Origin of the sequence: Olleya sediminilitoris (assembly GCF_016785945.1) — a bacterium.
In the GTDB taxonomy this organism is placed as follows: domain Bacteria; phylum Bacteroidota; class Bacteroidia; order Flavobacteriales; family Flavobacteriaceae; genus Olleya; species Olleya sediminilitoris.
In genome coordinates, this window is record NZ_JAEMEF010000002.1 from 1 (window position 1) to 57671 (window position 57671).

Annotated in this window: 53 protein-coding genes (1 of these 53 running past the window's edge); 37 read left to right on the forward strand and 16 right to left on the reverse strand. The window is 30.5% G+C overall.

The window, feature by feature from the left end; all coding sequences use genetic code 11:
- Positions 1-312 precede the first annotated feature (312 nt).
- The 6 genes from JAO71_RS02355 to JAO71_RS02380 all read right to left on the reverse strand — a co-directional run bounded on the left by JAO71_RS02355 (position 313) and on the right by JAO71_RS02380 (position 5400).
- On the reverse strand, positions 313-1278 hold the full coding sequence (locus JAO71_RS02355; RefSeq protein ID WP_202998585.1) for a restriction endonuclease: 966 nt from the start codon (positions 1276-1278) through the stop codon (positions 313-315).
- Positions 1279-1543: 265 nt separating this feature from the next.
- Positions 1544-1939: a type VI secretion system tube protein TssD gene (tssD, locus tag JAO71_RS02360; protein ID WP_202998586.1), complete on the reverse strand. Its 396-nt coding sequence runs from the start codon at positions 1937-1939 to the stop codon at positions 1544-1546.
- A gap of 95 nt (positions 1940-2034) precedes the next feature.
- A complete protein-coding gene (gene tssD, locus JAO71_RS02365) occupies positions 2035-2421 on the reverse strand; it encodes a type VI secretion system tube protein TssD (protein WP_054851291.1) in 387 nt (128 codons plus the stop codon).
- 135 nt (positions 2422-2556) lie between these two features.
- The gene (locus JAO71_RS02370) at positions 2557-3435 is read right to left on the reverse strand and encodes a TssN family type VI secretion system protein (RefSeq protein ID WP_202998587.1); all 879 of its coding nucleotides are present in this window, start codon (positions 3433-3435) and stop codon (positions 2557-2559) included.
- A 12-nt stretch (positions 3436-3447) separates the two neighbouring features.
- Positions 3448-4359, reverse strand: a complete 912-nt coding sequence (locus JAO71_RS02375; protein ID WP_202998588.1) for a hypothetical protein — start codon at positions 4357-4359, stop codon at positions 3448-3450.
- Between the two features lie 12 nt (positions 4360-4371).
- Complete coding sequence (locus tag JAO71_RS02380; protein WP_054851289.1) at positions 4372-5400, reverse strand: NlpC/P60 family protein; 1029 nt, start codon at positions 5398-5400, stop codon at positions 4372-4374.
- Between the two features lie 208 nt (positions 5401-5608).
- On the opposite strand from JAO71_RS02380, the gene JAO71_RS02385 reads away from it, so the two are divergent.
- The 13 genes from JAO71_RS02385 to JAO71_RS02445 all read left to right on the forward strand — a co-directional run bounded on the left by JAO71_RS02385 (position 5609) and on the right by JAO71_RS02445 (position 26115).
- Complete coding sequence (locus tag JAO71_RS02385) at positions 5609-6040, forward strand: GPW/gp25 family protein (RefSeq protein WP_054851288.1); 432 nt, start codon at positions 5609-5611, stop codon at positions 6038-6040.
- 7 nt (positions 6041-6047) lie between these two features.
- Complete coding sequence (locus JAO71_RS02390; protein ID WP_202998589.1) at positions 6048-7880, forward strand: type VI secretion system baseplate subunit TssF; 1833 nt, start codon at positions 6048-6050, stop codon at positions 7878-7880.
- An 11-nt stretch (positions 7881-7891) separates the two neighbouring features.
- Positions 7892-8896, forward strand: coding sequence for a PKD domain-containing protein (locus tag JAO71_RS02395; RefSeq protein ID WP_028291049.1), 1005 nt, complete (start codon positions 7892-7894; stop codon positions 8894-8896).
- Positions 8897-8926: 30 nt separating this feature from the next.
- Positions 8927-10084, forward strand: a complete 1158-nt coding sequence (locus JAO71_RS02400; protein ID WP_116822999.1) for a hypothetical protein — start codon at positions 8927-8929, stop codon at positions 10082-10084.
- Positions 10085-10111: 27 nt separating this feature from the next.
- On the forward strand, positions 10112-10618 hold the full coding sequence (tssO, locus tag JAO71_RS02405; RefSeq protein ID WP_028291047.1) for a type VI secretion system TssO: 507 nt from the start codon (positions 10112-10114) through the stop codon (positions 10616-10618).
- 150 nt (positions 10619-10768) lie between these two features.
- Positions 10769-11530, forward strand: coding sequence for a hypothetical protein (locus JAO71_RS02410; RefSeq protein WP_202998590.1), 762 nt, complete (start codon positions 10769-10771; stop codon positions 11528-11530).
- Positions 11531-11649: 119 nt separating this feature from the next.
- Positions 11650-14472 (forward strand): helix-turn-helix and ligand-binding sensor domain-containing protein, encoded by a 2823-nt coding sequence (locus JAO71_RS02415; protein WP_236011139.1) that lies wholly within the window; start codon positions 11650-11652, stop codon positions 14470-14472.
- A 230-nt stretch (positions 14473-14702) separates the two neighbouring features.
- Complete coding sequence (locus tag JAO71_RS02420) at positions 14703-17750, forward strand: SusC/RagA family TonB-linked outer membrane protein (protein ID WP_202998592.1); 3048 nt, start codon at positions 14703-14705, stop codon at positions 17748-17750.
- Positions 17751-17753: 3 nt separating this feature from the next.
- Positions 17754-19220, forward strand: a complete 1467-nt coding sequence (locus JAO71_RS02425; RefSeq protein ID WP_054851282.1) for a RagB/SusD family nutrient uptake outer membrane protein — start codon at positions 17754-17756, stop codon at positions 19218-19220.
- Positions 19221-19250: 30 nt separating this feature from the next.
- A complete protein-coding gene (locus tag JAO71_RS02430; protein WP_202998593.1) occupies positions 19251-21377 on the forward strand; it encodes a carbohydrate binding domain-containing protein in 2127 nt (708 codons plus the stop codon).
- 12 nt (positions 21378-21389) lie between these two features.
- Positions 21390-23027, forward strand: coding sequence for a glycoside hydrolase family 16 protein (locus JAO71_RS02435; RefSeq protein ID WP_116822995.1), 1638 nt, complete (start codon positions 21390-21392; stop codon positions 23025-23027).
- A gap of 2 nt (positions 23028-23029) precedes the next feature.
- Positions 23030-25333 (forward strand): beta-glucosidase BglX, encoded by a 2304-nt coding sequence (bglX, locus tag JAO71_RS02440; RefSeq protein ID WP_202998594.1) that lies wholly within the window; start codon positions 23030-23032, stop codon positions 25331-25333.
- A complete protein-coding gene (locus JAO71_RS02445) occupies positions 25333-26115 on the forward strand; it encodes a glycoside hydrolase family 16 protein (RefSeq protein WP_202998595.1) in 783 nt (260 codons plus the stop codon). The genes bglX and JAO71_RS02445 overlap by 1 nt, the downstream gene beginning before the upstream one ends.
- Positions 26116-26184: 69 nt before the next feature.
- On the opposite strand, the gene JAO71_RS02450 is transcribed toward JAO71_RS02445, so the two are convergent.
- Positions 26185-26862 carry a Crp/Fnr family transcriptional regulator gene (locus JAO71_RS02450; RefSeq protein ID WP_116822992.1) on the reverse strand — a complete coding sequence of 226 codons (678 nt, stop codon included), beginning with the start codon at positions 26860-26862 and terminating at the stop codon, positions 26185-26187.
- A gap of 110 nt (positions 26863-26972) precedes the next feature.
- On the opposite strand from JAO71_RS02450, the gene JAO71_RS02455 reads away from it, so the two are divergent.
- From JAO71_RS02455 to JAO71_RS02495, 9 genes are all read left to right on the forward strand, one after another.
- Positions 26973-29345, forward strand: coding sequence for a heavy metal translocating P-type ATPase (locus tag JAO71_RS02455; RefSeq protein WP_202998596.1), 2373 nt, complete (start codon positions 26973-26975; stop codon positions 29343-29345).
- A gap of 220 nt (positions 29346-29565) precedes the next feature.
- Positions 29566-29760, forward strand: a complete 195-nt coding sequence (gene ccoS, locus JAO71_RS02460; RefSeq protein ID WP_028291037.1) for a cbb3-type cytochrome oxidase assembly protein CcoS — start codon at positions 29566-29568, stop codon at positions 29758-29760.
- Between the two features lie 2 nt (positions 29761-29762).
- The gene (gene ccoN, locus JAO71_RS02465) at positions 29763-31961 is read left to right on the forward strand and encodes a cytochrome-c oxidase, cbb3-type subunit I (RefSeq protein WP_116822990.1); all 2199 of its coding nucleotides are present in this window, start codon (positions 29763-29765) and stop codon (positions 31959-31961) included.
- 6 nt (positions 31962-31967) lie between these two features.
- Positions 31968-32159: a cytochrome c oxidase subunit IV gene (locus tag JAO71_RS02470; protein WP_028291035.1), complete on the forward strand. Its 192-nt coding sequence runs from the start codon at positions 31968-31970 to the stop codon at positions 32157-32159.
- Positions 32156-33124, forward strand: coding sequence for a cbb3-type cytochrome c oxidase N-terminal domain-containing protein (locus tag JAO71_RS02475; RefSeq protein WP_202998597.1), 969 nt, complete (start codon positions 32156-32158; stop codon positions 33122-33124). The genes JAO71_RS02470 and JAO71_RS02475 overlap by 4 nt, the downstream gene beginning before the upstream one ends.
- 10 nt (positions 33125-33134) lie before the next feature.
- Entirely contained in the window at positions 33135-34559 is a 1425-nt protein-coding gene (gene ccoG, locus JAO71_RS02480; RefSeq protein WP_028606324.1) for a cytochrome c oxidase accessory protein CcoG, read from the forward strand.
- 11 nt (positions 34560-34570) lie between these two features.
- Positions 34571-35017, forward strand: coding sequence for a FixH family protein (locus tag JAO71_RS02485; RefSeq protein WP_028291032.1), 447 nt, complete (start codon positions 34571-34573; stop codon positions 35015-35017).
- Positions 35017-35718, forward strand: coding sequence for a sulfite exporter TauE/SafE family protein (locus JAO71_RS02490; protein WP_116822988.1), 702 nt, complete (start codon positions 35017-35019; stop codon positions 35716-35718). Before JAO71_RS02485 ends, JAO71_RS02490 begins: the two co-directional genes overlap by 1 nt.
- A 98-nt stretch (positions 35719-35816) precedes the next feature.
- Positions 35817-36644 (forward strand): universal stress protein, encoded by an 828-nt coding sequence (locus tag JAO71_RS02495; RefSeq protein ID WP_202998598.1) that lies wholly within the window; start codon positions 35817-35819, stop codon positions 36642-36644.
- Between the two features lie 5 nt (positions 36645-36649).
- Here JAO71_RS02495 and JAO71_RS02500 read toward each other — a convergent pair whose 3' ends face one another.
- The 5 genes from JAO71_RS02500 to hemN form a co-directional block, all read right to left on the reverse strand.
- The gene (locus JAO71_RS02500) at positions 36650-37279 is read right to left on the reverse strand and encodes a hypothetical protein (RefSeq protein WP_202998599.1); all 630 of its coding nucleotides are present in this window, start codon (positions 37277-37279) and stop codon (positions 36650-36652) included.
- Positions 37280-37284: 5 nt separating this feature from the next.
- Positions 37285-37716 carry a hypothetical protein gene (locus tag JAO71_RS02505; protein WP_028291029.1) on the reverse strand — a complete coding sequence of 144 codons (432 nt, stop codon included), beginning with the start codon at positions 37714-37716 and terminating at the stop codon, positions 37285-37287.
- Complete coding sequence (locus tag JAO71_RS02510; protein WP_202998600.1) at positions 37682-38581, reverse strand: universal stress protein; 900 nt, start codon at positions 38579-38581, stop codon at positions 37682-37684. Before JAO71_RS02510 ends, JAO71_RS02505 begins: the two co-directional genes overlap by 35 nt.
- Positions 38582-38713: 132 nt before the next feature.
- Positions 38714-39550, reverse strand: a complete 837-nt coding sequence (locus JAO71_RS02515) for a universal stress protein (RefSeq protein ID WP_028291027.1) — start codon at positions 39548-39550, stop codon at positions 38714-38716.
- Positions 39551-39636: 86 nt separating this feature from the next.
- Positions 39637-41001 (reverse strand): oxygen-independent coproporphyrinogen III oxidase, encoded by a 1365-nt coding sequence (gene hemN, locus JAO71_RS02520; protein ID WP_202998601.1) that lies wholly within the window; start codon positions 40999-41001, stop codon positions 39637-39639.
- A gap of 204 nt (positions 41002-41205) precedes the next feature.
- Between hemN and JAO71_RS02525 the strand changes: the two genes are divergently transcribed.
- Entirely contained in the window at positions 41206-42369 is a 1164-nt protein-coding gene (locus JAO71_RS02525; RefSeq protein WP_202998602.1) for a DUF748 domain-containing protein, read from the forward strand.
- An 8-nt stretch (positions 42370-42377) separates the two neighbouring features.
- Here the strand turns inward: JAO71_RS02525 and JAO71_RS02530 are convergent, their stop codons facing one another.
- Positions 42378-43037, reverse strand: coding sequence for an HAD family hydrolase (locus JAO71_RS02530; protein WP_202998603.1), 660 nt, complete (start codon positions 43035-43037; stop codon positions 42378-42380).
- Positions 43038-43139: 102 nt separating this feature from the next.
- Here JAO71_RS02530 and JAO71_RS02535 point away from each other — a divergent pair, with 102 nt between their 5' ends.
- The 10 genes from JAO71_RS02535 to JAO71_RS02580 all read left to right on the forward strand — a co-directional run bounded on the left by JAO71_RS02535 (position 43140) and on the right by JAO71_RS02580 (position 49939).
- Complete coding sequence (locus JAO71_RS02535; RefSeq protein WP_116822982.1) at positions 43140-43919, forward strand: M90 family metallopeptidase; 780 nt, start codon at positions 43140-43142, stop codon at positions 43917-43919.
- A 56-nt stretch (positions 43920-43975) separates the two neighbouring features.
- Positions 43976-44608: a Crp/Fnr family transcriptional regulator gene (locus tag JAO71_RS02540; RefSeq protein ID WP_028291023.1), complete on the forward strand. Its 633-nt coding sequence runs from the start codon at positions 43976-43978 to the stop codon at positions 44606-44608.
- 69 nt (positions 44609-44677) lie between these two features.
- Complete coding sequence (locus JAO71_RS02545; protein WP_028291022.1) at positions 44678-45475, forward strand: sulfite exporter TauE/SafE family protein; 798 nt, start codon at positions 44678-44680, stop codon at positions 45473-45475.
- 116 nt (positions 45476-45591) lie between these two features.
- Positions 45592-47007, forward strand: a complete 1416-nt coding sequence (locus tag JAO71_RS02550) for an MBL fold metallo-hydrolase (protein ID WP_202998604.1) — start codon at positions 45592-45594, stop codon at positions 47005-47007.
- A gap of 123 nt (positions 47008-47130) precedes the next feature.
- Positions 47131-47490, forward strand: coding sequence for a rhodanese-like domain-containing protein (locus JAO71_RS02555; RefSeq protein WP_236011141.1), 360 nt, complete (start codon positions 47131-47133; stop codon positions 47488-47490).
- Positions 47491-47520: 30 nt separating this feature from the next.
- Complete coding sequence (locus JAO71_RS02560) at positions 47521-47790, forward strand: heavy-metal-associated domain-containing protein (RefSeq protein WP_054851264.1); 270 nt, start codon at positions 47521-47523, stop codon at positions 47788-47790.
- 11 nt (positions 47791-47801) lie between these two features.
- Positions 47802-48800 carry a c-type heme family protein gene (locus JAO71_RS02565; protein ID WP_202998605.1) on the forward strand — a complete coding sequence of 333 codons (999 nt, stop codon included), beginning with the start codon at positions 47802-47804 and terminating at the stop codon, positions 48798-48800.
- 12 nt (positions 48801-48812) lie between these two features.
- On the forward strand, positions 48813-49109 hold the full coding sequence (gene trxA, locus JAO71_RS02570) for a thioredoxin (RefSeq protein WP_202998606.1): 297 nt from the start codon (positions 48813-48815) through the stop codon (positions 49107-49109).
- Positions 49109-49690 carry a methyltransferase domain-containing protein gene (locus JAO71_RS02575; protein ID WP_202998607.1) on the forward strand — a complete coding sequence of 194 codons (582 nt, stop codon included), beginning with the start codon at positions 49109-49111 and terminating at the stop codon, positions 49688-49690. Before trxA ends, JAO71_RS02575 begins: the two co-directional genes overlap by 1 nt.
- Before the next feature lie 99 nt (positions 49691-49789).
- On the forward strand, positions 49790-49939 hold the full coding sequence (locus JAO71_RS02580) for a hypothetical protein (RefSeq protein ID WP_202998608.1): 150 nt from the start codon (positions 49790-49792) through the stop codon (positions 49937-49939).
- A gap of 82 nt (positions 49940-50021) precedes the next feature.
- On the opposite strand, the gene JAO71_RS02585 is transcribed toward JAO71_RS02580, so the two are convergent.
- The 3 genes from JAO71_RS02585 to JAO71_RS02595 all read right to left on the reverse strand — a co-directional run bounded on the left by JAO71_RS02585 (position 50022) and on the right by JAO71_RS02595 (position 53180).
- Entirely contained in the window at positions 50022-50585 is a 564-nt protein-coding gene (locus tag JAO71_RS02585) for a fused DSP-PTPase phosphatase/NAD kinase-like protein (RefSeq protein WP_202998618.1), read from the reverse strand.
- A 55-nt stretch (positions 50586-50640) separates the two neighbouring features.
- Positions 50641-52743 (reverse strand): TonB-dependent receptor domain-containing protein, encoded by a 2103-nt coding sequence (locus JAO71_RS02590; RefSeq protein ID WP_236011143.1) that lies wholly within the window; start codon positions 52741-52743, stop codon positions 50641-50643.
- Between the two features lie 65 nt (positions 52744-52808).
- The gene (locus tag JAO71_RS02595) at positions 52809-53180 is read right to left on the reverse strand and encodes a hypothetical protein (RefSeq protein WP_215906956.1); all 372 of its coding nucleotides are present in this window, start codon (positions 53178-53180) and stop codon (positions 52809-52811) included.
- 191 nt (positions 53181-53371) lie between these two features.
- Here JAO71_RS02595 and JAO71_RS02600 point away from each other — a divergent pair, with 191 nt between their 5' ends.
- The 4 genes from JAO71_RS02600 to JAO71_RS02615 form a co-directional block, all read left to right on the forward strand.
- The gene (locus JAO71_RS02600; RefSeq protein ID WP_028291014.1) at positions 53372-54094 is read left to right on the forward strand and encodes a peroxiredoxin; all 723 of its coding nucleotides are present in this window, start codon (positions 53372-53374) and stop codon (positions 54092-54094) included.
- A 105-nt stretch (positions 54095-54199) separates the two neighbouring features.
- A complete protein-coding gene (locus JAO71_RS02605) occupies positions 54200-55546 on the forward strand; it encodes a cytochrome ubiquinol oxidase subunit I (RefSeq protein ID WP_028291013.1) in 1347 nt (448 codons plus the stop codon).
- 10 nt (positions 55547-55556) lie between these two features.
- On the forward strand, positions 55557-56594 hold the full coding sequence (gene cydB / locus JAO71_RS02610) for a cytochrome d ubiquinol oxidase subunit II (protein ID WP_028291012.1): 1038 nt from the start codon (positions 55557-55559) through the stop codon (positions 56592-56594).
- 65 nt (positions 56595-56659) lie between these two features.
- Positions 56660-57671, forward strand: partial view of an NAD(P)/FAD-dependent oxidoreductase gene (locus JAO71_RS02615; RefSeq protein ID WP_202998620.1) — the 5' portion only. The gene runs 446 nt beyond the window's last position; 1012 of the gene's 1458 nt are visible here — the first part of the coding sequence; it begins with the start codon at positions 56660-56662; the stop codon falls past the right edge of the window.

Genomic DNA, 57671 nt, shown 5'->3' on the forward strand with positions numbered 1-57671 from the left:
GTTGTTTGAAATCTGCCTATTTAAGATTTGGTCAACGACTAAAAGTTTGGTTTCTAAAGTGGCTTTTTGGTAGCTTTTTTTTCGCCAGTGTTCATTTTGTGTTTTCATAAGTGACTGTAATTAATTGCTTAATTTTTAGTCAACCTATTTCAGGAAAGTTCAGAGTTTTAATATTGCCTAACGTGATTGTATAAGATTAGTTGCGTGTTTTAAGCGCTAAAGTTAGCAAATAAATCACAGATAGAAAGTCCGAGAGGACTTTCGTAAGTAGGCTAGAACTAGCAATTAATTTTATACGGTGTTAGCCACTGATTATTTATCGTTAAATTTTTTTGTTTTCGGATTGTAAGTAAATAAAGTTTTCAATTTTTTAGATTCACCTTTTTCATTTGTTGCGAAAAATGTTAATTCCTCATTTTTGTCTATTATAATGTCACTTTTTATGTTACCTCCAACGTCTATTGTTACTGATTTTGTAATATCATTTTCTTTTGAACCTTTGACAATTCTTCCGCTTAAAATTGTAGCATCTCTTTTCACGAATTTTACATATACACTTGATGTTAATCCAAAAAGCTTGATTTTTTCTATATCTGTCGATTTTATATAATAATCATTAAAGTCAAGTTTGAATTGTATAGGGAAAGATTCGTCTTTTTTCGTTTCTTCCAATTTTATCCATTCAAGAATAGCAAGGTTCATTATTACCCTTTTATTATTTTCAATAGCCTCAATTAAAAGCATTTCTATTTTAATAGGTTCATTAATGTTCTCTCTGTAAACAATTCCATTAAACTCTTTTAAAATAGTGTCTAATATTTCCTTTGTAGTATCTAAATATAGAGTTGGTGAGATAAATTTTGACTCAATTTGAAGTCCCATTTGTTTTATTGGAAACCAACTTTGAATATCTTCTTTTTTGAGTTTATTTGCGGTATGTAATTCAATTCCGTAATATTTTGCTGTATTTATTGCGTCAGTCTGATATCCGTTTGTACTAACAAAAACTTTCTTATTAATTTGTTTAATTCTATCACATTTCGATTCAAATGCTTCAATTTCTTTAACGGGAACTTTTTTATTATAATCTTTACATTCAATCGCAATTTTAATGTCAAAGTCATTTATTGAGGAAACGATTAATATGTCAATTTCTCGCTTCTGACCACTTTCGTTTTCGATTTTATAATTATTGAAAATTTTTGTGTTTTCAGAATCTTTTAAAGTCTCTTGGATAAGTCGGATAGTTTTTTCTAACGATTTTCCATTGTTCTTCATAGTTTCTGGTAATTTGTGGCTAACTGGTTATATGACAACTAATATAGTTGTTTTTGGGGTTATATTTCCCGTTATGACAACTTTTAGTAACTTATATCAAATAAGTTTCATTTTATTAAAGCTGTTTTATTAATAAGCTAAACTACAATAATGTACTTGGAGGTACAATACGTATTATTACGTATTTTTATAAAAAAAACAATAGTACAGTCTTTAACTATATAATAGTTATATGTTGAAAGCGTTAGATTTGAACTTGCAGAAATTACATTTTTGCTGGCCAATTATTTGTATAGGTTGTTCCTTTTACACTAATTTCTTTAGCAGAAATTATAACTCTTGTTTTTAAGGGTTGTGCGCTAACAGCATCAAAATCTTCCATATAATCTAAGCAATATGCTTCGTTAAATGCTATGGTTTTAAGGCTGGACATATTATCTCTTTTGTAAAAGATAATATCACCATTTTTGGTCATGTTATGAGAGATCATCCACTCTAAAAAGTCTGTTTTGTTAGTAGATTCGATCAAGATAGTTATTTGTCCTCCACGAGGTTTTTGAGATGGTCGACCTGTAGTATCAGCGCCTTGGTGAAAACCAAAGGAGCATTCTAATACATTCATTTCGTTATCATCAATATTAAGTTTTGCTAAAAATGACATAATGAATTAATAGGTTTAAAAAATGAGAATAAAGAAATAAAGGGAGTGCATACGCAACTCCCTTTAAATTGATAAAATATTAATAATGTGAGTTGTTATACCCAGTCATTAGTGTGTTCTCCGTTACCTATACCAATACCTTTAGCAGATATAACAAAAGATTCTGACATTGGATTTTTACCTGTAGAGTCAAAGTTTTCTAGATACTTAACCATGTATCCTTCTGTAAACTTTAATTCTTTAGAAGTAGACTCGCTATCTCTTTTTAAGAATACGATAGATCCGTCTTTACGCTCAAAGTTGTTAAACATCCAGTCAGAAAGACTTGTGTCTGCAGTAGACTCAACAGTTAATTTAATTTTTCCACCTCTAGTAATAGAAGAAGGTCTTCCTGTTGCATCAGTTTCTTGGTGTAATTCGTAAGATGAATTTAATACGTTGTACTCTTGTCCTCCTACTTTAAGTTTTGCTTTAAAAGCCATAATAATAAGTATTTAATTAATAAAAAAGTTTAAAAGCCATTAGTGGCATACTGTAAAGCTATTAATGCAAATGAACAAGATAGCTTTTTTTCGGTAAAATGCTTTTTTATTAGTTAAACCGCAGTTGGGTAACTTTTAGTTAACATTAGTACGTTGACATACAATGACATAATCTTCTTTTATGTCGTTATTTAATACTGTTTTTGAGAAGTTAATATGTCTTAAAGAGGATATCCAAGTCGGTTTTTTGTAAAAAATCCAACCATTTGGTTCTTTAGTGTTTTGATCTAAGTAATCTATTTGGCTTTCAGGATGTCTTTCATTGTAATCATTAATAAAAAAATAAAATAATTTACCAAACTCCATATTTTCTGGAGCTTTAACCCTGAAGTTAGTTATATCAGGTAAGTTTTCATTTTTCTTAAATTCAAAACTTATAACTAATGGGTTTTGAAGTTCTTTTTTTGTAGGTTCTTTTACATCAACTTCTAATGGGTAAAACCAGTTTTTGTATTCAGGAACAGGTATTAGTAATGAAAATTCATATAATTTATATACCATAAAAGGGAAAATAAATGGTATTGATGCAGCTAGAAAGGTGTAGTTAATACCTTCTCTAAAATTTGTTACAACATTTAAAAAAGCAAATAACCCAATTAGTGTAATAGCTATAGTAAATAAAAATTCTGAAAAGTAATCAGATTTATCTTCAGATAGAGCTGGAAAAAATTTTCTTAATATATATAGGTGTAATAAACCTAAAATTAGAAATACAATTTGCATCCCTATAAAACTATTTACAGCTGTGTCGTTTAAAATTTTACTAGAACTAATAAATCCCACTAAACCAAAAGTAATTAATATAAATATGGCATATAGTATAGATTGCTTTTTTTGTTTTGAAAATGTTTTTCTTATTTTGGTAAATAGCATCATTATTATAGAGCCTACTAAAAATAGCAAAATGCTAATTTTAAAAGCGTTACCGTTTAATAAACTTGAAAGAGAACCCATTTTTTTTCTTTATTATAATGTTGTTGAAATCCCTAAAGAGGAACTGTTATTGTTGTCCAATGAAAATACTGAAGGACCTTTAACTTGATATTTTGTAGTTACATCCAGCTCTAAAGGTAAAAAATAACTGTAAAATACCTTTAAAAAATTTGAAATTCCCTTGTTTGAAATGTAACTATCTATTTCGTTTTTATCTTTTAACCAAATAGTAACTTCTAAATTTAAGTATGATATAGGGTTATCAATATTATCTAAAACAGCATTTATACCTAGTTTTAGGTCTGTATTTTTATGATTAGATTTAAAACTGTTGTTTTCGTATTTTTTTTGAAACGTGACGTCTGTTTTAAGTATTTTTTCTAAACTTAATCTTGTTAATTCTAGGTTACCAGCTATTTTAAAGCAATGTGGTAGTAGTTTGACAAGTTTTAGTAAATATGCTTTTGGCATATCTTGATTAAGGTTCCAGAAGTCTATTAAGTAATCATCTTTTAAACTGTAAAAGTTGTTTAATAGTATGCGTTCGTTTTTTTCAATATTTAATCTTTGTTCAAAAAATTCGTTTTCAATAGGAGAGAAGAAAGATCTGGCATCTGCTTCTTCTTTTTTTGTTTTAATTCTGTTAGATGAAAACGAGTTTGATCGATTGTTTTTTTGAGTATGAAAAAAACCTTCTGGTAAATAATCATAAAGACCACTTCTAGATATATCCATGCTTAATAAGTTGTCTTCAAGCTTGGATACATCTATATTTAGTAAATCACGTCTGTATGGTCTTTGAAAAGTACTTTTATTATTGACAATAATGTGTTCAGACTTTAGGTCTGTACGCTCTTGTACTTCTGCAATTAAAACTTCAGTTTTTAAGTTTTGATACACAGATAATAATTCACTAAAAATATCTTTTATTTGGGACGTATTCATTGTAATAAGGACTTAGTTTTCTGGTAATAGTCGTCCTGCTGCAACAAATTTTGTTTTCCAGTATTTATCATTTAAGTTACTTATTTGAACACCGTTTTTTCCGTTAGCATCCAAATTACTTGTAGAATGAACAAACATACCATTATAAAGGTATAATCCAACATGGTTTAAAGCGTCATTATCTTTACCAACACCTGTAAAAAAGATTAGGTCTCCTTCAAAAAGCGCTTCTTTTTGTTTAAACTCGTCTATAAAGTCTGATTCATATTGTTCTCTGGCAGTTCTTTCAATTCTTACATCGTAAATTTTAGAGGCAATTAATTGTGTAAAAGAGGAGCAGTCGATCCCTTTTTTTGTAACTCCAGCATATTTATAAGTTACATTATCCCATTCTTCAATTAGGTTGTATAATTCCACATTTGTTAGATCTAATGGGTCAACATTCAAAATTTCTGCATATTTTTTTTGTACTTCTGTAATCTCAAAAGTATCAGTTCCTATAGCTGGTTCAGGTTCTGGCTCTTTATAGTCAACAACAGGTTCATCTTTTCCTGTTTTTCCTTTACGATGTAGTTTTTCTAATTTTTTAAGTTCTTTAGAATAAGCTTTATCTTTTTTACGTAATTCTTTCTCTATTGATGCAATTCGTTCGGCTTCTTCTTTTTCTGCGATTTTTTCTAATTTTTTAGCTTCTCTAGCAGCCACTTTACGATTGTAAAGTTCTTTTTTTGTAGGTTCCAGTTTTACTTCTTTAGCTTCAATTTTTTTAGTCCCTTTGACATCAATTAAAAAGATTTCATGTTCAAATTCCTTCTTTTCAATGATTATAGCATACTGACCTTCTGGTAGCCTGTTAGTGAAGATAAATTTACCTTCAGCATCTGTAGCTTCAGTGTATTCGGTATCTTTAATCGTTACGATAGCGCCTTCTATAGGAGTCGATAATTGCTCGTCAAAAACAACGCCTTCAAAAAATATTTCTTGAGCATTACTTACTAAACACAATAAGATTAAAAATGGAGTTAAAAGTAGTTTTTTCATTTAACTAAGTATTATTTTTTTGGTTATTTTATTATTGAAAAATTTGATTTATAAAAGTAGATAAAAAAAATATCGTAGACTTCATATATCGACAAAATACATTAAAATAAGTATGAAATGAATTTAATTTTAAAAGTAATAAAATTATATTTAATTTCAGCTTTTTTATTTGAATGATACACTTATCTTAGTACTGTAACAATATTTAATGAACAACAATTACTATAAATTACCGATAAACGCCGAATCGCTTATTAAAAGCAGAATTCATCAAACCTGTGGATTGTCAGATTCCATAGCTAATAATATTCATTTAATAGCAACATCCTACTTTGGAGAGTGTACTTTTGATGATAGTTATGGATGCTCTATTTGGAATATAGATTTTGATAATTTAAAAAGCACCAACAAATTAAAGTCTTTAATTGAAGAGTCTTTAATAGACTCGTTAAAAATTCATGAAAAAAGATTAACTCATGTAAGAGTTTCAGTAAGAATTAAACAAGAAGAATTAAATCTAAACGAACAAAGTAATAGGATTAAAAAAAGAGTAGATATTAACGTTAAAGGAAAAATTAAAAAAATTGATGAAGATTTTTCTTATATCGAACACTTTTTTATCGGACCATTATCATATTAAACAGTAAATGAATAATACCAAAGAACAGATTAAAAATAGGATGCTTAAAAAGGCAGCAACACTTTGGGGTGTTCCTGCTAATGAGATAGAGATGTCCTTTGACCCATTGGTGGCTTTGTTAATAAGTGCTTGCGCTAGTGAAATTGAAAAAATTAGTGGAGAAATAAACGAGTCTCAAACTAGGATTACAGAAAAAATAATCCAGTTAATGACGCCAGAAACTATTTATGGTCCAAAACCGGCTCATGCAGTTATGGTAAGTCATCCAATTGATGCTAAAGCAATAGTTATGCCTGAAACCTTATTTTATTACAAAAAAAAGGTTACACAAAAAAAGACAACCCAAAATTTTAAAAATTTATACTTTACGCCAGTATCAGAGTCTACTTTGATTGATGCAAAGATAGATTATATAGCAGCAGGCAAAACCATAAAACAAATTGAGGGTAAAAATGACGACCTAGTTTTGCATGACTCTGGATCTAGAAACAGCTTGCCAAACTCTACATTATATATAGGTTTGTCTAGTGATTTAGAAGTTTTAGACTTAAATGATGTTTCTTTTTATTTTGAATTATTAGATTTAGATGACAAAACATTATTTTATCACCATTTAAAATTTGCCGAATGGTACGTGGATGGTAAAAAAATTAATACAGAATCAGGTTTTATAACTAATCAAAAAAGTGCAGCACTGGATTTAGATGCTATTTTTGAAGATGCACCTAATAAAACCAACAACATTGTACAACAGACTTGTAAATTTTACGATAAACATTTTGTTAAGATTCAGCCTAATAAGCAAAATCCAACATTTAGCGACTCAAAATTTGAAGAATTAGAACATGTAATATCTGAAAACAAAGTAAAAATTGCAGATAATGTTAAGTGGATTAAAATTGTATTTCCTAGAGTCATTTCTAACGCTACATTGTCTAATATATTTGTGACTGTAAATGCATTTCCTGTTTTAAATAGAGAAATTAATAATTTTTCATACAGACTAAAAGAGTTTATTAGTATTGTACCAATTAAAACAGATGATTTGTTTTTAGATGTTAATAGTATATCCAATACTAGTGGAAAAGAATATAAGCCACAAAGTAAAGACAATTCTTACGAAGAAAAAGGAACTTATATTACAAGAACAGAAAATGTAGGTAAATTAGGTTACAGAAAAGCTAAAGAGTATGTTGTTTATCTTTTAGAGTTATTAAAAGATGAAAGTGCGTCTTTCTCTATGTTTAATAACGATTTTTTACAAGCTAACCTTAAGGAGCTAAATCAACTAATAGCGCGCTTAGAAAAAAAGGTGTCAGAAATAACAAATGATGTTTCAGAAACCACATACTTAAGTCTTAAACCAATAAAACCTAAAGAGTCTTTAATAGTGGAATACTGGACAACAAATGGTGCACAGGCAAATAATATAAAAACAGGTAGCGAACTAGAAATATATAAAGGAATAGGTATAAAACAAAAAAGTAGTAAGTTGTTGTCTCCAACCTTTGGAGGTAAGGACCATCTTACTATGGAAGAGCGTTTAAACGCTTACAGACGCTCTTTATTATCAAGAGACAGAATTGTAACTAAAGAAGATGTTAAGGCGTTATGTTATGAGATATATAATGATAAAATTGTTGATGTAAAAATTAAAAAAAGTTATATAAAAGATATAGCATTAAACAAAGGATTAGTAAATTGTATCGAAATTGAACTTTTAGCCAACCCAGAAAACAATACAAATGTAGAAGAATGGGAGGCTTTAAATAGTAATTTATTGTTATTTTTGGAAAATCATTCGGTAAGTGTTTTTCCTTACAAAATCAAAATATCTTAAAAATTATAATCATGTCAGAAAAAAATATTACACATTATCACATGGATAAAATGGTAAAATATTTATTCATTTTTGTATTTTTAATTTCAGCATCAGTATTAGGCTATCATTACAATAATCAATCAGGATGTAATATTGTAGTTTTTGAAACCGAGGCTCAAAATTTTACAGTAAAAGAAGCCATTATATTTAATGATAAAACAATTGATGCCGAAAAATGGCAATGGGATTTTGGAGATAATACCTCTTCGTTTCAAAAAAATCCTGCACATTATTTTGAAAAACCAGGTAGCTATGATGTACAACTTATAGTAAATGGTAAATGTACTGCTATACAAACAGTCCAGATAAATGAAGCTATTAAAATTGTTGATTCTACAAAATTTCCTGTTTTTAACTTACCAGAATCTATTAGAGCAGGAGAAAAACTAGTGTTAAATGATGAAACTGAAAACGCTAGCGCATGGGAATGGCGTTTTGGTGAAAGTCCAAATGTAGATGATAATAACAAAATAGCAAGTTATGTTTATAAAGAGCCAGGTTTGTATACTATCAAGCTTGTTGTAAATAATGAGTATGATTATATTTCTAAAAAGAAAATTAAAGTATTAGAACCAGAAAAAGGCGTTTCTATTTTGGATCAAGAATTACCAAGTGTTAAACCAATAAAAAATTGGAATGTAAAGGATTATCCAATTGGTTATAAATCAGGAGATGATGAGGATAAACCAGAAGATGTTAAGCCAATGACTGCACCTAATATTACAGATAAAAACTTTTCTAGAATGCTAATTCAGGTCTCTAACGGAACCAAAACAGCTTTAGATTTTAAGATGTATTTCTGTGGTGATATAAACAAAACAGTAGTAGTAAATAAAAGTACAATGTCATTTTCTGTTTTATGTCAAAAAATAGCAAACAAAAACATTAAAATTAAATCTCTAGAGTTAGATAAGCAAAAAGGGACCAATTGTATTGAAAATGTATCTTTAATATATAAAAGAACCATTTTTTAATATAGTTTTACCCAAATAATATAATATAAAATGAAAGCAGAACACACACATCATAAAATCAATTGGGTTGATGGCATGAAGATTAATAAAAATCATTTTATTGGTATGGAAAATGCCATGATGAGTGCCTTGCATAATAGTAATGCTAATAATGTTACACCAGTAAATTTTGGTTTGTTACCGTCCAGTAGTTTGGCTCAAAACTCTATTGATTTAGTAATGTCAATGGATGGCCAATCAACAATTCATGTTGAAGTAAATACATGTAGAGCTATAACATTAGGTGGTTTTGAAATTAATATAACAGAACATACAAAAACACTATTAGAGCAGTCAGGTCAAATACTTAAACATCAATACGATCTTGATACTAATGATCAAGAATGGTTTATAGTATTATATGTTAATCCGTTTAATAAAATTCCTGTTGGAGACGCAGATCCGCAAGAAGATCCACCACGCCATCCTTTTGTGTTATCAGATTATAAAATAGATATCATTCCAAAAAATGAATCCTCTGACAATGAAATGGGATTATATCATATTACCATTGGTAAGGTTGAAATGGTAGGAGATACACCTACATTAGTAGAAGATTTTATACCACCATGTCGATCAATTCAAAGTCATCCTGATTTAAAATTTACATATTCTGAGATTGGTGCTTTTCTGAATCAAATGGAGCATTTTTCAATGCATATTGTTCAAAAAATATATCAAAAAAAGCAAACTAATGACCTTGCGCATATGGTTTTGCATTTAGCTCAAAAAACAGGCGAATATCTAAATTCAATAATACCAGAATTTAGACTGAAAGATAAATATGAAGCTCCAGTAGCCATGTTAACAAAATTAGTAAGTTTATCTAGAGTTATTAAAAGTGCCTTAGACGTCTATGTAGGAACAGGTAAAGAAGAACTTTTAAATTACTTAACCGATTGGTGTGATTTAAATCAAGGTGCATTTGAAAACGTTTTAATAGAAATGATAGAACTAGACTATGTTCATACTAATATTAACGAATCATTATATAAAACTTCTGCATTTACTAGATTAATGTTATCCTTGTATAAAAAATTAAATGAGTTAGATTATATTGGAAAAAAATCAGATTCTAATATATTTGTAAAAGAAGAAGTTGTAGATAATACAGAAGTTAAAAGTAGAAGAAGCTTTTTATTAGATTAATCAACCATAATTATGTCCATATAAATAATGAAACCAAAAAATAGTAAAGAAAGAAGAAATAGCTTTTTAAAATTCCTTTTAATTTTTTTAGTAACCGTAGGTACAATAGTTGGTGCTGTATATTTTAATTTTCAAATTTCTAATAAAGAAAATGAAGTTTTAAAAGAACAAGCCTCTTTGGTTAAAGAAGAACTTAAATTTCAGGCCAGTTTTGCTAACAAAATGGAAGAAGTTTCGGTAATAATAGACTCTTTAACAGCTCCTGGAGCAACAGTCTCTTTTGATAATGCAGAAATTGGAAAAAGATTATCAGAACTTCAGAATTCGATTCCTAAAAAAGATTCTACTCAAAATTATGATCTTTATGAAAACATAGTTAGTACATTTATGAAGCTTCAAAAAGCTCAAAATAGATTAATTAAGGTTAGAGAAACAGAGCAAAAAATTGATGAATATGAATTAAAACTTGAAGAATGCTTTGAAAGTGTTAAAGACCTACAAAGAGATGTTCAGTTTTACAGCAGAAATAATTAGATATTAAAATTATCATAAGTTTAAAAGCCTGATTACTTAAATAGAAGTAATCAGGCTTTTTTTGTGCTAGAGTAATAAGCTAATAATTATTGGCTTATCTTGCAGCGTTTTATTTGTAGTTAATGCAAATATAAAAAGTAAACTATAAATATGGAAAGAAGTCTTAAAGCAGAAGATAAAATTGCACAAATAAATAAAGTAGTACAGGCCTACTTTGATAATAATTCAAACATCGATTGGATACCAGCAAAACAAATTATGCCTGAATTAGTTAAGGAAGGAGTATTTGCAAAGGATCAAAAAAAAGGATTACCACTTCGAAAAGTTTTACGTGATTTAGATCAAAAAAATGTTTTAGACACAATACCGTTACTACATGTAGAGCGAACGGATAAAGCAATTTATTGGTATTTTGTAAAAGAAGGAGCTAAATTTCCTGAGAATACAGCTATAAGTACTGTGTCTAAAAAAGAAAAAGCTAAAACCATAAGAGAAAACACAGATGAGTTTTATATTATAAACCTTTGTGATGAAATTTTAAAACAAAAAGCCTCACGTAAACATACTTTTTCATGGTTATTTGGAGACTTACACAAAAAAGGAAAAACAAGGACTTTACTACCCTTAGCAGCATTTTATGAAGATTTAAACTTGGTTATAGAATTTGCAGATAATAAAAATAAAACAGAAGCACAACAAGTAAAACTAGAAGCATTAACAGCAAGTGGTGTGACTAGAGGTGTTCAGATAGAAAAGTATAATAAGAGGAGAAAAGACATGTTAGCAAAAAAAGCTATCAATTTATCTGTAATTGATTATTCTTTATTTGAAACGAATAATAAAAACAGACTAGTTCGTAGCAAAACTGAAGATGTTATTGTGTTAAAAAAAATATTGAAAAAATATCTTTAGAATATTATTTTCAATTTTACTGATTTTTAGTCAATTAGGTTTGTAGCAATATTGCTTGTATAGTTTGATTTCTCTTTATAATTTAACCATACAATGTTGTATATTGCTATATGCTTAAATTGAAAATTCTATCTTTTAGAAAAGTAATTAAAACCTTGATATTTATAGGTTTATGTTTTTTTTGTGGTAATTTGCTATCTCAAAACTTACCACCTATACAATATTTTTCTCCCAAACATTACAAAGCCGAAAATCAAAATTGGGCACTTTCACAAAGTGATGATAAACATATTTATGTAGCAAACTCAAAAGGACTTTTAGAGTTTAATGGTGCAGAATGGACCTTGTATCCTTCGTCTAATAAAACTATATTAAGATCTGTAAAGGTTTTTAAAGATAAGATTTATACAGGTAGTTATATGCAATTTGGTTTTTGGTCAAAAACCCCTAAAGGCGCATTAAGTTATACTTCACTTTCGGATAAAATAAAAGATAAGTTATTAGAAGATGAGCAGTTTTGGAAAATCACCAATCTAGATAATTGGTTACTATTTCAGTCCTTAAACAGGATTTACGTTTATAATTTAAAAACTAAAACATTTAAAATATTGTCCTCAGACGCTGGTATTATTAAGATGTTTAAAGTTAATAATACTATTTATTATCAGGATAGAGCAAAAGGGATTTTAAAGTTAGAAAATGGTGAGCCCACTGTTGTTGGTGGTAGTACTTTTTTTAATCAAAAAGTGATTTCTGGTTTATATCTTTTGGATAATAACTTGATGGTTGTAACCCAAAATAATGGAATTTATAAAGTTAGTGGTAATGTAATTTCAGTTTGGTCTCAAAATTTAAATCAAAAATTATTAAAGTATTCAATTTATAGCAGTATTAAAACTAAGGATAATAGTTTGCTATTGGGTACCATTAGTAATGGTCTAATTAAAGTAAATTCTGATGGAGTTATAAAACAACATATAAATCAGGTCAATGGGTTAGGTAATAATACCGTATTATCATTATTTCAAGATTTGGATGATAATTTATGGTTGGGTTTAGATAATGGTATTAATTTTATCAATAGCAATTCTCCTTTTAAGATATTTAATGATGATGAAGGAGCTTTAGGTTCAGTTTACGCTTCAATTGTTTATGATGATATCTTATATCTAGGCACAAATCAAGGGTTATTTTATAAAAAGGAAAATCAAACTAAATTTTATCCAGTTGATAACACTAAAGGACAAGTTTGGGTTTTAAAAATTATTAATAACCAATTATTTTGTGGCCATAATTCGGGTACTTTTTTAGTAAAAAAGGATCAAGCTGAAAGAATTGCAAGTATAGATGGAACTTGGGACTTAAAAACAATTAAAGGCAAATCTAATTTATTGCTTCAGGGTAATTATAATGGATTAAATGTTTTAGAGAATAAAAAAGGTGCCTGGCAATTAAGAAATAAAATTGAAGGTTTTGATAACTCATCCAGATTTTTTGTAATGCCAAAGACTAATCAAATTTTTGTTAGTCATGAGTATAAAGGTGTTTTTAAATTAGAAGTTGATGCTGATTTACAAAAGGTTTTAAAAGTTTCAAAGGTCAAAAATTTAGAAAAAGGTTTGTTCTCTTCGTTAGTAGAGTACAATGGGATTTTATACTATGCTTCGGATCAGGGAATTTATAAAAAATCAGCAACTGATACTAATTTTATTAAAGACTCGTTATTAACTAGTTTGTATGATGTTCAAGGATATTCATCAGGTAAATTAATAACAGACCAAGCAACTAATTCATTATGGATTATTACTCAAAAAGGCATTAACTATATTAGTCCAGGTAAATTAAGTAAGGTTCCTAAAGTATCATTTATACCTTTGCCTAGTGCTTTAAGAGAGGGGATTTCTGGTTATGAAAGTATATTTAGTGTAAAACCCGACACTTTTTTATTTGGAACTTCAAAAGGTTATATTCTAATTGATGTTACTCAAATTTTAGCAAAAGATTACCATGTTTCTATAAATGCTATTAATAAATCACCTCTAGGGAACACTAAAAACTTAATAGACTTAAACCAAGACGTTATTTTAAATAATAAAGAGAATAACCTAGATATTGGCTACAGTATAGCTGAGTTTGATAAGTATTTAGAAGCAGAATATTCTCATAAATTAGAAGGTTTATATGATTCTTGGAGCGATTGGACCACACAGTCAAATGTCTTATATAAAAACTTATCCTATGGAGAGTATAATTTTAAAGTTAGAGCCAGAGTAGGAGAGCAAGTAGTGCCAAATCAAGCTTCTTTTAAATTTACAATCCAAAAGCCTTGGTATATATCAAATTTAATGATTGTAGTGTATGTGTTATTTGGGGTGTTAATCGTTATATTAATCAATTTCCTTTATAAACAGTATTACAAAAAACAAAAACAAAAATTAGTAATTAAAGCAAACCGTGAGTTAGAACTTAAAGATTTTGAGACAAAACAACAGTTAATGGCTTTAAATAACGAAAAACTTAGACAAGAAATTGAAAATAAAAATCGAGAATTAGCAATTTCTACAATGAGTTTGATTAAAAAGAATGAATTTTTAAATACTATTAAATCTGAGCTTAATGAGAAGGTAAGCGATTCTAATTTAAAATCAGTTATTAGAATTATTGATAAAAATATTAATAATAAAGACGATTGGAATTTATTTGAGGAGGCTTTTAATAACGCAGATAAAGATTTTCTAAAAAAGGTAAAGTCTAAACATGCAACACTAACTCCAAACGATTTAAGATTGTGTGCATATCTTAGATTAAACTTATCTTCTAAAGAGATTGCTCCACTACTTAACATTTCTCCAAGAAGTGTAGAAGTTAAGCGATATCGTTTGCGTAAAAAAATGAATTTAGAGCATAATGTTAATCTAACAGACTATATTCTTAGTATTTAAACACCATACATTTGCTTATTTTACCTATACATAACCTATACAAACCTTGATTTACAACGTTTTAGTAGTGTTAATATAGTGTCATTAAATAAACGTTAACGCTTTATAGATATAAGATTAACAAGTTTTATTGTGATTTTTTTTGTCATGTATGTTTTTTGTAGCGGTTAATTTTGTCAAATTATCATTATATCTCAATAATTTTGATAAAAGCACAAAAACTTTATCATATGAAAAAAACTATTTTCTCATTTCTACTAATATTATTTACTCTATTTGTTTCCGCTCAAGAGTATACAATATCCGGAAATGTTACTGGTCTTCAGGATGGTTTTCCCATTCCTACCGTTAACATTATAGTAAAAAACACCTCCAATGGTGTGACCTCAGATTTTGACGGAAACTATAGTATTAATAATGTTCAAAAAAATGCAACTTTAGTATTCTCTTATGTAGGATACAAAACAAAAGAAGTTGTAATTACTAATGGTAACACATTAAATGTACAATTAACTGAAGACATTGAAGCTTTAGAAGAAGTTGTCGTAATTGGTTATGGTACTCAAAAACGTAAAGAAGTAACAGGAGCTGTAGCTACTGTTTCAAGTGAAACTATTGAAGCTTTAAAACCTACACGTATAGAGCAAGCTTTACAAGGTCAAGTAGCAGGTGTTAATATAACAGCTCAATCTGGTGCTCCAGGAAGTGCTTCAGATATTAGAATTAGAGGTATTTCTACTAATGGAGATAATAAACCTTTAATTTTAGTTGATGGAAACGTGATTGAAGACTTAAGTGTAATTAATCCAAATGATATTGAAAGTTATACTGTTTTAAAAGATGCTACAGCTGGTATTTATGGTGTAAGAGCAGCAAATGGTGTTATTTTAATTACTACTAAAACTGGTCGTAAAAATAAAAGTATGACATTTAGTTATGACTCTTACGTTGGTTTTCAACAAACAACTAGAAAAATACCTTTATTAAACGCGACAGAATATGCTTTAATTAAAAATGAAGCTGCAACAGCAAGTGGTGACGACTTAATATTTTCAGATGTTTATGGTTTAAATAGAGGTACAGATTGGCAAGATGAAATTTTTCAAACAGCACCAATTTTTAGTAATGCATTAACAGCTAGTGGTGGTACTGAAAAATCTACTTATTCATTTGGAGCGTCATTATTAACTCAAGACGGAATAATTGGAGGAAGTAAAGCTAATTTTACAAGATATACGACTCGTGCTAATTACGGTTTAGAAATTATTGAAGATTTAAACTTTAAAGCTAACTTAATTTATACAGGTACAATTAGAAAAGCATTGTCAGAAGGTGGTTTAGGTTCGGTTTTATTTAATGCTGTCAACTTTGCTCCGACTGACACTCCAAGAGACGAAAATGGAGAATATACTTCGTCAGAGGGTTATCCAATAGAAGTTGTTAATCCATTAAAACAAATAGAAAATACTTATAATAGGACTAAAGTAGATAAGATTAGTGGTGTATTTGGCTTAAATTATAAATTTTTGAATGGTTTTTCAGCTGAAACAAATTATCAATGGAACTATTCTGAAGTTAGAACAAGAGGACTTAATCCTCTAGTAGAGTATGGTAATGGTTCTGTATTTGACAATACTAGTAATCTTCAATTTACTGAAGGGATATCTTTTTTTAGAGATTATACTTTTGATGCTTTTATTAATTATGAAACGTCCCTTAATGATGATACACATAATATAAAAGCAACTTTAGGTACCTCAGTTTTTAAAACAACAGGAGATTATTATTTAGCAATTGGAGACGGTATGCCAATTAATACTGCTTTTAGTGATGCAGATATTAATGATGCAACCACAATTACGGACCCTTATTCACAAATTAGTAACCGTTTTTACGACTCTAGATTATTATCTTATTTTGGTAGATTACAATACAATTATAAAGGGAAGTATTTGTTTTCAGCAGTAGTAAGACGTGATGGTTCTACTGCATTTGGGCCTGAAAATAAGTTTGGTGTTTTCCCTTCTGGATCTGTTGGCTGGGTTGTTTCAGATGAAGATTTTTTATCAAAAAATAATACAATCAACTTTTTAAAACTTAGAAGCTCTTATGGAATTTTGGGTAATGACAGGATCCCAGCATTTGCATTTGAATCTCTGTTAGATGGAGAAGGCGTCTATGTTTTTGAAGATCAATTAGCTTTGGGTAATGCTATAGGTCGTATTTCAAACCCAGAAGTTAAATGGGAAGAACAAAAAGCATTTGATATTGGATTTGAAACTAGACTATTTAATAACAAAATTGATATTTCTGCAGATTATTTTAATCGCAAAACCGAAAACCTATTACTTCAAGTAGAAAGTTCTACTATTTTAGGTGTTGCAGCTCCAGGTTCAGGTAATCCAATTGTAAATGCAGGAACAGTTCAAAACAGCGGATTAGAATTTCAGATTAGTTATAAAGAGCAATTATCCGATGATTTTAAATTTAATATTAGTTATAATTTTGCAACTCTTAAAAATGAAGTTCTACAAGTAGATAATAGTATAGGTTATGTAACTGGTGGAAGTTTCGGTATTGGACAACTACCGCCTTCAAGAATGCAAGAAGGGCAACCAATAGGTGTATTTTATGGATTACAGACTGATGGAGTATTTCAATCACAAGAAGAGGTTGATGCACATCCGTCACAATTAGCTTTGGGTGCAAATGCTGAAGCTGGAGATTTACGTTTTGTAGATGTTAATCAAGATGGTGTTATAGACGATAGTGATAGAACATTTATTGGAGATCCAATTCCAGATGTAACTATGGGATTAAATATTACATTTGATTATAAAAACTTTGATTTTCAATCTTATTTCTTTGCATCAATAGGTAATGATATAGTAAGGAATTATGACCGTAATAGTTCCAAAACAAATTTAACATCATATGTATTAGACAGATGGACAGGTCCAGGAAGTACTAATAGTGATCCTAGAGTAACAAATAGTGCAACTTCTAATAGTGTTTTTTCTGATTACTTTGTAGAAGATGGATCATTTTTAAGAGCTCAAAACATGCAATTGGGCTATACCTTTGATAAAAATAAAATGGATAGTATAGGGTTAGATAACATCAGATTATATGTGTCTGTTAGTAATGTTTTTACACTGACTAAATATAGAGGTTTTGATCCAACGACTTCAAATGGAGCACCAATTGGAGGAGGTATAGATTATGGGTTTTATCCAAATCCAAGAACATTTTTAATTGGAACAAACGTAAAATTTTAAGACATGAAAAATATAAAATATACAATACTATTTATAGCTACAGTTATGATGACTGTGTCTTGTAGTGACGATTTTGTTGATGTCGAATCACAAAATGAAAGTTCAGAAAATTATTTTAATTCAGAACAAGATTATCAAGATGCCTTAATAGGTGCTTATGACTTATTACAGTCCACTTATTTAAATGTTATGTTAGGAGAAATTGCTTCAGATAATACTTTGGCAGGAGGGGAAAGCGCAACTGATGTGCCAGGTTTTCAACAAATTGATGATATGATTCATACTCCCAATAACGAACAACTAAGGTCTATTTGGGGTTGGATGTTTGCAGGTGTTAATCGTGCAAATTACATTTTAGAATTTCAAAATAAAACTGATTTTCCAGGTAAAGAAAACGTATTAGCTCAAGCTAGATTTTTAAGAGCATATTATTATTTTGAATTAGTAAAATGGTTTGGTGATGTGCCATTAATTGTAGATCAACGTTTCTTATTTGGAGATCAATTTGAAGTTGACAGAACACCAAAAGAAAATGTTTACGCTCAAATCGAGTTAGATTTAATGTATGCTTCAGATAATTTACCTTATATGCAATCTCAAATAGGACGTATAACCAAAGGTGCAGCACAAGCACTATTGGGTAAAGTCTATTTATATCAAGAAAAATTTGGTGATGCAGCTTTAGTATTAGAAGACCTAATTACTTCAGGTCCTTATGATTTAGTAGCAGATTATTCAACCATTTTTGAAAATGATAATGAAAATAACATAGAGTCCGTTTTTGAAGTGCAATATTCAGATTTAGAAGGTGCAGGTTTTGCTTGTTTACAATGTAGTGAAGGTAATGTCGCTGTAGGTTTTAATGGTATTCGAAACTATAATGGTCCAGAGTTTGATTCTGGTTTTAGTTTTAACGTTCCAACTCAAGAGGTCGTAGATCAGTTTGAAAGTGATGATCCAAGAATTGATACAGCAATATTAGATATAGAAGCTTGGTCAGCATCAACAGGAGCTACATATGGTACAGGATATGAGCACACAGGATATTATAATAGAAAATATATTGCGCGTCAAGGAGATTCAAATATTGGAGATCAAAACTTGACTAATCCTAATAACTATAGAGCTATTCGTTATGCAGATGTTTTATTAATGGCTGCTGAAGCTTTAAACAGAGGGTCTATTGCAGACGATAGAGCCCAAAATTATCTTAACTTAGTAAGACAACGTGCTTTTGGAGATATGGATCATAATATAACGTCAACAGGAAGTACATTAACTCAAGCTATTTATCATGAGCGTCGTGTAGAGTTAGTAGGAGAAGGACATCACTTTTTTGATTTAGTAAGAACAGGTCGTGCTGCTTCAGAAATAGATGGTTTTGTAACAGGAAAAAATGAAATATTTCCTATTCCTCAAATCGAAATAGAATTAACAGGTAATCGCTGGGCACAAAACCCTGGTTATTAAAAAGTATATAAATTAAAAACTCAATAGAATATGAAAAATTTCAAATACATTCTTAGTTTATTCATGATTATTTCAGCCTTTATTGGTTGTGAAAAAGATGATGACTTACCAGATGTTAGTGCTCTACCAGCACCAACTAATGTAGCAGCAGTAGTAACAATTACTCAAGATAATTCAGGAGTAGTTACAATTACACCTACAGGAGAAAATGTAGCTAAATTCAGAGTTAATTATGGTGATGGTTCTGGTACAGATTCAGGCGAATTAAATCCTGGAGAAAGTACACAACATACCTATGCAGAAGGTACCTATGAAATAGTTATTGCTGCTTCTGGTATTAACGGAAAAACAACTACAGTAGCTCAAACAATTGTGGTGTCTTTTCAAGCTCCTGAAAACCTATTAGTAACAATTGAGAATGATTTAGGAGTATCTAGACAAGTTAATGTAATAGCTACTGCAGATTTCGCAATATCTTATGATGTAGATTTTGGTGATGTTGCAGGTACAGTTATTACTAATACTATTGGTGAAACAACCTCTTTCGTATACGATGCTGCAGGTGTTTACACCATAACAGTCACAGCAAGTAGTGGTGCAATTGAAACCATATCATATACAGAGGATTTTGAAGTCACAGAAATTTTAGCACCTTTAGTAGCAGCACCAACTGCTCCTGCTAGACAACCTGAAGATGTTATTTCAATTTATTCAGGTGCTTATGCAAACATTGCAGGAACAGATTTTTATCCAAATTGGGGACAACAAACAACATTTGAAGAGGTTGATGTTGCTGGTGATTTAGCTATTAAATATGGTAATTTAAATTATCAAGGTATTCAATACGGAGAAGAAGTAGACGCGTCTGCAATGGAAATGTTACACATTGACATATGGACTCCTGATGCAACCCAAGTAGAAATTTATCCTATAAGTGTTGCTTCAGGTGAGCAACAGGTTACTAAATTATTAGAATCAAACCAATGGAATAGTTTTGATATTCCGTTGTCAGATTTTACAGACCAAGGTTTAAGTATAAATGATTTACATCAGTTTAAATTTGTAGGTTCAGGAACTTTATTTTTAGATAATATTTATTTCTATAAAGAACCGGAGGTTTCTACATTACCAAGTTTGCCTGTGGATTTTGAATCTTCTAGTTTAGTTTATGAATGGACAGGTTTTGGTGATGCTAGTTTTGGACCAATTCCTGCTTCAGTAGTTTCAAATCCTGATGCTTCAGGTATTAATACAAGTGCAAATGTTGTACAAATTGAAAAAACTGCTGGAGCGCAAGTTTGGGCAGGTGCATCAATGGATTTAGACGGAGCAGTAGACTTTACTAACGGTACAACTATGTACATGAAAGTTTGGTCTCCAGTAGCTGGATCTACCATTAGATTTAAAATGGAAGATTCAAACTCTACTCAAGATGCTAACGGTAATCCAACAGTTGTTGTAGAGGTAGATGCAGTTTCAACTGTAACAAATGCTTGGGAGGTTTTAGCTTTTGATTTGACAACATGGGCAGGATTTACTACAACTGCGTCTTATGACAGGGTTGTGATTTTTCCAAACTTTAATACTGGAGGAAATGGAGAAATCTTTTACTTTGATGATATCCAGTTAACTAATACAACAAACAATAATCAAATACCAGTTAATTTTGAAAACTCAAATTTAACTTACACTTGGACTGGATTTGGTGACGCAGGATTTGGACCAATTCCAGCTGCTGTCATTACTAATCCAGATGCTTCAGGAATAAATACTAGTGCAAATGTTTTAGAATTAATTAAAACTGCTGGAGCGCAAGTTTGGGCAGGTGCATCAATGGATTTAGATGGAGCAGTGGATTTCTCAAACGGAACAACTGTTAAAATGAAAGTTTGGTCTTCAACAGCAGGTGCAACTTTTAGATTTAAATTAGAAGACTCATCTTCAACTCCAGATGCAAATGGAAATCCAACTATTGTAGTCGAAGTAGACGCTGTATCAACTGTAACAAATGGTTGGGAAGAGCTTACTTTCGATTTAACAACAGGAGTTGGATTTAGTGCTTCAGAGTCGTATGATACTATTGTTATTTTTCCAAATTTTGGAGCTAATGGTAATGATGATGCATATTACTTTGATGATATAATGCTAACAAACTAAAATAGAGTTACAATGAAAAAAAGAATAACATATAATTTTAGTCTACTAGTCTTAATGTTGACGGTTATTTTTGCTTGTCAAGAAGAAGATCAAACCTTTGGAGAGATAGTAGAGCCAAGTAACCTTGTTGTTACGGCAACAATTGTTGGTCAAGATGCCTCTAACCCTAATGGAGATGGTAGTGGACTGGTACATTTTAATGCAACAGCAGACAATGCTTTAAGTTATAAGTATAATTTTGGAACAAGTCAATTAAATGCACCTTCAGGTTCAACTTCATTTACATTTTCAGATTTAGGAGTTAACACATACACTGTAGCTGTAGTCGCTTATGGTACAGCTGGTGTATCTACAACAAGTACGATTGAAGTAGAAGTTTTAGCAACTTATTCTCCTCCTGCAGATTTATTAGATGCTTTAGTTGGTGATGGTTCTAAAACTTGGAGGATTAAATCCGAAAAAAATGGACACTTTGGTTTAGGTCCTGTTGGCGGAACCGTAGCAGCAGAATGGTATGGAGCAGCTCCAGGAGAAAAATCGGCAACTGGAATGTATGACGATCGTTTTATTTTTAACGAAGATGGTACATTTACCCACATTGTTAATAGTACCAACGATGATCCTGCTACTGATACTTCAGGAACTATTTTTGGACGTGATCCATTAGTTAATGAGTTAGGTCCACACAGTGAAACACCAAATGGAGCAGACATTGAAAATTATCCTTACCAAGATTATTCTGAAACATGGGTAATCACAGCTCCAGGAGGAGTTGAAACCATTAATATATCTAATTTAGGTTTTATTGGATATTATACAGGTGGTAATCATAGATATGAAATTTTTGCGCGTGACATTCCTAATGAGTTAACTATAAGAACTACTGACGGAAATAGCGAATTTGATTGGTGGTTTATAATAACTTCAGAAGAAGAAGGTGCTTCAAACGAACTTCAAACTATATATAATACTTTAGCTTGGTCAGATGAATTTGATGTAGATGGAGCCCCAAATTCAGCAAATTGGACCTATGATTTAGGAACAGGAGATAATGGTTGGGGAAACAATGAATTACAAACTTATACTAACAGCTCAGAGAATGTTATTGTAGAAGGTGGTAATTTAAAAATTACAGCTAAAGCTGAAAATGGTTCTTATACTTCAACTAGAATTAAATCTCAAAATTTATTTCAGTTCACCTATGGTAGAGTAGAGGTTAGAGCTAAATTACCAGTAGCACAAGGGACTTGGCCTGCAATATGGATGTTAGGATCTAATTTTGAAACTGTTGGATGGCCAAATTCTGGAGAGATTGATATTATGGAACAAACAGGTCAAGATAAAAACACAACTTTAGGTACTTTACATTATCCAGGTATGTCAGGTGGTAATGCAAATGGTGGATCTACTACAGTGCCAACATCTACATCAGAATTCCATAATTATACTGTAGAATGGACACCAGATGTAATAAAAATAGCAGTTGATAATGAGGTGTTTCATACAGTCATTAACTCAGACGCATTACCTTTTAACGATAATTTCTTCTTCATTTTAAATGTAGCAATGGGAGGAAGCCTAGGAGGAGATGTTGATCCTGCATTTACAGAAGATTCAATGGAAATTGATTATATAAGACTTTATCAATAATTATGAAATTTAATAAATATATTATTTTAGTCATAGCAGGTCTTCTCATTTTTTCTTGTAAAGAAAACAATGGGAAAGACTTAGCTATAAAAGACGCTAATACATCACAACAGGCTTCAGATATTGAAGATAAAGTTTCAGAATTACTGTCTAAAATGACCCTTGAAGAAAAAATAGGTCAAATGAATCAGTATAACGGATTTTGGGACGTTACTGGACCAGTTCCTGAAAATGGTGATCAAGCAAAAAAATATGAGCATTTACGTAAAGGTTATGTAGGATCAATGCTTAATGTTAGAGGAGTTAAAGATGTTAAAGCAGTTCAAAAAATAGCAGTTGAAGAAACGCGTTTAGGTATTCCTTTAATTATTGGCTTTGATGTTATTCATGGTTATGAAACCTTAAGTCCAATACCATTAGCAGAGTCTGCAAGTTGGGATTTAGAAGCTATCAAAAAATCAGCAGAAGTAGCAGCTAAAGAAGCCTCTGCAGCTGGAATAAACTGGACATTTGCACCAATGGTTGATGTTTCAAGAGACGCACGTTGGGGACGTGTAATGGAAGGTGCAGGAGAGGATACTTATCTAGGGTCAAAAATTGCAGTTGCCAGAGTTAAAGGGTTTCAAAGTGATGATTTGTCAACACATTATTCAATAGCTGCTTGTGCAAAACATTTTGCGGCTTATGGTTTTGCAGAAGCTGGTCGTGATTACAATACTGCAGATGTAGGTACTTCAACTTTAAACAATATAATTTTCCCGCCTTTTAAAGCTGCTAAAGACGCTGGTGTAAGGACGTTTATGAACTCGTTTAACGAACTTAACGGGATTCCTGCAACTGGAGATAAATATTTACAACGTGATATTTTAAAAAAACAATGGGAATTTGATGGTTTTGTTGTTTCAGATTGGGGATCAATAACAGAAATGATTGCTCATGGTTACGCTAAAGATGGTAAGCATGCAGCAGAACTTGCTGTTAATGCTGGTTCTGATATGGATATGGAATCTTATTTATATGTTGAAGAATTAGCTAATTTAGTAAATGAAGGCAAAGTAGATCCTAAACTTATTGATGATGCTGCACGTCGTATTTTACGCGTAAAATTTGAGTTAGGCCTTTTTGAAAATCCTTATAAATATTTGGATGAAAGTAGAGAAAAGGAAGTTATAGGGAGTCAGACTATTCATGATGCGGTTTTAGATATGGCTAAAAAGTCTATAGTATTACTAAAAAATGAAAATAAACTTTTACCACTAAAAAAGGAAGGACAAAAAATTGCTTTAATTGGTGACTTGGCTGCAGATAAGACTAGCCCTTTGGGTAGCTGGCGTATAGCTGCAAAAGACGAAACTGCTGTGTCTGTTTTAGAAGGTTTAAATAAATATACAGGTAATACTGTTTCTTATGCAAAAGGAGCAGATGTTTCTATTGGTAAAAATGAGTTTGCGTTTGAAGTAAAAATTAATACCAAAGACACTTCGGGATTTGATAAAGCTATTCAAACAGCAAAACAAGCTGATGTTGTTGTAATGGTTTTAGGAGAACATGGTTTTCAAAGTGGAGAGGGTAGAAGTCGAACAGATTTAGGTTTACCAGGTGTTCAGCAAGAGCTTTTAGAAGCTATTTATAAAGTCAATAAAAACATTGTACTAGTTTTAAATAATGGAAGACCTTTAGCTATTAATTGGGCAGATAAAAACATTCCTGCAATTGTTGAGGCTTGGCAATTAGGTACCCAAAGCGGTAATGCTATAGCGCAAGTGTTGTATGGTGATTATAATCCTAGTGGTAAATTGCCAATGACATTTCCAAGACATGTAGGTCAAGTACCAATTTATTACAATTATAAAAACACAGGTCGTCCAACCTTACCAGCAAAAGATATTGTGTTCTGGTCTCATTACCAAGATGTAGCGAACACACCATTATATCCGTTTGGTTATGGATTAAGTTACACAACCTTTGACTATGCTAACTTAAAAGTATCTAATACTTATGGTAAAGATAAAAAAGTAACTATCAGTGTTGATGTAACCAATACTGGTGATGTTAAAGGTAAAGAAGTTGTTCAATTATACGTTAAAGATAATTTTGCAAGCATTACTAGACCTGTAAGAGAGCTTAAAGGCTTTGAATTATTAGAATTAAAACCAAAAGAAACTAAAACTGTACAGTTAACCTTAACTGAAGCAGAGCTTGGTTTTTTTGATAATCAAGGACAATATTTAGTAGAAGAAGGTGATTTTGAAGTCTTTGTTGGTGGTGATTCTTATGCGGATTTAACCTCTAAATTTAAGTTATAATGAAGTATTTAAAATTTTTATTAATTGTACTTCTATTTTGGTCATGTAAAGAGGCTAAAAAAGAGATTGATACAACCGAAGTTTTTAGCTTTACAGAGCAATTTGAAGGCGAACAATTAAATTTGGACCATTGGAATTATGATCTTGGAGATGGATGTCCTAATTTATGTGGATGGGGAAATAACGAAAGACAAGTCTATACCAAACAAAATGTACAAGTAAAGGATGGTAAGCTTTTTATAACCGCAACTAAAGATTCTACTGGATATTATTCTGGTAAAATTACGACTAAAGATAAAATCCAATTCCAATATGGTACAGTAGAGGTTAGAGCAAAATTAGCTTTAGGTAAAGGTTTGTGGCCAGCATTTTGGATGTTGGGTAGTGATATTGACACCAATACTTGGCCTGCTTGTGGTGAGATTGATATTTTAGAATACGTAGGTAAAATGCCTAATCAAATTCATACTACATTACACACGCCAGACAGTCATGGTCAGTCTGTAAATACCAAAATTTCTAAAATAGAAAATATAGAAGAAGGTTTTCATAACTATAAAACTAAATGGACAAAAGATGCTATTACATTTTATGTAGATGATGTTTTAGTGTATACGTTTTCTCCTGAAATTAAAAATGATCAAACATGGCCTTTTGATAAACCTTTTTATCTAATTTTAAACTTAGCTATTGGCGGAAATTTTGGTGGTCCAGAAGTGGATGATTCTGTTTTTCCTGAAGAGTTTGTAATAGATTATATAAAGGTATCTAGCCCAAAATAGTCCTACCCTAAGAACTATAAATAGAAGAGGATGTAATATTATATTACATCCTTTTTTGCTTTGAAGATGTTATTCAATATGTTTTAAAGCCTCTAAATTTTCAATTTTTATTAGTTTCCCTTTAGTACTTATTAAACCTTCCTTTTTAAACTGAGATAAAATTCTAATTGCACTTTCGGTAGCAGTACCAACAATACTTGCATAATCATCTCTAGATAGTGTTAAGGATAAATACCCATTGTTATCTATTCCAAATTTATTATTGACATATATTAAAGTTTCAGCTAAACGTTGTTTTACAGATTTTTGTGCCATATCTACAATACTATTATCTGCATTCTTTAAATCTAAAGCCATTCTTTTTAATACGTCCATACTAAAATCAACATTAGTATGTAAATCATGTAAGATTTCTTGTTTAGGTATAAAACAGACTTGCATATCGTTAATTGCCACAGCTTTTAAATTAGAAGACTGACCACTAACTAAAGTGCGTTGTCCCATCATACCTCCTTTAATTACTAATTTTACAACTTGATCCTTACCATTTTTGCTTAATTTAGTCATTTTACAAACGCCTTCTCTCACGCAATAAATACCATTTAAAATATCACCTTCATCAAAAATAACATCTCCTTTTTTTATGAATTTTGTTATTTTACATGCAGAGACTCGCATTAATTCTTCTTTAGTTAAGGTCTTTAAACTATTAAATTGCCTAACAATACATTGTTCACATTTACTCATACCTTAATTTGTTGGAAGTTTACCAAAAGTTTGTAATATCTAACATGACAAATATCATATAATAAAAGCGCTTAAAATGTAACCTTTGTTACAGGTAAAAAGAGCAAATTATGGATTATAAAGTATGTTATCATTGTGGAGATAATTGTACAGAAACCACTATTATTTTAGAAGATAAACCCTTTTGTTGTCAAGGTTGTAAAACAGTTTATGAGATTTTGTCAGAAAGCGATTTAACGTGTTATTATGACCTACAGTCTTCTCCAGGCGCTATTCCAAAAGAAATTGAAGGTAAATACGATTTTTTATCTCAAGAAAAAATTATTGAAAAGTTAGTCGAGTTTTCAGATGATAAAACTCAGATTGTAACACTTTATATTCCGCATATACATTGTAGTTCTTGTATTTGGATTTTAGAAAACCTCAATAAATTAAATACAGCCATAACTTTATCGCAAGTTAATTTTGGAAAAAAAACAGTAAGAGTTTCTTACAATACCGAAGCATTTTCGCTTAAACAATTGGTCCTTCTATTAAGCTCAGTTGGTTATGAGCCATATATTAGTTTAGACGATTATGAAACAGGTCAAGAAAACGTAAATCGTAGTTTAATTTACAAACTAGGTGTCGCAGGATTTGCTTTTGGAAATGTTATGTTTTTGTCGTTTCCGGAGTATTTTGAGGTTAACGAGTTTTGGTTAGAACAATACAAACATGTTTTTAGATGGGTAATGTTTGCGTTTTCATTACCTGTAGTGTTTTATGCTGCACAGGATTATTTTGTATCAGCTTACAAAGCAATAAAAACTAAAATATTAAACATTGATATTCCTATAGCTCTTGGTATAGTTGTTTTATTTATAAGAAGTACTGCCGAAATAGCTTTAGACCTTGGTTCTGGTTTTTTTGATAGTCTAACAGGATTAGTTTTCTTTTTATTATTAGGAAAGTTTTTTCAGCAAAAAACCTATTCTTTTTTATCCTTTGAGCGTGACTACAAGTCCTATTTTCCTATTGCAATTACTAAAATAACCAATGGTTTAGAAACACCTGTTCAGGTATATGATATCCAAAAAGGAGATCGACTTTTAATAAGAAATCAAGAGTTGATACCTGTTGATGGTATTTTAATTAACGGAAACGCTAAAATAGATTACAGCTTTGTAACAGGAGAGTCTGAAGCTGTAAAAAAACAATCTGGAGATAAGTTATTTGCTGGTGGTAAGCAAACCTCAGGAGTTATTGAAATGGAAGCTATTAAGTCTGTTGAACAAAGTTATTTAACGCAATTATGGAGTAATGATGTATTTAATAAAAACAAAGAGGATGGATTTACAACGTTAACTAATGCTATTAGTAAACGTTTTACAATAGCAGTTTTAAGTATTGCATTTATTGCTACAATAGTATGGTTATTTTTAGATAGTAGTAAAGCTTTAAATGTATTTACAGCGGTTTTAATTATTGCATGTCCTTGTGCAATTGCTTTATCTGCACCTTTTACTTTTGGGAATTTATTACGAATTTTAGGAAAGAAAAAATTCTACTTAAAAAATGCATCAGTTTTAGAGCAATTAGCACATGTTGATACATTAATTTTTGATAAAACAGGAACTATAACTTCTAACAAAAAAAGTGATGCTCAATATGAAGGTTTACCATTAAACCAAACGGAAGAAACATTACTTAAAAATACTTTAAGAGGATCTAATCATCCTTTAAGTAGAAGTTTATATGATATTTTAAAGGAAAATGCTATTGTTACTTTAGATAGTTTTGAAGAACACTTAGGACAAGGTATTGAAGCGACTCATAATACTAACCACATTAAAATAGGGTCTGCTAAATTTGTAGGTTTTAAAACCGAAACAGCTATACTAAATACAGCTGTACATATTAGTACTAATGATAGTTATAAAGGTAAATTTACTTTTTATAACAGTTATCGTAAAGGCTTATCAAAGTTGTTTAATACTTTAAAAAAGCATTATGATTTAGTGATTCTTTCGGGAGATAATGAAGGCGAATTAGAAAACTTGAAAAAACTACTTCCAGCAAAAACAAAGTTACTTTTTAATCAAAAACCAGATGATAAGCTAGAGTATATTAAATACCATCAATCTGAAGGAGCTAAAGTGTTAATGGTTGGAGACGGTTTAAACGATGCTGGAGCTTTGGCACAAAGTAATGTTGGTATAGCAATATCCGAAAATGTTAATGTGTTTTCGCCTGCTTGTGATGCCATTTTAGATGCAAGTAAGTTTAATCAGTTAGATCAATATATTAAGGCTTCTAAAAGTGCTATAAAAATTATAAAATGGAGCTTTGTATTGTCTTTTTGTTACAATGTTGTGGGATTATATTTTGCGGTTACTGGTCAATTAGCTCCTGTTATAGCTGCTATTTTAATGCCTTTAAGTTCTATTAGTATTGTAGTGTTTACAACATTAGCTACAAATTTGATTGGACGACGATTGCAGTAGGTTTTAAAGTAGAAAAACAGTCTCCATTAGTAGAAGAAACGTTTAGAGTTAGGGCATAAGTTTCGGTATGAAAAAACGACTTATGGCTGTATTTCCGCGAAAGCGAAAAACAATCTTAAAATAATCTTAATTTTTTTTGATAAATCTGCTTAAACATGATAAATGTCATCTTTTAAAAAGCCCTTCTAATTTACTTTTGTAACATAACTTCTTAATAGGTATGAGTGTTATTTATATTTTACTTACGGTCAGTGTCATAGTGGCAATAGGCTTTTTTGCAGCGTTTATTCTGGCTGTTAAAAATGGACAATTTGATGATGGGTATACACCATCTGTACGTATGCTTTTTGATGACGAATTGGTTAAAAGCAAACACACACTAACAAAAAACAATAAAAAGACTAATCACAATTAATTATGGAAATGCAGCAATTTTATTACGATAACAAGATCGTTAAAAAGTTTCTTTATGCTACTATGCTCTGGGGAGTTGTAGGTATGCTTGTAGGGCTTATTTTAGCGTTCATGTTTTTATTCCCAAACATGACTGATGGGATTTCATGGCTAAGCTTTGGTCGTTTAAGACCGTTACACACTAATGCAGTAATTTTTGCATTTGTTGGTAATGCTATTTTTGCAGGAGTGTATTACTCGACGCAACGTTTACTTAAGGCTAGAATGTATAGCGATTTATTAAGTAATATTAATTTTTGGGGTTGGCAGTTAATTATTGTTGGTGCTGCTATTACATTACCTTTAGGTTATTCTACTTCAAAAGAATATGCAGAACTTGAATGGCCTTTTGATATTGCTATTGCTTTAATTTGGGTAGCTTTTGGAGCTAATTTAATTGGTACAATGCTAAAACGTCGTCAACGTCATTTATATGTTGCGATTTGGTTTTACATAGCAACGTTTGTAACGGTTGCAGTTTTACATATTTTTAATAGTTTAGAGATGCCTGTAAGTTTTACAGGAATGAAAAGTTACTCGGTTTACGCAGGTGTACAAGATGCCTTAGTACAATGGTGGTATGGTCATAATGCGGTTGCGTTTTTCTTAACGACTCCATTTTTAGGGTTAATGTACTACTTTGTGCCTAAAGCAGCAAACAGACCTGTTTACTCTTACAGATTATCTATTGTACACTTTTGGTCTTTAATATTTATATATATATGGGCTGGACCACACCATTTATTATATACCGCTTTACCAGAATGGGCTCAGAATTTAGGAGTTGCATTTTCAGTAATGCTACTAATGCCATCTTGGGGAGGAATGATAAATGGGTTATTAACACTTCGTGGTGCTTGGGATAAAGTACGTGTTGATCCTGTACTTAAATTTATGGTAGTAGCTATTACTGGTTATGGTATGGCAACCTTTGAAGGACCAATGTTATCGCTTAAAAATGTAAATGCAATTGCACACTTTACAGATTGGATTATTGCACACGTACACGTTGGTGCATTAGCATGGAATGGGTTTTTAACTTTTGGTATGATTTATTATCTAGTACCAAAATTATTTAAAACTAAATTATACTCTTTAGCATTGGCTAACCTTCACTTTTGGATAGGAACTTTAGGTATTATCATGTATGCATTACCAATGTACGTAGCTGGATTTACACAAGCTAGTATGTGGAAGCAATTTAATCCAGATGGAAATATAAAATACGGTAATTTCCTTGAAACAGTAACCGAGATTATGCCAATGTATTGGATGCGTGCTATTGGAGGAACATTGTATTTAACAGGAATGCTAATTTTAGTATTTAACGTTATTCAAACTATAAGAAAAGGAAGCACTGTTGAAGATGAACTAGCAGAAGCTGCTGCATTACAACGTGTGTCTAAAAAACGTGTCGCTGGAGAAGGATGGCACACCTGGTTAGAACGTAAACCAATTAGATTAACAATTGGAGCAACTATAGCTATTTTAATTGGTGGTGTAGTGCAAATTGTACCAACTATAATGGTTAAGTCTAATATTCCAACAATTAGTAGTGTTCAACCTTATTCGCCTTTAGAATTAGAAGGTCGTGATATTTATATACGTGAAGGTTGTGTTGGGTGTCACTCGCAAATGGTACGTCCTTTTAGAAGTGAGGTAGAGCGTTATGGCGAGTACAGTAAAGCAGGAGAGTTTGTCTATGATCATCCATTTTTATGGGGAAGTAAACGTACTGGACCAGATTTACATCGTGTAGGAGGAAAGTACTCAGATAACTGGCACTTTAACCACATGTACGATCCTCAAGCGATGAATAAAAAGTCAATTATGCCAAGATATCAATGGTTAATTGAAGATGAACTTGATAAATCTCAAATTGAAGATAAAATGAGAGTTATGGTGTCGTTAGGTGTACCATATACAGAAGAAGATATTGCTAATGCTAAAGCAGAAATGTTAGCACAAGGAACACAAATAGAGAAAAACCTATACACAGATCCTGATTTTGCAAAGTCTTATGAAGCTAGTAAGAAAAAAGGTGGAGATGATTTTGTAGAAATGAGAAACAGAGAGATTGTTGCTGTAATAGCTTACCTGCAACGTCTGGGAACAGATATTAAAGTAGAACAAACAGAAGAAGAAACAACAGTACAAAACTAAACTATCATGTTAAAATTTGTAAAAAATCATTTAGAAAGTATTACTGGTGTAGAGATATATCCAATCCTTTCATTACTTATATTCTTTGGCTTTTTTGTAGTACTTTTTTGGTGGGTTATTACTGCCAAAAAAGACTACATCACTAAAGTAAGTAATATTCCATTAGAATTAGATAACCAAAACGAAACCGAAATATGAAAAATTTATTCCCATCATACATCAGAGTTCCTGTAGTGTTTTTTATCATCTTCGGAATGGTAGAGTATTTTGTTGACTCTGGTGATAAACCTGCTTTTTTAGAGTACCCAATAATAATGTTGTTTTTATTATTAATACTATTTGTATTAATAGCAATTGAAGGTATTGTTGGAGCTATTGAAAGTGTTTTGTTTCAAAGTTTAGACGAAGCTGGTAAAGCACGTTACATAGCAAATGCTTCAAAAGTACCACAGTTTAAAAAACTTAAAGCATTATATGCTAAACTTAAAGGAGATGAAACACCTATTGAGGAAGAACACGAAATTATTTTAGATCATAATTATGACGGAATAAAGGAGTTAGATAATAATTTACCACCTTGGTGGCTATATTCTTGGTATGCTTCAATGGTTTTTGCTGCAATTTATTTATTCAATTTTCATGTTACAGGAAGCTCAGATACTCAGTATGAAGAATTAGATAATGAGTATGCTCAAGCTAAAATTGAAATTGAAGCTTATAAAAAGACTGCCAAAAACTTAGTTGATGTAAACTCGGTTGTTTTACTAACAGATGCTGCAGATTTATCAAATGGTAAGAAAATATTTGGAGCTAACTGTGTGGCATGTCACATGGCTGATGGAGGAGGAGGAATTGGACCAAATCTAACAGATAAATATTGGATATTAGGAGGAGACATTAAAAGTGTGTTTAGAACAATATCTGAAGGAGGTCGATCTGGAAAAGGAATGATCTCTTGGAAAAAAGAAGGTTTAAAACCAGTCGAAATGGCTCAAGTAGCAAGTTATGTATTGTCTTTACAAGGTACAACGCCTGCAAGTCCTAAAGATCCAGAAGGAGACATTTGGCAACCAGAAGATACAGAGGATACAACAACACCAACTGAAACAATTGAAACTACTGAAGATTTAGAAATAGAAGAGTCTGTTTCAATGAATAATTAAATAAAAACAAATGGAAGCTCCAGATAACGAGAGTTTTAGAGACTCGATTGCAACAATTAATGAAGACGGTAAACGCGCTTGGATTTTTCCTAAAAAACCAAGTGGTAAGTTTTATGACTACAGGAAAATTGTAAGTTATGTTTTATTAGCCTTTTTATTTGCAGCTCCATTTGTTAAAATTAATGGTAATCAGTTTTTGCTATTCAATGTATTAGAGCGTCGTTTTAATATTTTTGGATTTCCGTTTTGGCCTCAAGATTTTCACTTGTTTGTCATCTCAATGATTATTGGTGTTGTTTTTATAACCTTATTTACAGTTGCTTTTGGTCGTATATTTTGTGGATGGATTTGTCCTCAAACTATATTTCTAGAAATGGTATTTAGACGTATAGAATATTGGATAGATGGAGACAGAGGTGCACAAATGAAGCTTAAACGCTCTAAATGGACACCACAAAAAATAAGAAAACGCCTTTTAAAACATACTATTTTTGTAATTATTTCATTTTTAATAGCTAATGTGTTTTTAGCGTATTTAATTGGTAGTGATAAATTATTAAATTATGTAACAGAAGGTCCTTTTAAGCACTTATCTACATTATTTCCATTATTAATATTTACTGGATTATTCTACTTTGTGTTTTCATGGTTTAGAGAGCAAGTCTGTATTATAGCTTGTCCTTATGGACGTTTACAAGGTGTACTTTTAGATAACAAATCAATAATAGTAGCTTATGACCATAAAAGAGGAGAAGGAGAAAACGGTCGAAAAAAATTCCGTAAAAACGAAGACAGAGCAGCTTTAGGACATGGAGATTGTATAGATTGTATGCAATGTGTAAATGTCTGTCCAACTGGTATAGATATTAGAAATGGAACACAGTTAGAATGCGTTAATTGTACAGCTTGTATTGACGAGTGTGATACAATTATGGATAAAGTTGGGTTGCCTAAAGGGCTAATCCGTTATGCTAGCGAGGACAATATAGAGAAAAAAGAACCTTTTAAACTCACAACACGTCTTAAAGCATATATCGTAGTTTTAGTCATATTAACAGGCGTTTTATTTGCAATGCTTCAATTACGTAATGATGTAGAAGCAAGAGTACTTAGATTGCCTGGTCAATTATACGAGCATAAAGAGAATAACATTATAAGTAACGTGTTTACCTATAAATTGGTTAATAAAACAACACAACAAATTGAAAATGTTAGCTTCAAATTGCAAGATTATCAAGGTACTATCAAATTGGTGTCTGCCGACCATAGTTTTGTGGTTCCTGAGCAAGGATTAGCAGAAGGAACGTTGTTTATAGAGTTAAATGAAAACGATTTAAAAGGAGATAAAACCAAATTAACTATACAAGTTTATAGTGGACAGAAATTAATAGAAACCACAACAGTTAACTTTTTAGGACCAAGAAGCTATAATTAAAACACAGTATTATGAAATTAAATTGGGGAACAGCAGTCGTAATAGCATTTATATTATTTATAAGCTTTATCATGTACTTTGTAATAGCCATGAATACAGACAAAAGTCTAGATCATGACTTGGTAAATGATAATTATTACAAACAAGAGTTAGAATATCAAAACGATATTAATAAAGAAAAAAATGCTAAAACTTTAGCATCTAAATTAACTTGGGAAAAAACACCAGAAGGTATGCAAATACACTTCCCTAAAGAGTTGGATTATAAAACAATAAAAGGACAAGTGTTCCTATACAGACCATCTAATAAGCAATTAGACTTCAATACCACAATTTTGTTGTCTAACCACACTTTGCTCATACCTGACAATCGTTTGTTAGATGGTCGTTGGAACCTTAAAATAGATTGGTCTTATAACAACAATAACTACATGTTTAAAGATCAAATACAATACTAATGTTATTAACAGCATTCATATTTGGATTATTAGGAAGCTTTCACTGCGTTGGTATGTGTGGTCCAATAGCCTTTATGTTGCCTGTTGACAGAAGTAATTCAATTAAAAAAATATCACAAATAACAGCTTATCACATTGGTCGTTTATTAGCCTATACTATTATTGGTCTAATTTTCGGGCTAATAGGTAAAAGCTTGTATATATTTGGATTACAACAAAAATTGTCCATCATAATTGGTGTGTTAATGATTGTTGTTATTGTGTTTCCATATAAAAAAATAGGTCAAAACTTTATAGTAAAACCTATTTATAAAGCAGTAGGTTTTGTAAAAAAACAAATGGGACAAGCCTTAAAAAAGAAAACAGCAGACACATTTTTAACCATTGGTTTTTTAAACGGATTTTTACCCTGTGGATTAGTTTATATGGCAGTTTTTGGAGCCATAGCTACAGGTACAGCTTGGCAAGGAGGTCTGTACATGTCTTTTTTTGGTCTAGGTACCATACCTTTAATGACCACAGCAATTTACTTAGGTAAATTTTTAAATGCACAAGTTAAACAACGTATTCAAAAAGCCATTCCTGTGTTTATAGTCGTTATTGGAATATTATTTATTTTACGTGGTTTAGGGTTAGGTATACCTTATATATCGCCAAAGCCTGTCGTAGAAATGGTTAGTAGCGCAATAGATTGCCATTAAAAAAATAACGCTTTCGCGGAAATTTTGCCAGGCAGCTAAAAACTTATAATTTAATTGTAAATTAGAGGAAGCTAAATAATTTTTAATTCTGTATTTAAATGAAAAACATAATATTACTTACCGATTTTTCCAATAGTTCAAAAAATGCAATGCACTACGCATTACAGTTATTTGCCAACCAAACCATAAATTTTCATTTGGTATACGTGCATAAAGCTTCTGCATTTACTTCAGCAGATTTAATGACTACAGGTAATGATAATTTATATGCTTCAATAGTAAAATCACCAAAAGAAGATTTAGAAGATTTAGTCGTAAGGCTTAAAAATTCATTTAAAAATAAAAAACATACATATACAACACATATAGATTTTGATGTGTTTACAGATGCAGTCAATCAATTAGTAGACACTAAAAAGATAGATTTAATTGTAATGGGTACTAATGGTGTAACAGGTGCAGATGAGGTTGTTTTTGGTAGTCATACGCTAAACGTTATTAGAAAAGTGATTTGTCCTACATTAATAATACCTAAAGATTTTAAATTTATTAAACCTAATAATGTATTATTACCTTTAGATTTAAAAGACCAATTAACAGCGCAACGTTTAAAAAATATTGTAAATGTAATAGGTGAAGGTAATGGACATTTTCATGTATTACGCATCAATCAAGATAATACAGATGTAACCTTTGATGATCAAGCAGTTTTAAAGCAATTATTACAAGATAGTCTTTACAATTATTACAATATATCAAATGTGCCAATGCATTACGTAATCGATACATATGTGCAAACAAATACTATAGATTTAGAAGTGTTTATAATCCAAAAAACAAGCTTTTTAGAACGCCTGTTTTCTGGATCACCAATTACTAAACACAGTAAGATTGCAGTAGTACCACTTTTTATATTACACGATTAAATAATTTAATTTAATGTCGGTATTATTTGGTCTTCTTCTAAAACGGAAAGTAATAATTTTGCGTATTGATTTATAATTTTACTGCTATTTTCAGGGTCAATAATATCTATATAACCTTTCCAAACTAAGGTTCTGTCTTTTGTTGGACATAAACAGTACACTGATGTTTCTGCATTGTATACTTGATATTCTTTATAATTATCAGGATTAAAATATTGATCTTGATACATTAAATAATCATCCTTAAACTTGTTATGATTTAACATTTGAAAATTTTTCTTGTATTGTATTTTGTTTTTTATAGCAGCTACTTTAGTAAATATGACAGCATCATAACCTTGGGTTAAAAGTTGATTTTCTATGACTTTTAACTCAGTTTCTGTACGTTCTTTTTCTAAAAAAGCAGTATCAAATTTAGTTAAGCTTGTATTAGCCTCTAAGCCTCTTAAAGTTAATTGAGTTTGTATTTTTTTTTCAAATTTTTCTCTGACTTCAGTATCTTTTGTAAGCCCTATAACTAAAACTTTGTTTAAGCTATAGTCATTGGCTTCGGGACTAATCCAATGTTCTTTTAACTTAGTAGATGCACAATTTAAAAAAGTTAAGCTAAGTAAAACTATAATTAATTTTCTCATGTTTTTTACAATTTAGGATCTTGTTTATCAGTTTTCATTAAGTCTTTTACTAATTTAAAAATTTCAAATTTCACAGCTTTATAATCGTAAAAAAACTGACTTATGGTTTTAGTAAATTCAACATGATTTGTTTTGTATTGTTGTTCTTTATCAAGCTGGTCAATACCATCAACCATTATACTTAGTTGATTTTCATGGGTTGTTAAGTCTGTAATTAATTTGTGATTACCTCTTTTAGTACGTTGTAAAGCAGTTGCTGCATTTTGTGCTTTAATATAAATGTCATCGTTGCTTATTTTTTGAGAGTAATCTGATATTAGATCTTCTAAAAAAAGTTGTTCATCTTTAATAAAATGTAATTCAGATAACCATGTTTTTGTCATTTCGTGCATACGATCTGCACTATACCATTGTGTTGTTGTGTGTTGTGTTTTCATGATGTATAGGTGTTTTAGGATTAGTGTTAATTTTTATTATTTCAGGAATTATTAAAAACGGAATATGAGGCTTAATTCCTATTTTTTTTATAACAGGTTCATGTATTATTCGTTTAACAATGTTGTGTTTATAGTTTACCATTATAAGTAGATCTATACTTAGTTTTTCAATACACTCGTTAATTATGGTTTCTTTTTTATTGTAATTATTAATAGAGTGGTAATGGGTTTCAATACTATTAAATCCTTGTTTTAGGACAGATAAATTATACTTCTGAATTTTATTTAAAGATTTGTTTCCCTTAATATTTAAAACTCTTAAAGTAGCACTATGCTCGATGGTTATTTGTTTGATTAAGTTAATTTCATTTTCACTATAAAACCTATTTAAATCAGTAGGAAATAACACTTCTTTTATAGGTTGATGATTATAATTATCAGGTATTATAAATATTGGACTGTTGGTTATTGTATCCATTATATATTTGGTAGTAGTTCCAAATAAATTTGGTTTATGCTTACAAGTCTGTTTTGTACCCATAATAATTTTATGAATAGGATACTTTTTTAAGCAAGATTTAATGGCTTTTGGTAAGCTTAAAAACTCGTTTAACGTTTCAAAACTGTGTAGTTTGTTTGAGTAGTTTTTTAAAATTTGTTCTTTAAAATCTTGTAATTGAATACTTGATTGTTCAATGATGCTTTTTAAAGTGAACGTAGGTATGTTTTCAATTGTTGAGGGCTTTAAAGGGTGTGTATGTAATAAATAAAATTTACAGACTTGAGTCTTATAGTATTGTAATATATATACAATAGCATTCCATGAATTTTTAGAAAAATCTGTAGGTATTAATATATGTTTCATAACTATCAATTTTAAGGTTTACTTAAAGTTAATAGATTAATATCTTAAAAAACATGATATATATTAGGTTTAATAAAAAAGCCTCTTACAATTTAATTGCAAGAGGCTTAGGGTTTTATATGTAATAGGTTTTTAATCTATTCTAAATGTGATAACAGGTAATGCTGCATGATTTGCAATATCCTCAGAGATGCTTCCACTTAAAAAGTGACTAAATCCTGTACGTCCATGTGTTGCAATAGCTATGGCGTCCGCTCCAGTAACGTTAGCGTAACTAAGCACACCTTTTTCAACGCTATAATCTGAAATAAAATCTACTTCTGATAATTTATCTAAATTACCATCTGCTTTTTGTAAAAAGTTAACGACAATTTGTTCCATTTCTGAAGTACTGTTAAAGTTTTCTCCAGGAGTGTTAATATATACTAGGTGCATGTTTGAACCTAATGTGTCAAATAATTGACTAGCCTTTAAATATGGATTGATACTACTTTCTGTAAAGTCTGATGCAAATACAACGTTATCAAAACTTAAAGCTGTTGGTTTGTTTTTTATTACAAGAACAGGTACTTCTGCATTTCTAACAACTTTTTCTGTGTTAGAACCAACAAAGATTTCTTTTAAACCGCTTGAACCATGAGATCCCATAACAATTAAGTCAGCACTATGCTCTTTAGCAACCTCGTTAACTTCGCTAAAAACTTTAAAATGTTTAACAATTGGTACAACTGTAACGTCTTTCAAAAAATCTTGCTCTAAAAATTCATTAAAACGTTTTTCGGCTAATTTTAATAAGAATAATGTTTCAGATTCTATTTCAGACTCACCTTGTGTTAATATAGTTTCAGAAATTTCTAACATATGTAAAGCTAAAATTTCTGCATTATATTTTTTGGCTAGTATTGCAGCAGTTTCTAATGCAAAATTTGAGTGATCAGAAAAGTCTACTGGTACAATTATTTTTTTCATATTAAGTTGTTTTTTTGGTTTTGTATTATATCTTAAATTTAATAAATCTAAAGTCCAATGATTAGTTTTTATAATTACTTTAACAGCTAAACTGTCATTGAAAATAGTTGTGTTTCTGGTTTGTTACGTTGCAACAGTACATCAAAAGCCATACAGATATTACGTACAAAAGGTTTCCCTTTTTCTGTAATTATTATTTGTTGTGATTCAAAAATTAATAAACCGTCGTCTTGCATTTCTTTTAACTTATAAATAATTTCTGGTAAGTCTTTAAAATTTAAGTCTTCAGCAATCCAATTTGTTTCAAAATTACACATTAAATTTAAAATGTGTTGTCTAATTATTAAGTCTTCTTGATTTAAAATATGACCTCTATATACAGGTATGCAGTTGTTTTCCAATAGGTCGTAATAAGACTCAATACTTTTTACATTTTGTGCAAAAGCATACCAACTATCACTTATAGAAGACACTCCAAGACCAATCATTACTTTAGTTTTAGAGGCAGTGTAACCCATAAAATTGCGATGCATGGTTTTGGATTGGCTAGCTTTATAAAGTGCGTCTGTTGGTAAAGCAAAATGATCCATACCAATATCATGATAGCCAGCTTCTGTTAATAATTGTTTTCCTAATTGGTATTGGTTTTGTTTGCTTTCAGCTGAAGGTAAATCGTTGTCATTAAAACCACGCTGACCATTGCCTTTAATCCAAGGGACATGTGCATAACTATAAAATGCAATGCGATCTGGTAGTAGTGCTTTAGTTTTAGTAATAGTTTCTTTTACATGGGCTTCTGTTTGAAAAGGTAACCCAAAAATAATATCATGACTAATGGATGTATAACCAATCTCACGTGCTAATTGTGTGACTTGTTTTACATTTTCAAATGGTTGAACACGATGTATTGCTTTTTGTACTTTTGGATTATAATCTTGTACACCAAAACTAACACGATTAAAACCTAGATTATATAAAGTTTGTAAATGATTTTTAGTTGTATTATTAGGATGACCTTCAAAACTAAACTCATAATTTTCAGCAAGAATAGCATGATGTTTTATACTATTAATTAATAGTTTTAAATTTTCTGAAGCAAAAAAAGTAGGAGTTCCACCTCCAAGATGAAGCTCTTTTATTACAGGTTTTTCAACCAATAAATCACAATATAATTGCCACTCTTTTATAATTGCTTTTATGTATGGTATTTCTACATCGTGACGTTTAGTTATTCGTTTGTTACAACCACAAAACGTACAAAGACTTTCGCAAAAAGGAAGGTGTATGTATAAACTAATACCTTCAGTGCTATTGCTTTGGTCAAATGCTTTTTTTAAATTTTGTTTCCATTGTTTTAATGAAAAAGCTTCTGGATCCCAATACGGAACTGTCGGATAGCTAGTATATCTAGGACCAGAAACATTATATTTATTGACTAACGAGACGCACATATATTTTTTATTTATACTTCAAAATTAGGTGGTTTTAATAAAGTAGTATATGACAAATATCATGTCTTTAAATTTTGTCTTTTCAATTTGAAATAGCTTTTCAAAGTCTATTAATGTTAATTTAAAACTAATTAGATTGCTGTTATAACGATAATTCTTACATTTATTTTATTCAAAAAAAATAACAATAAGACTCCCAAACATTTGAAAACTAAAAAACCAGCATACAAGAAAAAAAGATACCTTTTACCTTTACTAGTTTTATTAATATTATTAGCAGTAAGACTGTACTTACCAACGTATGTGAAAAATTATGTAAACAAAGTTTTAGCCGATATACCAGGTTATTATGGAGAGGTAAAAAGTATAGATATTTCACTTATAAGAGGTGCTTATGTTATTAACGGATTGTACTTAAATAAAGTAGATGCCAATACACAAGTTCCGTTTTTAAATTTCCCAAAATCAGATATTTCAGTAGAGTGGAAGTCTATTTTTGATGGTAAAGTAGTTGCTGAAATTATTATGAGTAATCCAGAGGTTATTTATGTTTTTGAAGACCAGCAATCCACACCAAAAGATGGATTACCAGAAGTAGAAGATTGGACAAAAGCTTTAACAGACTTGGTGCCATTAAAGATTAATCATTTTCAAGTGCATAATGGTAAAGTTGCTTTTGTACAATTATCTGCAGAGCCTAATGTAGATTTATCCATAAGTAAACTAGAGTTATCAGCAGATAATTTACGTAATGTTATAGAGAAGGAGCGCATACTACCGTCACCAATTACTGCAACAGGAGTATCCTTTGGAGGAGGACAAGTCCAATTAAACGGAAATGTAAACATTATAAAAGAAATTCCTGATATGGATTTAGCATTTTCACTTGAAAAAGCTAATGCTACAGCATTAAATGATTTTACAAATTATTATGCAGGAATTGATTTTGAAAGTGGCACAGTAGAGCTGTTTAGTGAAGTCGCTATTGCAGATGGATACATAAAAGGTTATATGAAACCACTATTAACAGATAGTAAATTAATAGGAAAAGAAGATGGGTTTTTGGAAACCCTTTGGGAAGGTTTAGTAGGCTTTTTTAAGTTTGCCCTTAAAAATCAAAAAACTGATACATTAGCAACCCAAATACCAATTGAAGGAGATTTAAATAATGTAGAAACTGGTGTTTGGACAACTATTGGTGGTATTTTTAAAAATGCTTGGATTAAAGCTTTTAAAGGTGAAACTGACGATACAATTAATTTTGATGATGCTATTGATGGTGCAGATCAATTAACCAAAGAAGAAAAAAGAGAAGCACGACAAGCAGCTAGAGAAGAAAGACGTCAGGCACCTAAAAATGAAGACTAATTAAAGTCTTACAATTTTAAATTTTTTAAATAGTCAGAATCTATAATATTAAGGTCGTTAACTACAACATCAGCTTGACTGTAATCTTGGTTTTTAGAGTGTAAACTATTATATCCTATACAAAAACTACCAGCAGCTTTAGCAGCTTTAATTCCGTTTGTAGAGTCTTCAATAACAATACATTTGTCTTGACTATAACCAGCTAATTTAGCAGCTTTTTCAAATATTTCAGGATGAGGTTTAGAGGCTTTTAAATCTGCTCCACTAATTTTAGCTTTAAAATATTGGTCTAATTCAAAACGTGTAAAGACTTTGTTTATAGTTCCCATGGAAGCTGATGAGGCTAAAACTAAGGTAATTCCGTTATGGTGATAATCCTTAATAATATTTAAAACACCATCAATTAATTTTAAACTGGGATCACTATGGAACAATCCCGAAAAAATGTCACGTTTACAAAGCATTAATTCTTTTGGGTCGTTTTTTAAACCAAAAACATCACATAATTTTTTACAAACATTAATAGTAGATTGTCCTGTTGTAGACTCGTATAATGCTTTTGAAACTTCAATATTAAATTGATCAAACATTAAAAAATAGGCTTTTTTATGTAAAGGTTCAGTGTCCACAATAACACCATCCATATCAAATAATACTGCTTTAACCATTTGTTTTTTTATTTAATGCGAATATACTTATTATCAGCTTTTTTACACACTATATTTTTTTCTAAGTCGTAATTGCAATATTTTGCAGTACAATTTTAAAATATGATCTACTTATTTGTTTTTATAGTATTTGTTGGACTAGTTGCGTACGCATTTTATCTAATGAAGCCTAAAGCTCTCAAACAATTCCCTAAACATTGGCATAAATTATTGTTAGACAATGTCTTGTTTTATAAAAAGCTATCTGCTAAAAATCAAGCAGTTTTTAGACAACGTATGTTATTGTTTTTGAGCGAGGTAAATATAGATGCAGTTAACACAACTATTGAAGATATAGATAAAGTATTATTAGCCTCAAGTGCTATCATACCAGTATTTGGATTTAAGGAGTGGAGTTACAATAATCTATCTGGTATCATTGTTTACCCAGATAAGTTTAATGCAGATTTACAATTTTCCAACCAAGACAAGGATAAAAAAATATTAGGTATGGTTGGGAATGGTCGTTTTGATAAACAAATGATTTTATCCCAAAAAGCCATCAGACATGCTTTTTTAAATAAAACAGATAAACATAATACTCCAATTCACGAATTTGTGCATCTTTTAGACAAAATGGATGGAGATACAGACGGAATTCCAGAGTATTTTTTAGGTAAAGCATACATACAACCTTGGTTAACTTTAATGCATAAAGAAATGGAAGCAATTAATAATGATCAATCTGATATCAGAAAATATGGAGGAACAAGCCAAGCAGAATTTTTTGCTGTAGCTTCAGAGTATTTTTTTGAAAGACCCAAATTATTTAAACAAAAACATCCAGAGTTATTTAATATGCTTTCCATGTGTTTTCAGCAATCTAAAGCTGTTAAAAATTGATTTATCAAGCAGTTTTACTATAACTATTGGTTAACTTTACAATTAAAATTATTAATATGTTAGAGCAGTTACAGCAACACTATGGGTATTTGTTTGAAGATGAATTGATTCAAGAAATAAATAATGTTGGGACATATAAAGATATATCTGAAGGTTTTAAATTAATTGAAATTGGAGACTACATCAAGTCTATGCCACTTTTAGTTAGTGGAGCAATTAAAATTTTAAGAGAAGATAAAGATGGTGACGAGTTAATTTTGTACTTTATAGAACAAGGTGATACCTGTGCTATGACATTATCTTGCTGTTTAGGAAATTCTAAAAGTGAAATAAGAGCTATTGCAGAAACAGACACCAAATTAATTATGGTTCCGGTAGCTAAAATGGAGGAGTGGTTAGGTAAGTACAAAAGTTGGAGACAATTTGTATTGCAAAGCTATCATAATCGTATGTCAGAACTGCTTGAGGCTATTGATACTATTGCATTTTTGAAAATGGACAAACGTCTGTTTAAATATCTAAAAGACAAAGCAATGGTTAATCATAACGAGTTAATACACGTTACACATCAAGAAATTGCTAGAGATTTACATACCTCTAGAGTTGTTATTTCTAGGCTTTTAAAAACATTAGAGCTTGAGGGTAAAATTGAATTACATCGAAATAATATCAAAGTTATAGATTTATAATTATGTAACTTATGTTACTATATATGCTAATTAGGATAATTACTTTTGACTAAATAAATTATAAAATTAATGGATTTACAGCAAGTAGTTACCTATCTAGGAGCCTTTATAATTGGAGGTATACTAGGATTGATTGGTGGTGGTGGTTCTATCTTAACAGTACCATTATTGGTATATTTTTTAGGATTTAACCCAATAATAGCCACTGCATATTCATTATTTGTAGTAGGATCCTCTTCTTTGGTAGGTGTTATACAAAAACACCAAAAAAAATTAGTAGATTTTAAAACAGGCTTAGCATTTTCTTTTCCATCCTTTTTAGCAGTATATTTATCTAGACGTTTTTTAGTACCTGCTATACCAGAAAACCTTTTTACAATAGGTGGTTTTATAGTAACAAAAGCTATGGCTATCATGATATTTTTTGCTTTAATTATGTTTATAGCAGCTTTTTCAATGATTAAAACCAAAAAAGAAGTTGTAAATCATAAAGCATCTCAACCATATTATAAAACTTTTATTCAAGGTATAATAATAGGTTTAATTACAGGCTTAATTGGTGCTGGAGGAGGGTTTTTATACGTGCCAGCATTAGTGCTTTGGGCTAATTTGGACATGAAAAAAGCGGTAGGTACATCTTTGGTAATAGTTGCAATAAACTCATTAATAGGATTTACAGGAGATGCTCAAACTTTGGATATTGATTGGTATTTTTTATTAAGTTTTTCATTATTAACAATTATTGGTATTTTAATAGGAGGCTATTTCTCTAAATTTGTATCAGGAAAAAAATTAAAAAAGAGTTTTGGTTGGTTTGTTTTAGTAATGTCTATTTACATTATTCTAAAAGAGCTAGTTTTAAAATAATGTAACAAAAGTTGCTGTACAAACTTAAAAACATTAGTAAATTTGAATAAATAAAGTAAAAAAGGGTTTGCTTTTTTAGATGCAAAACACTTTAATTACTATAAAATATAATCACAATGAAGGTAGAACAAATATATACAGGTTGCTTAGCACACGCTGCATATTATATAGAAAGTAACGGTGAAGCAGCAATAATAGACCCATTAAGAGAAGTACAGCCATATATTAACAAAGCTGAAGCAGATAATGCTAAAATCAAATATATTTTTGAAACACATTTTCATGCAGATTTTGTGTCTGGTCATTTAGATTTAAAAGCTAAATCTGGAGCTCAAATTGTATTTGGTCCAACAGCAAACCCATCTTATGATGCAATAATAGCAGAAGATGGTCAAATATTTGAAATAGGAGATTATAAAATAAAAGTAATACATACTCCAGGTCATACTATGGAAAGTACGACGTACCTTTTGATAGATGAAAATAATAAAGAACACGGAATCATAACAGGTGACACCTTATTTATTGGTGATGTTGGTCGTCCTGATTTAGCACAGAAAATAGCCTCAGATTTAACCCAAGAAAAGTTGGCAGGTTTTTTATACGATTCGCTTCGTAATAAAATCATGCCTTTAAGCGACGATTTAATCGTATATCCAAATCATGGCGCAGGTTCTGCTTGCGGTAAAAACATGAGTAAAGAAACTACAGATACTTTAGGCAATCAGAAAAAGGTTAATTATGCTTTACGTGCAAACATGAGTAAAGATGAATTTATTGCTGAGTTATTAGATGGTTTATCAGAGCCTCCAGCATACTTTCCTCAAAACGTTATGATGAATATTCAAGGTTATGAAAGCTTTGATAAAGTCATGACAAAATCACAAACACCATTAGCTCCAAAAGCTTTTGAAGCTGCAGCAAACGAAACAGAAGCCATTGTTTTAGATGTGCGCCACCAATCAGAATTTATTAAAGGTCACATACCACGATCTATTTTTATAGGTATTGATGGTGGATTTGCACCTTGGGTTGGTGCATTAATTGCAGACGTTAGTCAACCTATTTTACTAGTGGCTCCTGAAGGTAGAGAAGAAGAAGTTATTACACGTTTATCTCGTGTAGGTTTTGATAATGTTATTGGTTATTTAGAAGGTAGTTTTAAAGCATGGAAAGATTCTGGAATGGAGTATGATACCTTAACATCTATTTCTGCAGAAGAGTTTGCAAACAGATACCAAGAGAATAAAGACGTCATTTTTGATGTTAGAAAAGATGGAGAGTTTACAGCCGAACATGTTGATGGAGCTAAACATACTGCTTTAGACAATATTAATAGTCATTTAAGCCAGTTTCCTGAAGATAAACCTTTTTATGTACATTGTGCAGGTGGTTATCGATCTGTAATTGCTGCGTCAATTTTAAAAAGTAGAGGTATACATAATTTAATAGATGTAGCTGGTGGTTATGGAGCTATTAAAACAACAAATATTCCTAGAACAGACTTTGTTTGTCCATCTACATTAAAATAAAAAACTTAGTTTTTTTAGTTAGAAAAAGCGCGTATTACAATCTTGTAATACGCGCTTTTTATGTAACAAAAGTTACTAATAATACGTCCTGTATTTATTAATTTTATAGTAAATAAATTATAAATGAAACACATAATTATCATGTCAATATTTACAGCCCTTTTTGGTTCTAAAACATCAAATAACAATTATATTAAAGTATTAAGCGCTCAAGAGTTTAGAGCACAAATCACAAACAAAAATGTGCAGTTAATAGATGTTAGAACTCCAAAAGAATACAATTCAGGACATATTAAAAATGCAAAAAACATTGACTTTTTTTCAAGTAAATTTAATGCTCAATTCGATAAGTTAGATAAAGATAAAGCAATATATGTATACTGTAGAAGTGGTAGTAGAAGTAAGCAGGCTTCTAAAAAAATAGTTACCTTAGGTTTTAAAGAAATTTACGACTTAAAAGGAGGTTTTTTAAATTATAATTAGTTTCAAAAAAAAAATCAAAATACATAAAAAATGAAAACATCAATAATAGTACAAAATTTAAAATGTGGTGGTTGTGCAAACACAATTCAAACTAAATTATCTGAAATTGAAAATATATCAGATATTAAAGTAGATGTAGAGGCAAGTAAAGTTCAATTTAATTATACTAAAGAGGAAGATGCTTTTGCAGTGCAAGACAAATTAAAAGTTTTGGGCTACCCTTCAATAGAAGATACAAATAATATACTATCAAAAGCTAAATCTTTTGTTAGCTGTGCAACTGGCAAGCTTTCAAAATAATAAAAGTTAAAATGAAAAAAGTAATTGCATTTGGAGTATTAATAGTTGTGTTTTTTGGTTGTAAAAACACAAAAAATGAAGCTTATTCTGTATTTGACAAGCAAATGGAAGCTAATAAGCATCCAGAAAAAAAATTAATGGAAATTAATTGTTATACCTGTCACAGTCTATCTGCTAGTCAATCAGATAGGATTGGACCACCAATGATTGCTATTAAAAAGCATTACATTGACGAAAATACAACTAAAACACAATTTGTAGAAAATATGCAATCATGGATTAAAAATCCAAATGCACAAGATGCTAAAATGTATGGTGCAGTAAAACGTTTTGGTGTTATGCCTAAACAGTCCTTTCCAGAAGAAACTATTGCTAAAATTGCCGAGTATATGTTTGACTATGAAATTGATCAGCCAGAATGGTTTGAAAAACATTATAATGAAGAAAAAGGTGATTTTAAAAGTAATGGAAAAGGAAAAAAAAGTACTATTGATCAACAACAAGTCGAAAATAGTATAGAAGAGTTACCATACGCAGAAAGAGGTTTAAAATACGCCTTAACAACAAAAGCGGTATTAGGAAAAAATCTAATGGGTACTATTCAAAAAAAAGGAACTTTAGAAGCATTAGCTTTTTGTAATGAAAAAGCCTATCCATTAACGGATAGTATGTCTGTAGTGCATAATGCATCAATTAAAAGAGTGTCTGATAAACCAAGAAATCAAAATAATTTAGCAAATAAAAAAGAATTAACGTATATTAATTCTTTTAAAAACGATATTAAAAATAATACAGAACCAAAACCAATAGTTGATGTTTTAGAAGATAAAGTACAGGTTTATTATCCAATAAAAACAAACGCAATGTGCTTGCAATGTCATGGTAAACCAAATCAAGATATAAAAAGACCTATATTAAAGAGCCTTGCTAATTTATATCCTGATGATAAGGCTGTAGGTTATGATTTAAATCAAGTTAGAGGGATTTGGAGTATTAGTTTTGATAAATAAATGATATAAATAATGAGTAAATTTTCAGAAATAATCAATCAAGATCAACCAGTTTTAGTAGATTTTTATGCAGAGTGGTGTGGACCTTGTAAAACTATGAGTCCTATTTTAAAGGATGTAAAAGACAATTTAAAAGACCGAGTTTCGATTATTAAAATTGATGTAGATAAAAATCAAGAATTAGCATCTAAATATCAAGTTAGAGGAGTGCCAACATTATTACTATTTAAAAAAGGAAAACAAGTTTGGAGACAATCAGGTGTGCTTCAAAAAAAACAATTAATTGACGTTATAACTGCTACCTATTAATGGATTTAAGTGCAGATTTTTGGGATAATAGATATCAGTCCGATGATATTGGTTGGGATTTAGGAGAAGTTTCACCTCCTTTAAAAGCTTATTTTGACCAATTAACCAATTTGGATTTGAAAATTTTAATTCCTGGAGGAGGCAATAGCTATGAAGCAGAATACCTTTATGAAAAAGGTTTCAAAAATGTATATGTTGTAGATTTATCTAAAACAGCTTTAGAGAATTTTAAAAAAAGAGTGCCATCGTTTCCTACTTCAAATTTAATTTTAAATAATTTTTTTGATTTAAATCAGACGTTTGATCTAATTATAGAGCAAACCTTTTTTTGTGCTATTAATCCCAGTTTAAGAGCTGATTACGCAAAAAAAGTTTCAGAATTATTAAATGTTAATGGTAAAGTTGCAGGTTTATTATTTGATGCAGTTTTAAATACAACTCATCCACCATTTGGAGGTGATAAAACAGAGTATTTAGGCTATTTTAAACCTTATTTTAATATAAAGGTTATGAAGGAAGCGCATAACTCTATAAAACCAAGAGCTGGTCGAGAATTGTTCTTTATTTTTCAGAAAAAATAAAGGTCTAAAAAAGGTGTCACAAAACTGATATATGTCATATTAATTATGAAAGTACAGTAGTAATTTTACAGTATTAAATAACGATACAATTTTTACACTATGATACTTCAAAACATTGCATTATATAATTGGAACAACGGAGTAATTATGATTGCTATATTTGCTCTTGTTTGTTTAGGGCTTATTGGTTTATTAGTAAGCTCTATGACAAATAGTGACAGAGATAAAGAAGAGCCTAAAGAAAGGTAAATTAAAGGCTGAATAATATTTTTTATAAATAGATTAATTAAACTAAAAGGCTCGATAATTATTAAATCGAGCCTTTTTAGTTTTAATTGGTAGTTTTTAACTGCTTTTTGATGTCCTCAACATTTAAATGTTCTAGTAAATAAAGCAGATTTGGATACTTGTTTTCATGATAACCAAATTTTTTATTTCTAAATTCCTTAATTGCTTTTTCTTTACTCCAGTTTTCTATAACTATTCTGTATGCAGCAACCATTACTCCTGTTCGGTCAGAGCCATGCCAACAATGAATTAAAAGTGGTTTTTCAGCATTGTCAATATGTTGAATAACTTCTAAAATATCCTGTTCTGTAATTTGCTTTGTAGCTAATGGTATATGTTCTAATTGCAAATCAGTGCCTTTAGCTTTTTTAATGTCATTTCGTAATCTTCGTAAATTAACAATGGTTTTTATTCCTGAAGTATCTAATTCTATAAAACCTTTTTTACTTGGTTGTTCTGAACGATAAATAGAATCGTTGATACGATATAAATTGTCAAAGTTTTTAGATTTAATTTCAATATTATCATCTTGTTTTTCTCTGTCGTTTGTATTTTGTGCATAGCCAAAACTCACAAAAAGTGTAAATACAATTATTAATTTATTCATTCTTTTTTATTTTATAGTTTCGAATTAAAAAGAGTACTTTCTTCATTTTTTTCTATTAAAAAACATACTGTAAAAATGCTGAAAAGTTACGTCCAGGTTCTGTAATAGGTGTACGTCCAAAATCTGCTTGATTAGTAAAAGAGAAGTTTAAATGATTATTATAAGCTTCATCTAAAGCATTAATTACAGCAACACCTAAAGTAATATTCTTAACTGGCTTAACGCCAAAACGGATGTCTAAAGTTTGATAACCATGCGTTTCGGTTTCTCCAAAACTTCTAGAAATATTATCCTGTTTAGATACGATGTTATATTGTGCATTTCCCCAAAATTTTTCTTTCTGAAATCCTAAAACTAATTTGGTGTTAAAAGGAGGCGTTAAGGGTAATGACTCTGCTAAATCTTTGTTTTTAGCATAGACATAAGCAAATTCAGTTTTGAAGTAATAATCGTCTAAAAAATCGATTTCAGCCATAGCTTCAAATCCTGTTTTATAAGCTTCATTTATATTTTTAAATACTTTTACATTAGTTGGGTCTGAAGTAGGATTAAACTTTCTTGTTAATGTTGGATCTATAGCACCAACAATATAGTTTTCAAAAAAGGAATAATAAAAAGACGTTTCGTATTTAAAGCTATTAAATCCATTTTTTAATGGTTGTTTTCCTTTAAAGCCAATTTCAAATTGATTATTTACTTCAGCTTTTAAATTAGGGTTTCCTACATATTCATAAGGGTCTTGACCAACAGTAAAATGGTTAATAAAACGCTCAATCATATTAGCAGATCGCACACCACGTCCATAAGCAGTTTCCAGTGTAAAATTATTGGTTACTCTTTTTTTAATTGAAATGGTTCCGCTAACATTGTGTTCCGTTCGTCTTTTTAAGTCGTATAAAGCTTCAAAATCGGCTTCTGGATCTTGTATGTCTGAAGTTACATTGTCATAACGTAAACCTGCTGTAATAATGGTTTTAGGGTTAATTGAATACTTAGCTTCTGTAAAAATACCCAAATCTGTAATGTACGAATCTTGCCAAACCTTATCGTTAAACGTTATTGGAGTAGCTAGCATATTCCCATTCATAATTTTAATAATTCTAGTTCTGCCACCATCTCTAGCAACATGCATAGCATCTAAACCAGAAAATATATTTAGTTTTTCAAGCGGTTTCCAATTTAATTCTAATTTACCACCAATAGTTGTTGCATCTACCGCAGACGACGCTTCCATCATCATAAAGGACGGTCTGTTATTGTTTGTCATTAAGTGATCAACATAGCTATAATATCCTTTTGCAGTAAAAGATTTAAGGACGTTACCAATGTTATCCAATTTATAGTCTAAAGATAAAATACTGCTGTTATCAAAGTCAGTATCCATTGGTAAAGCTGCGTGTAAGACATCACGACCAAAAGATTGTCTCCAATGTGCTTGTAAACGTTGGTCTTCAGTAAAATTATACCCTAATTTGATGCCGTAATCTGTACTTTTAAAGGACGAGGGGATTTCTGTTCCATTACCGTCTTCATAATTTCCAAAATCTCTGTAACCAGCATTAGCTACAATATCATATTTTTCTTGAATGTATTGTAATTGTGCTAAATTGACTAATGAGCTTCCGTTGCTTTCATAACCACCAGATACTTTTCCGTGTATGCCATAATCTTCATAATCTGGTTTTTGTGTTACTAGATTAACAATACCTCCAAATGTAGCGCCATAACGCACAGTGTAAGGTCCTTTTATAATTTCAATTTTAGAAATTTCTTCAGGAATAATATGTGTTGTAATGGGATCCATTCTATTTGGACAAGCATGCATTGCTTTGGTGCCACCATCATATTGGATGTTTAATTGCTCATATTGAGATGCTCTAAACGATGGGTCTATAGCATAGTTACCTCTTTTTATTACCGAAAAACCATTGATGTTGTTAAACAAATCAGCAACATTTTTAGGTTGTACAATGTCTTTTTCATAATTATTAGAAACAATTGTTAATACAGGATCTGTGTTTAATTTTCCAGTAACAATAACTTCGTCTAATTTGTGTACTTTTTGATTTGTAGTGTCTTTTTTAGTTTCGTTTTGATCTTGACTAAAAGACATAGCTGTAATTAGCATGCATAAAAGCACGCTATATATTTTCTTCATTTATAGTAGTATTATATTTAACTTCTGTGTTTGGGGTAGATCAACTACCTATACTAAAAGATAAATTATACCTGTGGAGGATGGAAACAATCGTTAATACTGCTAAACGAATACAGGTTTTGGTAAATCGAAGTATTTTGTTTTTTTAGATCGTTTTTGTGTTTAAATGCTAATTTTTCTGTGGTTAGCGTAAATAAAAGAAGCTCTTTAAAATCGACTATATTTTCTGGTGTATTTTGCTCTTTATCTAATGATTTTGAAACCTTTTTTAAATGACATTTACCATTACATTGTAACTCAGGTTTATCTTTATTAACACACAAAGCTTCAATAAAACCTATAGGATCTAGTTTATAATAGGCATAAGTTAAGGAGACTCTTGTACTATTAAATAGTATAAGAGTGGTTACACTTAAAGTGAATATATAAGTACTCATTTTCATTAGTGTAAAAATAAAATAACAGTGTGTCATAAAAGGTGACATTTGTTACATTACAGCAGATTTTAGTTGATAGCTAAATCTTATTTTAATATAAGCTTAAGATATTGTTTAAGTGACAAATGTTACACATAGCCACAGCCTTCTAAAGTAATTTTACAGTATCAATAAATTAAAATATATATACTATGAATACATTAGAAACAACACAACAAGAAGTTTTCGCAATGCCAAGAATTGGTGACAAAGCACCAGAATTTAAAGCAGTAACAACACAAGGAGATATTAATTACCCATCGGATTATAAAGGAAAATGGTCTATACTATTTAGTCATCCAGCAGATTTTACGCCTGTTTGTACCTCTGAGTTTATGACATTTGCGCATTTAGAAGAAAAATTTGAAAAAGCAAATTGTAGTTTAATAGGATTGTCTATTGACGGTCTGTACAGTCATATTGCTTGGTTAAGAACGATTAAAGATAAAATTGAATTTAATGGGATGAAAGACATTGAAGTTAAATTTCCTTTAATAGAAGATATCTCCATGGAAGTTGCTAAAAAATACGGAATGATTCAACCAGGAGAAAGTAAAACACAAGCCGTAAGAGCTGTCTTTTTTGTTGATCCAAATGAAACTGTTAGAGCTATCATTTATTATCCATTAAGCTTAGGACGTAACTTTGATGAACTTTACAGAGCATTAATAGCTATGCAAACCTCAGACAAATTTAATGTAGCCACTCCTGCAGATTGGAATCCTGGAGATGATGTTATTGTATCACCAGCAGGTTCTTGTGGTGTTGCAGAAGAGCGTATGACGTCTACAGAAGATCTAGATTGTAAAGACTGGTTTTTCTGTACTAAAAAATTAGATAAAGATTTAGTATTGGATTCAATCTTAAAAAAGTAAGTCAATTACATTTAAAAAGAGCCTTTTATTAAGGCTCTTTTTTGTAATATAAGTTACATAATAATTAAGCGTTGTGTCGTATTTTTGTATTAAAATAAATAAGCTATGGATACCGAAATTTTAGCCAGAATTCAATTTGCCTTCACCATTGCCTTTCATTATATCTATCCTCCATTAAGTATTGGTATAGGTTTGATCATGGTTATTATGGAAGGACTATATCTTAAAACAGGAAATAAGCATTATGAAGTATTAACTCGCTTTTGGTTAAAAATCTTTGCTATAACTTTTGGTATTGGTGTCGCAACAGGTATTATTATGGAGTTTGAGTTTGGTACCAATTGGGCAGTATATTCAAGATATGTTGGTGATATTTTTGGAAGCGCTTTAGCAGCCGAAGGTTTATTTGCATTTGGATTAGAAAGTGCCTTTTTAGGAGTTTTAATTTTTGGATGGAATCGTGTATCTCCTAGAGTACATTTTATATCTACAATTGGTGTTTTTCTTGGTTCCATGTTTTCGGCAGTTTGGATTGTAGTAGCTAATAGTTGGCAACAAACACCAGCTGGTTATCATATAGTTGGCGAAGGATTTAATGCTAGAGCAGAAGTGACAGACTTTTGGGCAATGGTTTTTAATCCATCTAGTGTAGATAGGATTATTCATGTTTGGCAAGGCGCATTTTTAGCAGGTGCGTTTTTAGTTTTAAGTGTGCATGCTTACTATTTACTTAAAGGTCGATATGTTGAAATTTCAAAAAAAGCATTTAAAATTGCTTTAGGTTTGGCAACTATTATATCATTAACTCAATTACTTTCAGGGCATAGTTCGGCAGATGGTGTGGCTGTAAATCAGCCAGCAAAATTAGCTGCTATGGAAGGGCATTATGACAAATCTGCACCTGCTGATTTATACTTGTTTGGTTGGGTAAATGATAAAACGCAAGAAGTGACAGGTATTGGTATACCAGGAGGTTTGTCTTTTTTGGTACATCAAGATTTTGAAGCTCCAATTACTGGATTAAATGCTTTTCCAGAAGAGGATAGACCAGGTCAAGTAAATGCAGTGTTTCAATTTTATCATATTATGATTTCTATAGGTATGTTTTTAATTGGATTAACATTATATGCTTCGTTTTTATGGTGGAAAGGAACATTATTTGAAAAACGATGGTTATTAAAAATCTTTGCATTTTCAGTGTTACTACCACAAATAGCAAATCAAGTCGGATGGTTTGCTGCAGAGATGGGACGTCAACCATGGATTGTTTATGGACATTTAAGAACAAACGAAGGATTTTCGCAAGAAGTGTCTTCTAATCAAATTTTATTCTCTTTAATTTTATTTTTAGTAGTCTATGCTATATTATTTTTGTTATTTATCTATTCTTTAAATAAAAAGATAAAACACGGACCATATGATGAAGCTAATAATACACTAGACATTATTTAAACAAACACTTATGGAAACAATATTAGGTATAGATTATCCAACACTTTGGTATTTAGTTGTCGGCTTATTATTTTCGGGTTATGCTATTTTAGAAGGGTTTGATTATGGTGCTGGTGCTTGGCACTTATTTTTAAAAAAAGACTTAAGTCGTCGTATTGCAATTAATGCTATTGGTCCATTGTGGGACGCAAATCAAGTGTGGTTAATTATTGGTGGAGGCGCCTTATTTGCAGGATTTCCTGTTATGTATGCTACTATGTTATCGGCAATGTATATACCTTTTATGTTGTTTTTAATGCTTTTAGTGTTAAGATCTTCTGCTATAAAATTTAGAAGTGCTGAAGATATGACTTGGTGGCGAAAAACATGGGATATTATTTATTTTGTTTCCAACACGTTAATAGCTTTTTTATTAGGTGTTGTCTTAGGTAATGTTTTGCAAGGTTTTGAATTAGGAGAAAACTTGACCTATCAAGGTGGTATTTTCTTCTCATTTTTAAGTCCTTATGCTATTATGGTTGGTTTTACAACATTATCTATTTTTATGACACAAGGTGCAATTTTTTTATTACTAAAAACGGAAGGTCGTTTGCATGCTAGATTAACGTTTTTGCTAAAAAAAGGAATGATTTTCTTTATTATAAGTTTTGCAGTAACATCATTATATACTTTGACTTTTTTACACGGAGTTACAGATAAATTTAAAGAAAACCCTGTGTTTTTTGCATTACCTATTCTAGCTTTTTTAGCAGTAGCCAATGTACCTAGATTAGTGTCTAAGAAAAAATATGCTAATGCTTTAGTTTTTTCATCTTTAACTATGGCTTTTTTATTAATGTTAGTTGCTTTTCAATTATATCCAGTATTATTACCTTCGACTATAGACCCTAAATACAGCGTAACTATATACAATGCAGCGTCTTCGCAAAAGTCACTGGGTATTATGTTAACTATTGTGGCTATTGGAGCACCATTATTAGCTGGTTATTTCTTGTTTTTATATAAAACATTTCATGGTAAAGTAAAATTGGACGATACTAGTTACTAGTTATGTAACATAAGTAGCTGTGCAGGTTTTAAGTATATAATATCTTTATTTAAAATTCACAGATTATGTCTAAAATCGTCATTTTAGGAGCCGGAATTTCTGGTCATGTAGCAGCTTCTCATTTAAGAAGAAAACTATCTAAAGATCACGAAGTTGTTGTGGTATCTCCTAACACTAATTACCAATGGATTCCTTCCAATATTTGGGTTGGAATTGGTAGAATGAAATCAAAAAAAATCTTATTACCATTAGCTCCTTTATACAAAAAGAAAGGAATAGGTTATAAACAAGCTAAAGCAATTTCGTTTTTTCCTGAAGGCGATAAAAATGAGGATAAACCATATGTTTTATCAGAGTATGTCGCAGGAGCTAATAAAGGTCAACAAGAAAAAATAACTTACGATTATTTAATTAATGCTACTGGACCAAAATTAAATTTTGAAGCGACAGAAGGCTTAATTCCGGGACAAAATAAAACCTATTCTGTTTGTACTTATACACATGCAGACCATGCTTGGGAAGGTTTAAATGAAGTTATTCAGCAAATGAAAGCTGGTAAAAAAGCTAAAATATTGATTGGTACAGGACACGCAAAATCAACTTGTCAAGGTGCTGCGTTTGAGTATATTTTAAATGTAGAACAGGAGTTGCGTAAGCACAATGTACGCGATATGGCAGAAGTCACTTGGATTTCTAACGAATACCAATTAGGCGATTTTGGGATGGATGGTATGTTGTTAAGCTACGGAAGCATGACCATGAAATCTCATGAAATGGTCGAAATGATTTTTGAAGATAGAGACATCAAGTGGATATTAGGAGCAGGTGTTAATAAAATTGAAGATGGTATTGCCCATTATGAAAACTTGGAAGGAGAATATAAGACTGAAACTTATGATTTTGCAATGTTAATTCCATCATTTTCTGGTCATGGTTTTAAAGCTTTTGATAAAAATGAAAATGACATCACAGAAAAACTATTTAAAGGGTTTATGATTGTAGATGCCGATTATACAACAAAACCATACGAAGAATGGTCTGTAAAAGATTGGCCAGAAACGTATCAAAACCCAAGTT

What these genes read in the sequence shown, in the direction of transcription:
- tssO (WP_028291047.1), top strand. Translation starts at nt 10,112, where the DNA reads ATGAAACCAAAAAATAGTAAAGAAAGAAGAAATAGCTTTTTAAAATTC.
- JAO71_RS02355 (WP_202998585.1), bottom strand. Translation starts at nt 1,278, where the DNA reads ATGAAGAACAATGGAAAATCGTTAGAAAAAACTATCCGACTTATCCAA.
- JAO71_RS02470 (WP_028291035.1), top strand. Translation starts at nt 31,968, where the DNA reads ATGTTAAAATTTGTAAAAAATCATTTAGAAAGTATTACTGGTGTAGAG.
- ccoN (WP_116822990.1), top strand. Translation starts at nt 29,763, where the DNA reads ATGGAAATGCAGCAATTTTATTACGATAACAAGATCGTTAAAAAGTTT.
- JAO71_RS02390 (WP_202998589.1), top strand. Translation starts at nt 6,048, where the DNA reads ATGAATAATACCAAAGAACAGATTAAAAATAGGATGCTTAAAAAGGCA.
- JAO71_RS02395 (WP_028291049.1), top strand. Translation starts at nt 7,892, where the DNA reads ATGTCAGAAAAAAATATTACACATTATCACATGGATAAAATGGTAAAA.
- JAO71_RS02540 (WP_028291023.1), top strand. Translation starts at nt 43,976, where the DNA reads ATGTTAGAGCAGTTACAGCAACACTATGGGTATTTGTTTGAAGATGAA.
- tssD (WP_054851291.1), bottom strand. Translation starts at nt 2,421, where the DNA reads ATGGCTTTTAAAGCAAAACTTAAAGTAGGAGGACAAGAGTACAACGTA.
- JAO71_RS02535 (WP_116822982.1), top strand. Translation starts at nt 43,140, where the DNA reads ATGATCTACTTATTTGTTTTTATAGTATTTGTTGGACTAGTTGCGTAC.
- JAO71_RS02560 (WP_054851264.1), top strand. Translation starts at nt 47,521, where the DNA reads ATGAAAACATCAATAATAGTACAAAATTTAAAATGTGGTGGTTGTGCA.
- trxA (WP_202998606.1), top strand. Translation starts at nt 48,813, where the DNA reads ATGAGTAAATTTTCAGAAATAATCAATCAAGATCAACCAGTTTTAGTA.
- ccoG (WP_028606324.1), top strand. Translation starts at nt 33,135, where the DNA reads ATGGAAGCTCCAGATAACGAGAGTTTTAGAGACTCGATTGCAACAATT.
- tssD (WP_202998586.1), bottom strand. Translation starts at nt 1,939, where the DNA reads ATGTCATTTTTAGCAAAACTTAATATTGATGATAACGAAATGAATGTA.
- JAO71_RS02595 (WP_215906956.1), bottom strand. Translation starts at nt 53,180, where the DNA reads ATGAGTACTTATATATTCACTTTAAGTGTAACCACTCTTATACTATTT.
- ccoS (WP_028291037.1), top strand. Translation starts at nt 29,566, where the DNA reads ATGAGTGTTATTTATATTTTACTTACGGTCAGTGTCATAGTGGCAATA.
- JAO71_RS02375 (WP_202998588.1), bottom strand. Translation starts at nt 4,359, where the DNA reads ATGAATACGTCCCAAATAAAAGATATTTTTAGTGAATTATTATCTGTG.
- JAO71_RS02485 (WP_028291032.1), top strand. Translation starts at nt 34,571, where the DNA reads ATGAAATTAAATTGGGGAACAGCAGTCGTAATAGCATTTATATTATTT.
- JAO71_RS02450 (WP_116822992.1), bottom strand. Translation starts at nt 26,862, where the DNA reads ATGAGTAAATGTGAACAATGTATTGTTAGGCAATTTAATAGTTTAAAG.
- JAO71_RS02580 (WP_202998608.1), top strand. Translation starts at nt 49,790, where the DNA reads ATGATACTTCAAAACATTGCATTATATAATTGGAACAACGGAGTAATT.
- JAO71_RS02370 (WP_202998587.1), bottom strand. Translation starts at nt 3,435, where the DNA reads ATGGGTTCTCTTTCAAGTTTATTAAACGGTAACGCTTTTAAAATTAGC.
- JAO71_RS02495 (WP_202998598.1), top strand. Translation starts at nt 35,817, where the DNA reads ATGAAAAACATAATATTACTTACCGATTTTTCCAATAGTTCAAAAAAT.
- JAO71_RS02490 (WP_116822988.1), top strand. Translation starts at nt 35,017, where the DNA reads ATGTTATTAACAGCATTCATATTTGGATTATTAGGAAGCTTTCACTGC.
- JAO71_RS02455 (WP_202998596.1), top strand. Translation starts at nt 26,973, where the DNA reads ATGGATTATAAAGTATGTTATCATTGTGGAGATAATTGTACAGAAACC.
- JAO71_RS02445 (WP_202998595.1), top strand. Translation starts at nt 25,333, where the DNA reads ATGAAGTATTTAAAATTTTTATTAATTGTACTTCTATTTTGGTCATGT.
- JAO71_RS02605 (WP_028291013.1), top strand. Translation starts at nt 54,200, where the DNA reads ATGGATACCGAAATTTTAGCCAGAATTCAATTTGCCTTCACCATTGCC.
- JAO71_RS02380 (WP_054851289.1), bottom strand. Translation starts at nt 5,400, where the DNA reads ATGAAAAAACTACTTTTAACTCCATTTTTAATCTTATTGTGTTTAGTA.
- JAO71_RS02530 (WP_202998603.1), bottom strand. Translation starts at nt 43,037, where the DNA reads ATGGTTAAAGCAGTATTATTTGATATGGATGGTGTTATTGTGGACACT.
- JAO71_RS02510 (WP_202998600.1), bottom strand. Translation starts at nt 38,581, where the DNA reads ATGAAACATATATTAATACCTACAGATTTTTCTAAAAATTCATGGAAT.
- JAO71_RS02555 (WP_236011141.1), top strand. Translation starts at nt 47,131, where the DNA reads ATGAAACACATAATTATCATGTCAATATTTACAGCCCTTTTTGGTTCT.
- JAO71_RS02435 (WP_116822995.1), top strand. Translation starts at nt 21,390, where the DNA reads ATGAAAAAAAGAATAACATATAATTTTAGTCTACTAGTCTTAATGTTG.
- JAO71_RS02585 (WP_202998618.1), bottom strand. Translation starts at nt 50,585, where the DNA reads ATGAATAAATTAATAATTGTATTTACACTTTTTGTGAGTTTTGGCTAT.
- JAO71_RS02545 (WP_028291022.1), top strand. Translation starts at nt 44,678, where the DNA reads ATGGATTTACAGCAAGTAGTTACCTATCTAGGAGCCTTTATAATTGGA.
- JAO71_RS02500 (WP_202998599.1), bottom strand. Translation starts at nt 37,279, where the DNA reads ATGAGAAAATTAATTATAGTTTTACTTAGCTTAACTTTTTTAAATTGT.
- hemN (WP_202998601.1), bottom strand. Translation starts at nt 41,001, where the DNA reads ATGTGCGTCTCGTTAGTCAATAAATATAATGTTTCTGGTCCTAGATAT.
- cydB (WP_028291012.1), top strand. Translation starts at nt 55,557, where the DNA reads ATGGAAACAATATTAGGTATAGATTATCCAACACTTTGGTATTTAGTT.
- JAO71_RS02410 (WP_202998590.1), top strand. Translation starts at nt 10,769, where the DNA reads ATGGAAAGAAGTCTTAAAGCAGAAGATAAAATTGCACAAATAAATAAA.
- JAO71_RS02600 (WP_028291014.1), top strand. Translation starts at nt 53,372, where the DNA reads ATGAATACATTAGAAACAACACAACAAGAAGTTTTCGCAATGCCAAGA.
- JAO71_RS02550 (WP_202998604.1), top strand. Translation starts at nt 45,592, where the DNA reads ATGAAGGTAGAACAAATATATACAGGTTGCTTAGCACACGCTGCATAT.
- JAO71_RS02430 (WP_202998593.1), top strand. Translation starts at nt 19,251, where the DNA reads ATGAAAAATTTCAAATACATTCTTAGTTTATTCATGATTATTTCAGCC.
- JAO71_RS02575 (WP_202998607.1), top strand. Translation starts at nt 49,109, where the DNA reads ATGGATTTAAGTGCAGATTTTTGGGATAATAGATATCAGTCCGATGAT.
- JAO71_RS02385 (WP_054851288.1), top strand. Translation starts at nt 5,609, where the DNA reads ATGAACAACAATTACTATAAATTACCGATAAACGCCGAATCGCTTATT.
- JAO71_RS02590 (WP_236011143.1), bottom strand. Translation starts at nt 52,743, where the DNA reads ATGAAGAAAATATATAGCGTGCTTTTATGCATGCTAATTACAGCTATG.
- JAO71_RS02515 (WP_028291027.1), bottom strand. Translation starts at nt 39,550, where the DNA reads ATGAAAAAAATAATTGTACCAGTAGACTTTTCTGATCACTCAAATTTT.
- JAO71_RS02505 (WP_028291029.1), bottom strand. Translation starts at nt 37,716, where the DNA reads ATGAAAACACAACACACAACAACACAATGGTATAGTGCAGATCGTATG.
- JAO71_RS02420 (WP_202998592.1), top strand. Translation starts at nt 14,703, where the DNA reads ATGAAAAAAACTATTTTCTCATTTCTACTAATATTATTTACTCTATTT.
- JAO71_RS02565 (WP_202998605.1), top strand. Translation starts at nt 47,802, where the DNA reads ATGAAAAAAGTAATTGCATTTGGAGTATTAATAGTTGTGTTTTTTGGT.
- bglX (WP_202998594.1), top strand. Translation starts at nt 23,030, where the DNA reads ATGAAATTTAATAAATATATTATTTTAGTCATAGCAGGTCTTCTCATT.
- JAO71_RS02475 (WP_202998597.1), top strand. Translation starts at nt 32,156, where the DNA reads ATGAAAAATTTATTCCCATCATACATCAGAGTTCCTGTAGTGTTTTTT.
- JAO71_RS02400 (WP_116822999.1), top strand. Translation starts at nt 8,927, where the DNA reads ATGAAAGCAGAACACACACATCATAAAATCAATTGGGTTGATGGCATG.
- JAO71_RS02425 (WP_054851282.1), top strand. Translation starts at nt 17,754, where the DNA reads ATGAAAAATATAAAATATACAATACTATTTATAGCTACAGTTATGATG.